At 63.4% G+C, this 57,671-nt stretch carries 45 protein-coding genes, 1 other RNA gene and 1 pseudogene (1 of these 47 running past the window's edge); 29 read left to right on the top strand and 18 right to left on the bottom strand.

What is annotated here, in order from left to right; all coding sequences use genetic code 11:
• The 5 genes from pyrG to LKD23_RS00770 all read right to left on the bottom strand — a co-directional run.
• A protein-coding gene (gene pyrG / locus LKD23_RS00790) for a CTP synthase (RefSeq protein WP_227619903.1) crosses the window boundary here: on the bottom strand, positions 1–937 show its 5' portion. The gene continues 683 nt to the left of window position 1, outside the view; 937 of the gene's 1,620 nt are visible here — the first part of the coding sequence; it begins with the start codon at positions 935–937; its stop codon lies off the left edge, out of view.
• A gap of 81 nt (positions 938–1,018) precedes the next feature.
• Positions 1,019–1,594: an ANTAR domain-containing response regulator gene (locus LKD23_RS00785; RefSeq protein ID WP_227619902.1), complete on the bottom strand. Its 576-nt coding sequence runs from the start codon at positions 1,592–1,594 to the stop codon at positions 1,019–1,021.
• 31 nt (positions 1,595–1,625) lie between these two features.
• Entirely contained in the window at positions 1,626–2,945 is a 1,320-nt protein-coding gene (locus LKD23_RS00780; RefSeq protein ID WP_227619901.1) for a glutamine synthetase family protein, read from the bottom strand.
• 142 nt (positions 2,946–3,087) lie between these two features.
• A complete protein-coding gene (locus tag LKD23_RS00775; protein ID WP_227619900.1) occupies positions 3,088–5,175 on the bottom strand; it encodes a glutamine synthetase III family protein in 2,088 nt (695 codons plus the stop codon).
• Positions 5,176–5,622: 447 nt separating this feature from the next.
• Positions 5,623–6,852 (bottom strand): class I SAM-dependent rRNA methyltransferase, encoded by a 1,230-nt coding sequence (locus tag LKD23_RS00770; protein WP_227619899.1) that lies wholly within the window; start codon positions 6,850–6,852, stop codon positions 5,623–5,625.
• 293 nt (positions 6,853–7,145) lie between these two features.
• On the opposite strand from LKD23_RS00770, the gene LKD23_RS00765 reads away from it, so the two are divergent.
• The 4 genes from LKD23_RS00765 to LKD23_RS00750 all read left to right on the top strand — a co-directional run bounded on the left by LKD23_RS00765 (position 7,146) and on the right by LKD23_RS00750 (position 14,827).
• Positions 7,146–7,634, top strand: coding sequence for a CYTH domain-containing protein (locus tag LKD23_RS00765; RefSeq protein WP_227619898.1), 489 nt, complete (start codon positions 7,146–7,148; stop codon positions 7,632–7,634).
• Positions 7,635–7,776: 142 nt separating this feature from the next.
• Entirely contained in the window at positions 7,777–8,346 is a 570-nt protein-coding gene (locus LKD23_RS00760; RefSeq protein ID WP_227619955.1) for a rhomboid family intramembrane serine protease, read from the top strand.
• A 231-nt stretch (positions 8,347–8,577) separates the two neighbouring features.
• On the top strand, positions 8,578–11,055 hold the full coding sequence (locus LKD23_RS00755; RefSeq protein WP_227619897.1) for an efflux RND transporter permease subunit: 2,478 nt from the start codon (positions 8,578–8,580) through the stop codon (positions 11,053–11,055).
• Positions 11,042–14,827, top strand: coding sequence for a YhgE/Pip domain-containing protein (locus tag LKD23_RS00750; protein WP_227619896.1), 3,786 nt, complete (start codon positions 11,042–11,044; stop codon positions 14,825–14,827). Before LKD23_RS00755 ends, LKD23_RS00750 begins: the two co-directional genes overlap by 14 nt.
• 240 nt (positions 14,828–15,067) lie before the next feature.
• Here LKD23_RS00750 and LKD23_RS00745 read toward each other — a convergent pair whose 3' ends face one another.
• Positions 15,068–15,934: a patatin-like phospholipase family protein gene (locus LKD23_RS00745; protein WP_227619895.1), complete on the bottom strand. Its 867-nt coding sequence runs from the start codon at positions 15,932–15,934 to the stop codon at positions 15,068–15,070.
• A gap of 301 nt (positions 15,935–16,235) precedes the next feature.
• Between LKD23_RS00745 and LKD23_RS00740 the strand changes: the two genes are divergently transcribed.
• Together LKD23_RS00740 and tenpIN are read left to right on the top strand one after the other, a co-directional pair.
• Positions 16,236–16,829: a xanthine phosphoribosyltransferase gene (locus LKD23_RS00740; protein WP_227619894.1), complete on the top strand. Its 594-nt coding sequence runs from the start codon at positions 16,236–16,238 to the stop codon at positions 16,827–16,829.
• 280 nt (positions 16,830–17,109) lie between these two features.
• Positions 17,110–17,541: pseudogene (tenpIN, locus tag LKD23_RS00735) on the top strand (type III toxin-antitoxin system TenpIN family toxin); the annotation flags it as partial.
• A 41-nt stretch (positions 17,542–17,582) separates the two neighbouring features.
• Here tenpIN and LKD23_RS00730 read toward each other — a convergent pair.
• The gene (locus LKD23_RS00730) at positions 17,583–19,460 is read right to left on the bottom strand and encodes a peptidoglycan D,D-transpeptidase FtsI family protein (protein WP_227619892.1); all 1,878 of its coding nucleotides are present in this window, start codon (positions 19,458–19,460) and stop codon (positions 17,583–17,585) included.
• A gap of 89 nt (positions 19,461–19,549) precedes the next feature.
• Here LKD23_RS00730 and LKD23_RS00725 point away from each other — a divergent pair, with 89 nt between their 5' ends.
• From LKD23_RS00725 to LKD23_RS00710, 4 genes are all read left to right on the top strand, one after another.
• Positions 19,550–20,662, top strand: coding sequence for an FtsW/RodA/SpoVE family cell cycle protein (locus LKD23_RS00725; RefSeq protein ID WP_227619891.1), 1,113 nt, complete (start codon positions 19,550–19,552; stop codon positions 20,660–20,662).
• A gap of 649 nt (positions 20,663–21,311) precedes the next feature.
• Positions 21,312–22,658: a UDP-N-acetylglucosamine 1-carboxyvinyltransferase gene (locus LKD23_RS00720; protein WP_227619890.1), complete on the top strand. Its 1,347-nt coding sequence runs from the start codon at positions 21,312–21,314 to the stop codon at positions 22,656–22,658.
• A gap of 89 nt (positions 22,659–22,747) precedes the next feature.
• Complete coding sequence (gene ftsZ, locus LKD23_RS00715) at positions 22,748–23,917, top strand: cell division protein FtsZ (protein ID WP_227619889.1); 1,170 nt, start codon at positions 22,748–22,750, stop codon at positions 23,915–23,917.
• Between the two features lie 19 nt (positions 23,918–23,936).
• Entirely contained in the window at positions 23,937–24,506 is a 570-nt protein-coding gene (locus LKD23_RS00710; RefSeq protein ID WP_227619888.1) for a hypothetical protein, read from the top strand.
• A 284-nt stretch (positions 24,507–24,790) separates the two neighbouring features.
• Here LKD23_RS00710 and LKD23_RS00705 read toward each other — a convergent pair whose 3' ends face one another.
• From LKD23_RS00705 to LKD23_RS00675, 7 genes are all read right to left on the bottom strand, one after another.
• A complete protein-coding gene (locus tag LKD23_RS00705) occupies positions 24,791–25,360 on the bottom strand; it encodes an HD domain-containing protein (protein ID WP_227619887.1) in 570 nt (189 codons plus the stop codon).
• Between the two features lies 1 nt (position 25,361).
• Positions 25,362–25,583, bottom strand: a complete 222-nt coding sequence (locus LKD23_RS00700) for a YdbC family protein (protein WP_227619886.1) — start codon at positions 25,581–25,583, stop codon at positions 25,362–25,364.
• 101 nt (positions 25,584–25,684) lie between these two features.
• Positions 25,685–26,104 (bottom strand): hypothetical protein, encoded by a 420-nt coding sequence (locus LKD23_RS00695; RefSeq protein WP_227619884.1) that lies wholly within the window; start codon positions 26,102–26,104, stop codon positions 25,685–25,687.
• 78 nt (positions 26,105–26,182) lie between these two features.
• The gene (locus tag LKD23_RS00690) at positions 26,183–26,662 is read right to left on the bottom strand and encodes a peptidoglycan-binding domain-containing protein (protein WP_227619883.1); all 480 of its coding nucleotides are present in this window, start codon (positions 26,660–26,662) and stop codon (positions 26,183–26,185) included.
• 29 nt (positions 26,663–26,691) lie between these two features.
• Positions 26,692–27,327 carry a stage II sporulation protein R gene (locus LKD23_RS00685; RefSeq protein WP_227619882.1) on the bottom strand — a complete coding sequence of 212 codons (636 nt, stop codon included), beginning with the start codon at positions 27,325–27,327 and terminating at the stop codon, positions 26,692–26,694.
• A gap of 408 nt (positions 27,328–27,735) precedes the next feature.
• Positions 27,736–29,103, bottom strand: a complete 1,368-nt coding sequence (locus LKD23_RS00680) for a PFL family protein (RefSeq protein ID WP_227619881.1) — start codon at positions 29,101–29,103, stop codon at positions 27,736–27,738.
• A 12-nt stretch (positions 29,104–29,115) separates the two neighbouring features.
• Positions 29,116–29,385 (bottom strand): ACT domain-containing protein, encoded by a 270-nt coding sequence (locus tag LKD23_RS00675; protein WP_227619879.1) that lies wholly within the window; start codon positions 29,383–29,385, stop codon positions 29,116–29,118.
• A gap of 502 nt (positions 29,386–29,887) precedes the next feature.
• Here LKD23_RS00675 and LKD23_RS00670 point away from each other — a divergent pair.
• The 4 genes from LKD23_RS00670 to LKD23_RS00655 all read left to right on the top strand — a co-directional run bounded on the left by LKD23_RS00670 (position 29,888) and on the right by LKD23_RS00655 (position 32,899).
• Entirely contained in the window at positions 29,888–30,367 is a 480-nt protein-coding gene (locus tag LKD23_RS00670) for an Lrp/AsnC family transcriptional regulator (RefSeq protein ID WP_015563659.1), read from the top strand.
• On the top strand, positions 30,367–31,539 hold the full coding sequence (locus LKD23_RS00665) for an aminotransferase class I/II-fold pyridoxal phosphate-dependent enzyme (RefSeq protein WP_227619878.1): 1,173 nt from the start codon (positions 30,367–30,369) through the stop codon (positions 31,537–31,539). The genes LKD23_RS00670 and LKD23_RS00665 overlap by 1 nt, the downstream gene beginning before the upstream one ends.
• Before the next feature lie 14 nt (positions 31,540–31,553).
• On the top strand, positions 31,554–32,435 hold the full coding sequence (gene ispE, locus LKD23_RS00660) for a 4-(cytidine 5'-diphospho)-2-C-methyl-D-erythritol kinase (protein ID WP_227619876.1): 882 nt from the start codon (positions 31,554–31,556) through the stop codon (positions 32,433–32,435).
• Positions 32,436–32,692: 257 nt separating this feature from the next.
• Positions 32,693–32,899, top strand: a complete 207-nt coding sequence (locus tag LKD23_RS00655; protein WP_227619875.1) for a DUF378 domain-containing protein — start codon at positions 32,693–32,695, stop codon at positions 32,897–32,899.
• 180 nt (positions 32,900–33,079) lie between these two features.
• Here the strand turns inward: LKD23_RS00655 and ssrS are convergent.
• Both ssrS and LKD23_RS00645 read right to left on the bottom strand, forming a co-directional pair.
• Positions 33,080–33,283: non-coding RNA, 6S RNA (gene ssrS / locus LKD23_RS00650), on the bottom strand.
• A 17-nt stretch (positions 33,284–33,300) separates the two neighbouring features.
• Positions 33,301–33,621, bottom strand: a complete 321-nt coding sequence (locus tag LKD23_RS00645) for a DUF1292 domain-containing protein (RefSeq protein WP_227619873.1) — start codon at positions 33,619–33,621, stop codon at positions 33,301–33,303.
• 263 nt (positions 33,622–33,884) lie between these two features.
• On the opposite strand from LKD23_RS00645, the gene LKD23_RS00640 reads away from it, so the two are divergent.
• The gene (locus tag LKD23_RS00640) at positions 33,885–34,622 is read left to right on the top strand and encodes a peptidylprolyl isomerase (protein ID WP_227619872.1); all 738 of its coding nucleotides are present in this window, start codon (positions 33,885–33,887) and stop codon (positions 34,620–34,622) included.
• A 117-nt stretch (positions 34,623–34,739) separates the two neighbouring features.
• Here the strand turns inward: LKD23_RS00640 and LKD23_RS00635 are convergent, their stop codons facing one another.
• Entirely contained in the window at positions 34,740–35,237 is a 498-nt protein-coding gene (locus tag LKD23_RS00635; RefSeq protein WP_227619871.1) for a hypothetical protein, read from the bottom strand.
• Positions 35,238–35,500: 263 nt separating this feature from the next.
• Positions 35,501–35,932: a Holliday junction resolvase RuvX gene (gene ruvX, locus LKD23_RS00630; protein WP_227619870.1), complete on the bottom strand. Its 432-nt coding sequence runs from the start codon at positions 35,930–35,932 to the stop codon at positions 35,501–35,503.
• A 115-nt stretch (positions 35,933–36,047) separates the two neighbouring features.
• Between ruvX and LKD23_RS00625 the strand changes: the two genes are divergently transcribed.
• The 14 genes from LKD23_RS00625 (at position 36,048) to ftsY (ending at position 57,458) form a co-directional block, all read left to right on the top strand.
• Complete coding sequence (locus LKD23_RS00625) at positions 36,048–39,401, top strand: PD-(D/E)XK nuclease family protein (RefSeq protein WP_227619869.1); 3,354 nt, start codon at positions 36,048–36,050, stop codon at positions 39,399–39,401.
• Positions 39,398–43,084 carry a UvrD-helicase domain-containing protein gene (locus LKD23_RS12925; RefSeq protein ID WP_227619868.1) on the top strand — a complete coding sequence of 1,229 codons (3,687 nt, stop codon included), beginning with the start codon at positions 39,398–39,400 and terminating at the stop codon, positions 43,082–43,084. The genes LKD23_RS00625 and LKD23_RS12925 overlap by 4 nt, the downstream gene beginning before the upstream one ends.
• A 20-nt stretch (positions 43,085–43,104) precedes the next feature.
• On the top strand, positions 43,105–43,485 hold the full coding sequence (locus LKD23_RS00615; RefSeq protein ID WP_227619867.1) for a PBECR2 nuclease fold domain-containing protein: 381 nt from the start codon (positions 43,105–43,107) through the stop codon (positions 43,483–43,485).
• A gap of 400 nt (positions 43,486–43,885) precedes the next feature.
• Positions 43,886–44,437, top strand: a complete 552-nt coding sequence (gene infC, locus LKD23_RS00610; protein WP_149793865.1) for a translation initiation factor IF-3 — start codon at positions 43,886–43,888, stop codon at positions 44,435–44,437.
• Positions 44,438–44,455: 18 nt separating this feature from the next.
• A complete protein-coding gene (gene rpmI / locus LKD23_RS00605; protein ID WP_005928215.1) occupies positions 44,456–44,659 on the top strand; it encodes a 50S ribosomal protein L35 in 204 nt (67 codons plus the stop codon).
• A 53-nt stretch (positions 44,660–44,712) separates the two neighbouring features.
• Positions 44,713–45,063 carry a 50S ribosomal protein L20 gene (gene rplT / locus LKD23_RS00600; protein ID WP_015563667.1) on the top strand — a complete coding sequence of 117 codons (351 nt, stop codon included), beginning with the start codon at positions 44,713–44,715 and terminating at the stop codon, positions 45,061–45,063.
• Positions 45,064–45,142: 79 nt separating this feature from the next.
• On the top strand, positions 45,143–45,922 hold the full coding sequence (locus tag LKD23_RS00595) for a TrmH family RNA methyltransferase (protein WP_227619866.1): 780 nt from the start codon (positions 45,143–45,145) through the stop codon (positions 45,920–45,922).
• Entirely contained in the window at positions 45,919–47,064 is a 1,146-nt protein-coding gene (gene dprA / locus LKD23_RS00590; RefSeq protein WP_227619865.1) for a DNA-processing protein DprA, read from the top strand. The genes LKD23_RS00595 and dprA overlap by 4 nt, the downstream gene beginning before the upstream one ends.
• A 107-nt stretch (positions 47,065–47,171) precedes the next feature.
• Complete coding sequence (gene topA / locus LKD23_RS00585; protein WP_227619864.1) at positions 47,172–49,259, top strand: type I DNA topoisomerase; 2,088 nt, start codon at positions 47,172–47,174, stop codon at positions 49,257–49,259.
• Between the two features lie 140 nt (positions 49,260–49,399).
• Positions 49,400–50,776, top strand: coding sequence for a methylenetetrahydrofolate--tRNA-(uracil(54)-C(5))-methyltransferase (FADH(2)-oxidizing) TrmFO (trmFO, locus tag LKD23_RS00580; protein ID WP_227619863.1), 1,377 nt, complete (start codon positions 49,400–49,402; stop codon positions 50,774–50,776).
• 180 nt (positions 50,777–50,956) lie between these two features.
• On the top strand, positions 50,957–51,964 hold the full coding sequence (plsX, locus tag LKD23_RS00575) for a phosphate acyltransferase PlsX (RefSeq protein WP_227619862.1): 1,008 nt from the start codon (positions 50,957–50,959) through the stop codon (positions 51,962–51,964).
• A 24-nt stretch (positions 51,965–51,988) separates the two neighbouring features.
• Positions 51,989–52,663 carry a ribonuclease III gene (gene rnc / locus LKD23_RS00570; RefSeq protein ID WP_227619861.1) on the top strand — a complete coding sequence of 225 codons (675 nt, stop codon included), beginning with the start codon at positions 51,989–51,991 and terminating at the stop codon, positions 52,661–52,663.
• Position 52,664: 1 nt separating this feature from the next.
• Entirely contained in the window at positions 52,665–56,222 is a 3,558-nt protein-coding gene (gene smc, locus LKD23_RS00565; RefSeq protein ID WP_227619860.1) for a chromosome segregation protein SMC, read from the top strand.
• A gap of 294 nt (positions 56,223–56,516) precedes the next feature.
• Complete coding sequence (gene ftsY, locus LKD23_RS00560) at positions 56,517–57,458, top strand: signal recognition particle-docking protein FtsY (RefSeq protein ID WP_227619859.1); 942 nt, start codon at positions 56,517–56,519, stop codon at positions 57,456–57,458.
• Positions 57,459–57,671 lie beyond the last annotated feature (213 nt).

Below are 57,671 nucleotides of genomic sequence, written 5' to 3'. Positions count from 1 at the left end.
GGCTCTCCATGACCGACAGATAGGCATCGTGCAGCTTGACGTACTTGCCCACGAGGGCGATGGTGCAGGTCTTGGTGCGGGTGGCGATCCGGGACAGCATCTCCTTCCACTCGGTGAGGTCGGCGGGGGGGACGTCGAGGTGGAGCTGCCTGACCACCACATCGTCCAAGCCGCCGGTGTGGAGCATCAGCGGGCACTGGTAGAGGCTGGGCATGGTCAGGTTCTCGATGACGCACTCGGGCTTGACGTTGCAGAAGGTGCTGATCTTCCGGCGGATGTCACTGCCCACGTTGCCGTCGGCGCGGAGGATGATGATGTCGGGGCTGACGCCCATGCCCTGCAGCTCCTTGACGGAGTGCTGTGCGGGCTTGGACTTGTACTCGTCCGAACCGGAGATGTAGGGCACGAGGACGACATGGATGAAGCAGCAGTTCTCCTTGCCCTGCTCGAGGCCCACCTGACGGATGGCCTCAAGGAAGGGCTGGCTCTCGATGTCGCCGGTGGTGCCGCCGATCTCAGTGATGACCACGTCAGCCTCGGTGGAGGAGGCCAGATTGTAGATGTAGCTCTTGATCTCGTTGGTGATGTGGGGGATGATCTGGACGGTCTGGCCGAGGTAAGCGCCCTGACGCTCCTTGTTCAGCACGTTCCAGTACACCTTGCCGGTGGTCAGGTTCGAGTACTTGTTCAGGTTCTCGTCGATGAAGCGTTCGTAATGGCCGAGGTCGAGGTCGGTCTCAGTGCCGTCGTCGGTGACGAAGACCTCGCCGTGCTGCAGGGGACTCATGGTGCCCGGGTCCACGTTCACATAGGGGTCCAGCTTCTGGCTGGCTACCTTGAGGCCGCGGCACTTCAGCAGTCGGCCCAGAGAGGCGGCGGTGATGCCTTTGCCCAGACCGGAGACGACGCCGCCGGTCACGAAAATAAATTTTGCCATAGTATTCTCCTCTATTTACAGATTGTAGATGGTCTTGAAACATATACTTTCCCGCTGTGGGGGCGCAGTGCTTCAAATATATCACTGCGCGGGGTCGTAGGAGTCCAGGATCTCCTGCGCGACTTCGGTGCGGTCGCGCCGGGTGTCCATTGCCTTTTTTTCGATGCAGCGATGCGCCTCGGCCTCGGTCATGTGACCCAGCTCGATGAGGCAGCACTTGGCGCGGCTGACCAGCCGCACCTGCGCCAGCTTTTCCTGCAGCCGCTGGTTCTCCTGACGCAGGAGCAGCAGGCGGTGGTTGCTGGCGGCGGCCATATGGATGGCCTGTAGGAAAAATGTGTTGGAGAAGGGCTTTGTCACCAGCAGCACCCCCTGCTCGCTCAGAGGGGTCAGAAGCTGCTCGGCGACAGCGGCTTTGGCCAGAAACACCACGCCCGCGTCGGTCTTTTCCACGGCGTCGGCGCACAGCTCATGGCCGAACTCATCCGGCAGAGGCGCGTTGACCACGATCAGTTCGAAGTCGGATTCCAGCATCCGCCGCCTCGCCTCCGCCGCGCTGGGCACGATGAGGGGCCGCGCATAGCCCAGCTCAGTCAGGCGTGCGGAGATATATTCGTTCGAGCTTGCGCCTGCGCTTACGATCAGGGCACGTCCCATACGGCTCACTCCTTTCTCATGTCATGCTGTCTCAGATGGCATTGAAGTAGTGGACGCGCTCGTATTCGATCGGGTCGGCGGCGCTCTTCAGCGCCTCGCACCGGCGCAGGGCCTCGGCGTAGTAGCGCCGACTCAGCTCGTCGGGCAGGAACTTGTGCAGGAACTCGCTGCCCTTGGCCACCTCCACGGCCTCTTCCAGCGAGGCGGGCAGGGTCTCGAGGCCGAGGCCGACGGCCTCGGCCGGGATAAAGAGGTTGCGGTTGACAGGGGCAGACAGCTGCATCCGGTTCTCGATGCCATCGAGGCCTGCCGCCAGCACGAGGCCGATGGCGAGGTAGGGGTTGCAGGCCGGGTCGGGGCTGCGCAGCTCCATCCGGCAGTTGTTGCCCCTCACCTGCGGGATGCGGATGAGCTGGCTGCGGTTCTGGCGGCTCCAGCTCACATAGCGGGGGGCTTCGTCACAGCCGAAGCGGAGGTAGCTGTTGGGCAGGGGGTTGGTGAAGGCCGTCAGCTCCCGGCTGTGGCGGAGGATGCCCGCCATGAAGCTGCCGGGGATGCTGTCGGGGGCGATGTCGCCCTCAAAGAGGTTCCTGCCATCCATGGACAGCGAGAAGTTGATGTGGAGTCCGCTGCCGGCCTGATCGGGCAGGGGCTTGGGCAGGAAGCTGGAGTGGAAGCCGTTGCTGGCGGCCACGGCCCGGACGATCTGCTTGAACAGGAAGATATTGTCGGCAGTCCGCAGGGGGCCTGCGTAGTGGAAATCGATCTCGTTCTGGCCGTGGCCGTTCTCGTGGTGGCTGTGCTGGGGCGCAAGGCCCATCTGCTCCATGGTCAGGCAGATGTCCCGGCGCAGGTTCTCGCCTGCATCCAGCGGGGCCACATCGAAATAGCCGCCTGCGTCGATGGGGATGCGGGAGGGACGGCCATGGTCGTCGTTCTCGAAGAGATAGAACTCGCACTCGGTGCCTACATTGCAGCTCAGGCCCAGATTTCGGAACCGGCGGTTGATGTCCCGCAGGAAGCCGCGGCAGTTGCCGCCGAAGGGGGCGTTGTCCGGCTTTTCCACGTCGCAGAAGAACTGCATCACCCGCCCCTCGGCGGTGCGCCAGGGCAGGATGGTCGTGGTGGACAGGTCGGGCCGGAGGACAAGGTCGCTCTCCTCCACATGCATGAAGCCCGCAATGGAGCTGCCGTCGAAGCAGACGCCCTCTTCCAGCGCCTTGGGCAGGTCGCTGGCCAGCACGGCGATGTTCTTCTGAACGCCAAAGATGTCACAGAACGCGAAGCGGACAAATTTTACGTTATTGTCCTCGACGAAATCGAGGATGTCCTGCTGTGTCGTATAGCTCATAGTGTGTCCTCTTAAAAAACGCCCAAAGGCCTGCCCCCATACAGGAGCAGGTCTTCAGGCTGGTGTAAGAAATAGGAAAAGGAGAATGGCTTAGAGAAGCGCCTCAGCCCAAGGTGCTTTATTCTGCGCTGATGCGAGAAGCTCAAACGTAGTAAAGCATCTTGCTGTAGCTGGGCAGAGGCCAGTAGTCCTCGCCGCAGATGGTCTCGGCGTCGTCAGCGGCGGCGCGGAGAGCGTCCATCTTGAGCAGCACATCGTCGTGGAAGGCGACGGCCTTTGCGCTCTCGTCGGAGAGGGCCTTGGCGGCATCGACGGCTGCCTGCAGCTCGTCGATGGCGTCGCTCATGGCGTCGGCATCGGCGGACAGGTGGCTCAGCGTCTTCGTCTCGCTGCGGACGCTCAGGCTCTCGCTGACGGCCAGCTTGGAGGCAGCGGTGTTGGCGACCTCGCTCATGTAGGCGTTGATGGCGGGCAGCAGCTGCTTGCGGGCCATCTCCAGCATGGTCAGGGCCTCGATGTTGATGATCTTGGAGTAGTGCTCCAGCTCGACCTCGTACCGGCTCTCCATCTCCACCTTGGTCAGGACGCCGAAGTCCTCCATCAGCTGGATGTTCTTCGGGTCGATGAGGGCGGGCAGAGCGGCGGGGGTGTTCTTCTTGTTGGGCAGGCCGCGCTTTGCTGCCTCGGCCTCCCACTCGGCGGTGTAGCCGTTGCCGTTGAAGATGACGCGGCGGTGGTCGCGGATGGTGCGCTTGATGAGGGCGATGGCGGCGCTGGTGAAGTCGTCGGCCTTCTCCAGCTCGTCGGCGTAGCCCTTCAGCTCCTTGGCGACAGCGGTGTTCAGGATGGTGTTGGCGTCGCTCAGGTTCTCGGCAGAGCCGGGCATACGGAACTCGAACTTATTGCCGGTGAAGGCAAAGGGAGAGGTACGGTTGCGGTCGGTGGTGTCCTTGCTGAACTTGGGCAGGACGTCCACGCCCAGATCCATCTTCATCTTGACGGGGCCGGCGTAGGGAGAATCGGAAGCGATGGCGTCGATGACGGCCTCCAGCTCTTCGCCCACGAAGATGGAGATGATGGCCGGAGGTGCCTCGTTGGCACCCAGACGGTGATCGTTGCCGGGGGTAGCGACGGAGGTGCGCAGCAGGTCGGCGTACTCATCGACTGCCTTGATGACAGCGGCGAGGAAGACGAGGAACTGCAGATTCTCCATGGGGGTGTCGCCCGGGTCCAGCAGATTCTCATGGGTGGTGGACATGGACCAGTTGTTGTGCTTGCCGCTGCCGTTGACGCCTTCGAAGGGCTTCTCATGCTGCAGGCAGACGAGGCCGTACTTGGGGGCCAGCTTCTTCATCATCTCCATCGTCAGCAGGTTGTGGTCGATGGCGACGTTGGTGGTATCGAAGATGGGGGCCAGCTCATGCTGGCAGGGGGCCACCTCGTTGTGCTTGGTCTTGGCAGGGACGCCCAGCTTCCACAGCTCCTCGTCCAGCTCTTTCATGAACGCGGAGACCTCAGGACGGATGACGCCGAAGTAGTGCTCTTCCAGCTCCTGACCCTTAGCCGAAGGTGCGCCAAAGAGGGTGCGGCCGGTGAGGATGAGGTCCTGGCGGGCCTCGTAGTCCTCCTTCTTGATGAGGAAGTACTCCTGCTCGGGGCCGACGGTGGTGGAGACGTAGTCCACATCCTTGCCGAAGAGCTTCAGCACGCGGATGGCCTGATTGGAGAGCGCGTTCATGGAGCGCAGCAGGGGAGTCTTCTTGTCCAGAGCCTCGCCGGTGTAGCTGACGAAAGCGGTGGGGATGCAGAGGACGTCGTCCTTCACGAAAGCGTAGCTGGTGGGGTCCCATGCGGTGTAGCCGCGGGCCTCACAGGTGGCACGCAGGCCGCCGGAGGGGAAGGAGGAGGCATCCGGCTCGCCGCGGACAAGCTCCTTGCCGTTGAACTCCATGATGGCGGTGCCGTCGCCCACGGGGGAGACGAAGCCATCGTGCTTCTCGCTGGTGATGCCGGTCAGAGGCTGGAACCAGTGGGTGTAGTGGGTGGCACCCAGCTCCATTGCCCAGCGCTTCATGACGCTGGCCACGACGTTTGCGACCTCGATGTCCAGAGGCGCGCCCTTGTGCAGGGTCTTCTCGAGGCTCTTATAGGTAGCGCTGGGAAGACGCTCCTTCATGACGTGCTCGTTAAAGACTTTGCTGCCGTAGATCTCCATAACATTTGCTGCCATAAATTCCTACTCCTTACTTGAACAAAATGCTTCAGCTTGCCGTGGATTTTTGCGCGGAGAGGGGAGACCTCTGCCCGCGAAATATCTGGTTAAATGAAACGACGCTGCGAGTCAGGAGGTGACTCACAGCGCCGTTGCTGTCTATGCGTTGATTATAGCCGAAGAGGCCGAAAAAGGCAATAGACAGATTTGACGATTCTGCACAAACCGACTCTCGAAATTTTGGAGTTTTGCGCGGAGGGTATGACTATTGCAAAGGCTCTCCCCTTGGGAGAGCTGGCGCGTGAGCGCCTGAGAGGGCAAGGATGCGGACGGGAAAGCACGGATGCTGCGATAACGCCGCTCTGACAAAGGGTGTTTGATTATCGCTGTGCGGAGGGTCTGTCATACCGGGCTTGCCCTCTCCGTCATTGCTCCGCAATGCCACCTCTCCCAAAGGGAGAGGCTTCAGATTACCTGAAACAGGAAAAACTTCAGATAATTCGTCTCCGGCACGCCCCAGAGGATGGGGTGGTCGGGGGCCTGCTGGCGGACTTCGATCTGGCGCAGCTGGCGGTGGGCGTCCTTGGCGGCGGAGCGGAGCATCTTGATGAACAGCTCCTCGGTGGCGAAGTGGGAGCAGCTGGCCGTGGCGAGGTAGCCGCCCCGGGGCAGGAGCTTCATGGCCCGGTAGTTGATCTCCTTGTAGCCGCGCATGGCGTTTTCCACGGTGCGGCGTGCCTTGGTGAAGGCAGGCGGGTCGAGGATGATGAAGTCGTAGGGGTGGCCCTCCTTCTCGAGGCGGGGCAGAAGCTCGAAGGTGTCCTCGCAGAGGAAGTCCATGTTGGTCAGGCCGTTGCGTGCGGCGTTCCGCTGGGCCATGGCGATGGCGTCGGCGCTGATGTCTGCCGCCGTGACCCGGGCCGCGCCGCCGCTGGCGGCGTTGAGGGCGAAGCTGCCGGTGTGGGTGAAGCAGTCCAGCACGGTGTGTCCGGCGGCGAGGCGTGCCACGGCCCGGCGGTTGTACTTCTGGTCGAGGAAGAAACCGGTCTTCTGGCCGTTCTCGAAATCGACGTGATAGTAGACGCCGTTCTCGCAGATCTCGGTCTGGGTGGAGGCGGGGTGCGTCTCACCCGGCAGTTCGAACCAGCCCTTGTTCTGCCCGAGGCCCTCCTTGGCGCGCAGAGCCTCGTCGTTCCGCTCGTAGATGCCGTCGATGGTCTGGCCGTCGGCCCGCAGCACCTCGACGAGGAGGGGGAAGAGGAGGGGCTTGAGCTTCTCCATCCCCACGCTGAGGGTCTGGGTGACGAGGATGTTGTTGAAGCGGTCCACGGTCAGGCCCGGGAACTGGTCGGCCTCACCAAAGATGACCCGGCAGGCCGAGAGGTCGTCCGGCTCAAGGACGGTCTTACGGTAGGCCCACGCATACTCCACCCGACGCCGCCAGAAGCTGGCGTCGAAGGTATCGTTGGCGTTGCGGGAGATGAGACGAACGCGGATCTTGCTCTTGAGGGAGACAAAGCCGGTGCCGAGGTAGGCACCCTTGGTGCTCACCACGTCGGCAAGAGTGCCGTTCTCCGGCTCGCTCTCGGGGAAGGCGAGGATGTCGTTTTCGTACACCCACGGGTGTCCGCCCACAAGGCTGGCCTCGGCTTTTTTATTTACTTTATAAATGGGGTAGGTGCGGTCTGATTTCATATGATTGCTCCTTGATGCTTTTTAAGGCTCTCCCTTTGGGAGAGCTGGCGCGAAGCGCCTGAGAGGGCAAGGATGCTGAAGGAAACGCACGGACGCTGTGACAGCATCGCTTTGACAAAGGAACTGCTTATCGCTGTGCGGAGACTCTGCCACAGGCGGCTTGCCCTCTCCGTCACCTTCGGTGACACCTCTCCCAAAGGGAGAGGCTTTTGCACGCGGTCGGCTGCTTCTTTATAATACCATAAAAGTGTGCTAGAATAAATACAAAAACCACCGAAAGGAAGGAAAACATCATGGAGATCGAGCGCAAATGGATGGTGACGGGCTGGCCGGAGGGGCTGGCGCTGGAGGAGGAGTTTGCTATGCGGCAGGGCTACATCAGCGTGCAGCCCACCGTCCGCATCCGGGAAGAGGCCCTCACCGGCGGAAAGACCAGCTATGTCCTCTGCTTCAAGTCGGGCGGCGGGCTGGCCCGGGAGGAGATCGAGCGGGACATCGACGAAGCACTCTTCCGCGACCTTGAGACGAAGATCATTGCGAAGCCCCTCATCCCGAAGCTCCGCCGCAGCTACCGGCTGCCCGACGGCGCGGTGCTGGAGGTGAACCATGTGGACGAGGGCCAGCCCACGGAGTTCTGGTACGCCGAGGTGGAGTACCCCACCGTGGAGGCCGCCCGCAGCTGGCAGCCGGAGGCCGTGGGCCTTGCAGACTACCTCCGGGACGAAGTCACCGACCAGCCCGGCCAGAGCATGGGTGCCTACTGGGTGCAGACCCGGGGCTGAAGGGTCGGAAAATCGGCTCCTCTGGCGGAAAAAATCTGGAAAAGCCTTGGAACTTATGGTATCATTGCTTCATCACGCAGCTTGCGGCCCGGACGGCCCGCTGGGAAAGAAGGAAACAGACACGAAACGACCTAAATTCACGCTGGCAGTCCAGTACAATTCGCCGGTCATCCTGACATTTTTCCTCCTCTCGCTGGGGGCACTGTTTCTGGGCCGGTACACTGGCGGCTGGACTACCACCCATCTGTTCAGCGTCTACCGCTCCTCGCTGAAAGACCCGCTGTTCTATTTCCGGCTCTTCGGCCATGTGCTGGGGCACGGCAGCTGGGATCACTTTATCAACAATATGCTCCTGCTGCTGGTGGTCGGCCCGCCGATGGAGGAGAAGTACGGCAGTCTGCCGCTTCTGAAGGGCATCCTGCTCACGGCCCTCATCTCGGGCGTATTGCAGTGCCTTCTGTTCCCCCGCACGGCCCTGCTGGGGGCGTCGGGCATCGTCTTCATGCTCATCATGCTGGCGTCCCTGTCCGGTTTTTCCGGCGGCATCCCGGTGACCATGCTGCTGGTGGCGGCGCTCTATCTGGGCCAGCAGATGTATGACATCATCTTTGTGCGGGACAACGTGGCCAACTTTATGCATATCGTCGGCGGCGTGTGCGGCACGGTGTTCGGCTATGTCAATGCAGGCCCGCGCAGGCGGCGCAGGCATTGAGGCACGCTTTGCTCTGGCAAAGAATGGGCCAATTTTATCATTCGCGCGGCTTTGTTGATTGCATTTTGACAGGTCGGGCTTTATTATATCATTTGTACAAATATTGCCGTGTGGATTTTAACAAAATCACCAAAAGTTGTGTATCAGACGGAGGTTGCTTATGAGACGACTGTGCAGCCCATCCCTGGGGATGAAACTGCCGACAAACCATCGTAAAGGAGGTCAGACGCTTTGAACGAACACGAAAAACCACAGATAGACTTTATGCACAAGCTTGCGCGCCAGATCGTAGAGCGCCGCAACCTTGTGTTCCTGTTCGTCGTTCTGGCGACCATTTTCACGGTATTCGCGGTGAAATGGGTCAAGGTCGAGACGGACATGACCACCTATCTGCCCAAGACCTCAGAGACACGTCTGGGTCTGGACATCATGGAGGATCAGTTCACGACCTACGGCTCTGCCGACGTCATGGTGGCCAACATCACCCCCGACGAGGCTGACGCGCTTTCCGATCAGCTCACCGAGCTGAAGGGCGTCCAGATGCTGGACTACGACGACACCACAGACCACTATAATAAGGACTCGGTATCGGCCCTCTACTCCATCACCTTCGACTACCCCGAGGAGGACGACCAGTGCCTCGAGGCCCTCGACCGGGTGAAGGAGTATCTGGCCGACTACGACATCTACGTCTCCACCTCGCTGGGCAACACCCAGCAGGAGACCATTGATGCCGAGGTGCGGGTCATCATGGTGTACGTCGCCGTCATCATTGTGGTGGTGCTGATCTTCACCTCCCAGACCTACGCCGAGGTGCCCGTCCTCATCCTCACCTTCGTGGTGGGCATGATCCTGAACATGGGCACCAACTTCCTGCTGGGCACCATCTCCTTCGTCTCCAACTCGGTGACGAACATCCTGCAGCTGGCCCTGTCGCTGGACTATGCCATCATCTTCTGCAACCACTTTAAAGAAGAGCACCAGACCATGCCGCTGAAGGAAGCTGTCATCGAGTCGCTGAGCAAGAGCATCCCGGAGATCAGCTCCAGCTCCCTGACCACCATCGGCGGTCTGGTGGCCATGCTGTTCATGCAGTTCAAGATCGGCGCGGATATGGCCACCTGCCTCATCAAGGCCATCCTCTTCTCGATGATCTCGGTGTTCGTGGTCATGCCTGGTCTGCTGATGCTCTTCGGCCCCTACATGGACAAGACCAAGCACAAGAACTTCGTGCCGGACATCCCCTTCGTGGGACGCTTTGCATGGCGTACCCGTAAGATCGTCCCCGCCATCTTCGTGGTGGTCATCCTCATCGCCTACCACTTCTCGAGCCTCTGCCCCTACGCCTACGGCTACGATGTCATCAAGGTGCCCAAGATGAACGAATCCCTCATCGCGGACCAGATGATCGAGGAGAATTTTACGAAATCCAACCTCGTGGCCCTCGTCTACCCTAAGAATGATGACTACAGCGTCGAGAAAAAGATGCTGGAGGAGCTGGAAAGCTACGACGAGATCGACCATACGCAGGGTCTGTCCAACATCGAGGCCCAGGACGGCTATATGCTGGAAGACAAACTCACCGCCCGCCAGTTCTCTGAGATGGCCGACCTCGACTACGAGGCCGCCCAGCTCGTCTACACCGCCTACGCCATCGAGAACGAGGAGTACGGCCAGATCATCGGCAACTTTGCCTCGTACCGGGTGCCCCTTGTGGATATGTTCCTCTACGTCTGCGACGAGGCCGACACCGGCATCGTCTCCCTCTCGCAGGAGGAACTGGACGACCTCCACGAGGCCCGGGAGAAGATGGAGAGCGCACTGGCTCAGTTGCAGGGCGACAAGTACAACCGCGTCCTCATCTACCTCAGCCCCTCGCTGGAGGCCGGCCAGACGACCTATGAGTTCACCGATACCATCCGCTCCATCGCCCGGAAGTATTACCCGGACGGCGAGCTGTACATGGCCGGTGACGCCACCAACGAGTACGATTTCCAGAAGTCCTTCGCCATCGACAACGTCGTCGTCAGCGTCGTGTCCATCTTCATCGTCCTGCTGGTGCTGCTGTTCACCTTCCAGTCGGTGGGCATGCCCCTGCTGCTCATCGTGGTCATTCAAGGCGCGATCTGGCTCAACTTCTCCTTCCCTTATTTCTCCCACACCAACCTCTACTTCATGGGCTACCTGATCGTCAGCTCCATCCAGATGGGTGCGAACATCGACTACGCCATCGTCATCGGTACCCGCTTCAGCGAGCTGAAGGACAAGATGGATCACGAGCAGGCCATGATCGAGACCATCAACTTTGCCTTCCCCACCATCCTGACCTCCGGCACGATCATGGCCGTGTCGGGCACCCTTATCGGCCAGATGACCTCCGACGCCTGCATCGTGGGCATCGGCCAGTGCCTTGGCCGAGGCACCATCATCTCCATCTTCCTCGTCCTCTTCGTCCTGCCCCAGATCCTGCTGGTTGGCTCTAAAATCGTCGATAAGACGAGCTTCGCCGTGCCCAAGCTGGTGGCACGCAGCAGCGGCAATGGCCGGATGCGGGTCAACGGCATCGTGCAGGGCGAGATCCACGGCTCTGTGGCCGGTACGATGAACGCCATCGTGGACGGTGACGTCCAGCTGACCGTTATCTCGGGCAATGTGGCGCAGGAACTGGATGACAACAGACCGCAGGAGGTGCAGAATGAAGAAGAATAAGCTGCTGCGCCGCCTGACGGCTGCGCTTCTGGCCGCTGTGCTGACGCTGAGCATCGCTCTGCCGGTGTTCGCGTCTGATGACAGCGATACCATTTACATCAACAGCGTCTCGGACCTGCTTTCGCTGGCCAAGAGCTGTGCCTACGATCAGTGGTCGGTGGGCAAGACCGTCGTCCTGCAGCAGGACCTCTCCCTTGAGGGGATGTTCTGGGCGCCCATCCCGTCCTTCAGCGGACAGTTCAAGGGCAACGGCCACACCATCTCCGACCTGACGGTGTCGGGCGAGTACTCCCCGGCGGGCCTCTTCGGCATCGTGGAGGAAAAAGGCTCCATCGAGTCCCTGAGCGTGCGGGGCGTCGTGTCCGTCTCGGACACCAAGGACACCACCACCGGCGGCATCGTGGGCATCAACCACGGCACCCTCATCAGCTGCCAGTTCACCGGCGTCGTCACCGGCGACAGCGAAGTGGGCGGTATCGTGGGCCGCAACGAGGCCGAGGGAACGATCGACCACTGTACCGCCCGGGCCATCGTCACCGGCAAGTCCGCCACCGGCGGCATCACCGGCTACAACCTCGGCGCGATTACCGGCTGTACGAACGTCGGCAGCATCAACACCGAGTATCAGGAGGCCTCACTGGATACCGACGGCTTCACGGCAAAAATGGTGGATTACATCAACAGTCGGAAGGCCAGCATCGACTCCTCCGACAACAGCGGCAGCTCCACCACCAATGTCGCCACCGATACCGGCGGCATCGCGGGCCGCTCCTCCGGCATGATCCTCACCAGCGTCAACACCGGCACCATCGGCTACGAGCACATCGGCTACAACGTGGGCGGCATCGTGGGCCGCACCGACGGCCTTGTGTCCGGCTGCGTCAATCAGGGCCGTGTGCTGGGCCGCAAGGACGTGGGCGGCATCGCCGGTCAGGCCGAGCCTTACCGGGAGCTGGACCTGTCCAAGGACACCATCCGCCGCCTCCGCTCCGAGCTGGATGTGCTGCGGGGCCTCGTGGACGACACCACCGGCGTCATCGAGAACTCCACCACCAGCATCTCCAATTCCTTCAACGCCATGACCAGCCAGATGGATACCGCTATTGCCACGGCCCGCCAGCTGGACGATCAGGCCAGCGACTACGGCGATGAGGTGGCCGACGAGATCGACCGTGCCTCCACTTTGCTGGCCGATACCCTCACCAAGCTGGAGCCGGTCATGGACACCGGCGAGGACGCCATGGCCAAGCTCGCCGAAGCCACCGGCAGCCTCAAGTGGGCCATCCGCGAGATGGCTGCGGAGATGCTGATGGCCTCCCGCGCCCTTGCCAAGACCAGCGACAGTCTGGATAAGGTGTCAGACGCCGCCGCAGATAACCGCGACGGCCTGCATGGTATCTCCAACGGCATCAAGAAGCTGCTGGAATCCATCAACACCGGCGACGACACTGCCGCCTCGCAGGCCATCTCCGGCATCCTCTCGGCCTACGACTCCCTCTCCCCGGATACAAAGTCCGATCAGAACCTCAAGACCGGCATCGAGCTGCTGAAAGTGGCCAACTCTGTGGCCAGCGTCTTTACGCTGGGCAGCGGCCTCTCTCCGGCCATGAAGGCCGTCACCGCAGGCATGGGCCTGCTGCGGACGGCATCCCTCCTGTCCAACGACAGTGACATCGCCCGTGCGACCTCTCAGATCGCCAGCGCCATCGGAACCATCTCCACCATCACGACCCAGATGGGCGGCATCGTGGGCAGTGCGGCTAAGGCCGTCTCTGCCGCCGACCATCCCGAGCTGGCGTCGGCCCTGAACAAGACCTCTGACGCCCTGACCGGGATGGGCAGCATCACCGACGACATCATGGGCAGCATCAAGGACTGGGTCGGCGGTTTGGACGGCGCAGATGACATCAAGAGCGGCATTGAAAGGCTGAGAGATGCGTCCGATAAGCTCAGCGATGGCATGGACGACCTGAGCGATTCCATCGACCTGCTCAAGACCGACGCCGCCCTCACCAGTGCAACGCTGGTCCATACCTCTGTGGCGCTGGGCCAGCTGCAGGACGGCCTCGGCGGGCTGACCGATATGATGAGCCAGACCCGCGACATCCTCCACTGGCTCAACCAGCAGGACCCCATCAAGGTGCCTCGTCCCTCGGCGGAGCTGACCAACACCAAGGACTCCCTCTTTGATGCGGTCAGCGGCCTGACCGATAAGATGGAGGACATCAACAGCACCGTGCGGACCTCCAGCGAGCAGCTGACCGCCAAGATGCGGGCCGTGACCGCACAGGTCAGCGTCGTGTCCAACCTGATGCTGGACGCCGTGCAGGAGATCAGCGACCCGGGCAGCAAGACCATCTATGAGGATGAGTCCGAAGAACTCATCGCCGCCCAGTCCGACGGCAAGATCGAGAACAGCATCAACCGGGGCACCATCGACGCCGACATGAACGTAGGCGGCATCGCCGGCACCATGGGCGTCGAGAACCTGCTGGACCCCGAGGAGGACAACAAGGACGAGGGCACCTCGCTCCTGCGCACCTCTTACACCGTCAGCGCCGTCCTCATCGGCAACACCAACGAGGGCAGCGTCACCGCCAAGAAGGACATGGTCGGCGGCATCGTGGGTCAGGAGGAGCTGGGCCTTGTGACGGCCTGCGAGTCCTACGGCGACGTCACCGGCGTCAATCAGGTGGGCGGCATCGCTGGTGCGGCCAGCGCAAAGCTCCGCAGCAACTGGGCAAAATGCGCCCTCAGCGGCGAGAAGTACATCGGCGGCATCGTGGGTCAGGGCAGCGACAGCGACCTCACCGACGGCAGCCTTATCGCCATCAACAACCGCGCCCTCGTCTCGGTGCTGGCAGGCCAGCAGTATGTGGGCGCCATCTCCGGCGGTCAGGACGGCAGCTTCGTGGGCAACCTCTTCGTCTCCGACGACCTGCAGGGCATCGACCGCCTGAGCCGGGCCGGGCAGGCCGAGCCGGTCACTTATGAGACCCTGCTCGCGCAGGAGGGCCTGCCCACGGCCTTCCGCAAGCTGAACCTCGTCTTCAAGGCTGACGGCCACACCATCAAGAAGATCAGCTTCGACTACGGCGCGTCCTTCACGGAGGCCGACTACCCGGAGATCCCCCAGAAGGAGGGCTACTACGCCGAGTGGAGCACCCCCGTGCTGGATGCCCTCCACACCGACACCGTAGTGAATGTGGAGTACACCTCCTACATCCCGGCGCTTGGCAGCAGCGTGACCCGTGAGAACGGTCGCCCGGTCTTCTATGTGGACGGCTTCTTCGGCGGCTCCAACGCGGTGCAGGTCACCCAGCAGGACATCACAGCCGACGTCCATGGCGTCACCGAGCAGTGGCTGCTGGAGTTCACCGACGACGGCAACGAGACCCATCAGATCCGCTACCTGACCCCGGGCAAGGCCGAGGGCAAGGTCTACGTCAAACAGGCCGACGGCAGCTGGCAGCGAGTGGAGACGGGCAGCTTCGGCAGCTACACCACCTTCACCGTCACCGGCACCGAAGTGGAAGTGGCCTTTGTGCCCAGCAAACTTCCCGTCTGGGCGTTCTGCGCCGGCGGCGCGGCCCTGCTGGTGCTGCTCCTGCTGCTGGCAAAGCGCATTCGCAGCAAGCGCAGCCCCAAGGGCGGCAAGCCCGAAAAGGAGAAAGCGCCCCGCAAGGAGAAGAAGGGCGGAAAAGCAGCAGCGGACGCCTCCGCGCCCGCCGATGAACTGGATACGCCCATCTCCGAGACCGATGTCCCGTAAGAGATAAAAGCAAAGCAGGCCTCCGCCCGGAAGGGCGGAGGCCTGCTTTTTTCTGTTAGGGGATAACCTCTCCGTCAGCGCTTACACGCTGCCACCTCCCCTACCGAGGGGAGGCCTTGGCATGGCGGAAAGCTTTATCTCTTCGCCAGAGGCTCCCCTACTAGGGGAGCTGTCTGCGAAGCAGACTGAGAGGTTGGACAAAGAGGCGGCTGACCGTGAACCGTAGGCGTGACGGAGAGGTTATTCCTCCATCGCCTTCACTTCATTCAGGAAAGCCTCGATCTTATCCAGCTGATTCTCCGCCACGGCGCGGCCGGTATCGTAGACCCGGCGCAGCTGGGCGGGGTCGCGCTCCATGGCGCCGATCTCCAGCGGGATAGGCGGGCGGATGACAAAGTCTCTGCCGGTGGATTCCTGCATGGCGATGTAGGAGAGCGTCTCGTTGTACCGCTCGTGGCGGTCGGCCACCGCCGCCACGAAGGCAGGGTAGCGCAGATACCGTGCCCGGATGGCAGGAAGGAAGGGATTCTTCTTTTTTACGAAGCCTTTGGGCTGGGTCAGGATGATGATATTGCGCTTGTAGCCCAGACTCTCGAAGAAGCGGACGGGGATGGAGTCAGCTACGCCGCCGTCCAGAAGGGCATAGTGGCCGATCCGGACGGCCTTGGCGGCCAGCGGCATGGACGCCGAGGCCTCCATCCAGCGCACGTCCTCGGCATCGCCGGTGCGGCACTTGTGGTAGATGGGCTCGCCGGTGCGAAGGTCGGTGCAGACGACAAAAAAGTCCATCGGCGAGGCGTGGAAAGCCTCCTCGTCGAAGGGGTCGAGTTTTTCCGGCACGATGTGGTAGCAGAAATCCTCGCTATAGAGATTGCCGGTGCGCAGCAGGTTGCCGAAGCTGGCATACCGCTTGTCGTCGCAATACTCGGTGTTGTAGCGGATGACGCGCCCGATCTGATGAGACTTGAAGTTGCAGCCGAACACTGCACCGGCGGATACCCCGATGGTGCCGTCGGTGGTGAGGCCGTGCTCCATGAGAACATCGAGGACGCCTGCGGTGAACATCCCGCGCATGGCACCGCCCTCTAATACTAGCCCTGTTTTCATATGGTGACTCCTTTTTTCTGGCGCGGCCCCCACAGGCCGCAGCAGCCGTTTCCGGTTGCTACCAGTATACTCGATTTTGCGCAGAAAACAAGAGAAAACGGAAGAAATCTGTCCCCGGATGGACGCGCCTCGGAGCACGGGAAAGGGCAAAGTCGTACTTTTAACGCAAAGCGCTGAAAAAACCGGGGAGAAGAGGCGAAATTTGGGCAGAAAGGGCCTTGCCAACAGGGGCGGCTTCCGGTATACTGATATGAAATATCGACCGTTTTGTGACAGGAGATCAGGGAGGAAGAGACAGAACATGAAAATGCTGGAAGACCGCATCCGCAAAGACGGCATCGTCCGCGAAGGCAACGTGCTGAAGGTGGACAGCTTCATCAACCACCAGATGGACATCCCGCTGTTTCGGGAGATGGCCAAGGAGTGGAAGCGCCTGTTCGCGGGCAAACCCATCAACAAGGTGCTCACCATCGAGGCCAGCGGCATCGGCATCGCGGCTGTGGTGGCCAGCGAGTTCAACGTGCCGGTGGTGTTCGCCAAGAAGTCTATGAGCATCAACCTCGACTACGACAACTACGAGACGAAGATCCAGTCCTTCACCCACAAGAAAATTTACAACGTCATCGTCTCCAAGAAGTTCCTCACCCCGGAGGACCACGTCCTCATCATCGACGACTTCCTTGCCAACGGCTGCGCCCTGATGGGTCTGCTGGAGCTGACCGAGAAGGCCGGTGCCGCCGTGGAGGGCATCGGCATCGCCGTCGAGAAGGGCTTCCAGCAGGGCGGCGAGCTGATCCGCAGCAAGGGCATCCAGCTGGAGAGCCTCGCCATCGTCGATGCCATGGACAGCGCCACCGGCGAGATCACCTTCCGCGACCAGCCGCAGCAGAGCTAAAAAAGCATTGCACTTTCGTGAAAAACATGATATAATATAGGTGAGAAAAGGCCGCAGGGCAATTTCTCCTTCGCTGAAGAAGACGAGTGACGGTTCTGACTCGTCGGTAAAATAAAAATTGACCGAGCGATGATGATGTGTGACGGTTCTGACACATCGGTAAAATAAAAATTGACCGGGCGAAGCGTTCAGGCGGGGTCAGCTGAAAGGCTGGCCCCGTTTTTTGCGAAAGAGGCAGGATATGGAATTTGAAGTTGCGATCTATTAGCTCTCGGCAGAATTTATCCGGAACTATCCGTCCCAGCGGTATCCAGAGCTGATGTATAAGAAGGGCAGACCTTATAGCTGTCTGCTCATCGACCTGCATTTGGACTATTTCATCTGCGTGCCCTACCGCTCCTCCATCCATCATAAAAACGCCTTCTTCTTCTGCGGGACAGAGCGCTCCCGCCGCACAAGGTCAGGACTGGATTACTCCAAGATGGTGCTGGTGGAAAAGGCAGAATACCTTGACGGCGCAAATGTGGTGGTGGACCAAGATGAGTACAACGAAACGATCCGCAGCATCAGGAAGATCGCCGGAGAGGCGCTGGACTATCTGGAAGACTACATCCACCATGTAGACGGAAGCCGCCCGCTCCATCCCAGAGAGTATATGCGAAGATATCAATATTCCACTCTGCCTTATTTCCACGATGTCATGAAGATATGAGAAAAGACCGCCTCCGGGCGGTCTTTTCTTTTGCGAAAAAATCACGCCCCATCGAAGCTGTCTCCATCCTCGGGGAGGTCGGCGGAGGTCTCAGCGGTGGAGGGAGCAGGGAGGCTGGCCCGGGGGATGCCCTTATAGACCAGCGTCTGCTCAAGGACCTCGGCGCAGACCGGAGCCGAGAGGCTGCCTCCCGCCGTCGTCCAGCTGTGAGGCTCATCGAGACAGACGAGGCAGAGGAACTGGGGGTCGTCGATGGGGGCCACGGCCACGAAGCTGGCGATCCGGGCTTTCTCGTCGGCGCTGTCCAGCTTCTGGCTGGTGCCGCTCTTGCCGCCCACCCGGTAGCCCGGGATCTGGGCGTTCCGTCCGCCGCCGTAGAGTACCACCGCCTCCATCATCTCCCGCATGGTGCGGGAGGTCTCTTCCTTGAGCACCCGGCGGCGGCAGACCGGGGCGAGATGGTCGATGACCTCTCCCTCCGGGCCGAGGATGTCCGAGACGACATAGGGCTGCATCAGCCGCCCGCCGTTGACCACGGCGCAGACCGCCGCCGCCATCTCGAGGTAGGAGACCTTGCTGCTCTGGCCAAAGGCGCAGGAGGCCAGCTCCACAGGCCCCATCCGCTCGGCGGTGTAGTAGAGGCTCTTTTTCGGCTCGGCAGGCAGGTCGATGCCGGTGGGGGAGCGGAGTCCGAAGGCCTCGAAGTAGTCGCAGAAGGCCTCTTTGCCCAGCCGTGCACCGATCTGGATGAAGCTCTGGTTGCAGGAGTTTTCCAGCGCCTGCGTCACGGTCTGCGCCCCGTGGCGCTTGTGGTTGGCACAGTGGAAGCGGGTGCCTGCTACCGAGATGGAGTCGCCGCAGTAGAAGCTGGAATGTTTGCCGATGGCCCCGGTGTCCAGCGCCGCCGCGCAGGTGATGAGCTTAAAAACGCTGCCCGGCTCGTAGAGGTCGCTGACGGCCTTGTTCCGCCACTGGGTCTGCTGGGCCAGCTGGAGCGCTGCCGCCCGCTCGCTGCCGGTCAGACCCTCCACGGCCTCCCGGGCGGCTTTGTCAGCGATCACCCGGGGCTGATTGGGGTCGTAGGAGGGAGTGGTGGACATGGCCAGCACTGCCCCGGTGTTCACGTCCATGACGATGCCCACGGCCCGGGCCGCCACATGGTGCTCCTTCACCGCGTAGCCCAGCGCGTTCTCGAGGTAGTGCTGGATGTTCGTGTCGATGGTGAGGCGGAGGCCGTCCCCCTCGGTGGGCGGGATCTCTGTCTCATAGCTCTGCTCGAGGGTGTAGCCCCACGCATTCACGGCGGTCAGCACCACGCCGTTCTCGCCGGTGAGCAGGTCGTCATACTTCAGCTCGAGGCCCGAGACGCCTGCGTTGTCCACGTTGGTGAAGCCCAGCACTGACGCGAGAAATTCTCCCTGCGGATACCAGCGCTTGGAATCCTGCTGGATGCGGATGCCGGTGATGCCGTTGGCCTCGCAGAAGTCCCGGACGGCGTCGGCGGTCTGACGGTCCACCCGGTAGCGGAGAAGACAGTCGTTGGAGCGGCGGTCGCTGAACTTTTCCAGCAGCTTCTTTTCGTCCAGCGCCAGAAGGTCGGAAAGGCCCTTGGCCGCAAGGGGAAGGCGGTCTTCCGGCATCTCCCGGGGGGAGGCCCGGAGGGTCCAGCAGCTGCTGTTGGCCGCGAGAAGGAGGCCGTCGGCGCTGGTGATGCGGCCCCGGTCGGCGGGGACGACGGTGTCCCGCAGCTGCTGGCCGAGGGCGCGCTGGGCGTACCAGCCGCCGCCCACCACCTGCAAAAACAGCAGCCGCACCGCCAGCCCGAGGCAGATGAGACAAAACACCCCCGCCACAAGCCCCGCCCGGGCGCGGAAGTCCCGCTCCGGCAGGGTGCGCAGGGTGTCGGAATCGTTTGACATGACAGCACCTCCCTCTCTACAGGATATGCGGCGGTCGGTGTGACTAGCCGCCCGGGCAGCTGCGTACACTAAAGGGAAGGGGGGAGAGGATGAAAAAGCTGTTGCGCCCGATGCCCGGCATGGACCTGCCGTTTTTGATCTTGGTGCTCACGCTGGTGGGCTTCGGGCTGGTGATGCTGGCCAGCGCGTCCAGCGCCGTGGCCCTCTACCGGCGGGGGGATGCGTGGGCCTACCTGCGGCCTCAGCTGCTCTATGCGGCGCTGGGGCTGTGCGGCATGGGGCTGGCCAGCCGGGTGGACTACCACATCTTCCACAAGCTGGCATGGCCGGTGCTGGGGCTGTCGCTGGTGATGCTGACGGCGGTGCTCTTCATGCCCGAGTACAACGGCTGCAAGCGGTGGCTGGTCATCCCGGGGCTGGGCACTTTGCAGCCCAGCGAGATTGCAAAGTTCGCGGTGGTGCTGGTGTTTGCCCACATCATCGCGCTGAACCACGACCGGATGAAGGATTTCAGCGTGGGAGTGCTGCCCTTCGCGCTGGTGCTGGGGGTGGTGGCAGCGCTGATGCTGCTGGAACCCCACCTCTCAGGCACCGTCCTTATCCTCGGCATCGGGGCGGTGCTGATGTTCGTGGGGGGCACGGGGCTGCGGTGGTTCTTGCTGGCAGGGGCAGGCGGCATCGGAGCCGTTGCGGCGGCAGTGGCCGTCATGCCCGACCTCGTGCCCTACGCCGCCGACCGGCTGCGGTCGTGGCTCGACCCCTTCGCCGACCCACTGGGGGACGGCCACCAGACCATCCAGAGCCTCTATGCCATCGGCTCGGGCGGGGCCGCCGGCCTCGGACTCGGCAGCAGCCGCCAGAAGCATCTTTTTGTCCCCGAGCCGCAGAACGACTTCATCTTCTCCATCGTCTGCGAGGAGCTGGGCTTCGTGGGGGCCTGTGCAGTGGTGGGGCTGTTCGTGCTGCTGCTGTGCCGGGGCATCGTCATCGCTGCCCACGCCCCCGACCGCTTCGGGGCGCTGCTGGTGGTGGGGTTCGTGGTGCAGGTGGCGCTGCAGGCTGTTCTGAACGTGGCCGTCGTCACCAACACCATCCCCAATACCGGCATCTCCCTGCCCTTTTTCTCCTCAGGCGGCACCAGTCTCATGATGCTGCTGGGAGAGATGGGGGTGGTGCTGGGGGTATCGCGGTATGAGGCTTGACCGCGCGCAAAAGCCTCTCCCTTTGGGAGAGGTGTCTGCGCAGCAGACGGAGAGGGCAAGGGCGTTGACAAAGAATATTGACCCCGCGACAGCATCGCTCTGATAAAGGGGCCGCTTATCGCTGCACAGCGGCTCTGTCGTGCTGTCATTGCCCTCTCAGGCGCTCACGCGCCAGCTCTCCCAAAGGGAGAGCCGACCGGCTTTGCGTTTGTAAACTTTCTGCACCCTGCTTGACTTTTAGGCGGGAGAGCGTATAATAAAAGTGCAGAGACAAGAGGATGTTCATGGTCCTCACCAAAAGAAAAGACCCCCCTTCCGGAGCGGCAACTCCAAAAGGGGGGTCCTTTTTTAGTGCTTGCGGCCCTTCAGCCATCCATCAAGCCACTTGCAGATGTAGTGAGACACTACATTTGCTGCGATGGACAGAAGCAGAGACATAAATAAGTCCATGGTCGTTCACCTCCCTCCCATCTGGTAATGGGCGGACGAGGCCGCAGAACAAGTATAACATATCTTTCGACGAAAAGAAACAGAAAATGGCGCTTTGCGCCAGCTCCCCAAAAGGGAGAGTCTTTTGCCAAAACTGCAAACATATTTCTCCGCCTCCGCATACTGTGGGGTATCTTTTCGAGAACGGGGGGCCGGGGATATGACACAGGAGAGCGGGCGGATCTGGGTGATGGGCGGGAGGCCGCTGAACGGGACGGCGGCGGTGCCTGCGGCGAAAAACAGCGTGCTGCCGCTCCTTGCGGCGGCGCTGCTCTGCCGGGGGACGGTGCGGGTGCGGGCTGTCCCGGCCCTGTCGGACGTGGAGTGCTGCCTTGCGCTGCTGCGGGGAGCAGGGTGTGACGCCCGGCGGCAGGGGGCGGACGTAGTCGTCAGCGGCACGCCGGTGTGCAGCACTCTGCCGGGGGACGCTGCCGCTCGGATGCGGGCCTCCATCCTCTTCTGCGCACCGCTGCTGGCGCGGCTGGGCCGGGCCGAGACCTCCCTGCCCGGGGGCTGCCCCATCGGCCAGCGGCCCATCGACCTGCACCTCGAGGGGCTTGGCCGGATGGGGGCGAAAGAGCTGGATGCCGGGGCGGGACGGCTGGTGCTGGCCGCGCCGGGTGGGCTTCACGGGGCTGACTTCACCCTCCGTTTCCCCAGCGTGGGGGCTACCGAGACCCTGCTGCTGGCTGCTGTCTGTGCCCGGGGCACCACGGTGCTGCGGGGGGCTGCGCGGGAGCCGGAAATATCCGACCTTGCGGATTTCCTCCGCCGCTGCGGCGGACAGATCGAAGGGGCGGGGACATCTACCATCCGCATCGAGGGGCGGCGGGTGCTCTCCGGCTGCGATTTTTCGCCTCTGCCCGACCGCATCTTCGCCTCCACGCTTGCCTGCGCCGCTGCTGCAGCCGGAGGGCGGGTGGAACTGGCCGGATGCCCGCCCGGACTCTACGAGCCGGTACTGGAAATTCTGGAACAAATGGGCTGCACCGTGAAGCGGGGAGCAGACCGGGTCGAAATAGCCCGCTTCGGACGGCTGTATGGGGTGGGCAGGGTCTTCACAGGGGTGTATCCGGGCCTCGCCACCGACGCTGCGCCCCTGCTGGCTGCCGCCATGCTCTGCGCCGAGGGGGAGAGCAGCATCGAGGACGTCGTCTTCGAGGAGCGCTTCGGCTGCGCAGAGGGCTTTGAGCGGCTGGGCGGGCGGGCAAAACGGGCCGGACGGGTGCTCTCCGTCGGCCCGCTGCCAGAGAGCGGCCTGCACGGAACCACCCTTATGGCCCCCGACTTGCGGGGCGGTGCCGCACTGGTCCTTGCCGCCCTTGCGGCAGGAGGAAAGAGCTGGGTGGAGGACACCCGTCATATCGACCGGGGTTACGCGGGCCTGACGGAGACGCTGGCCGCGCTCGGGGCACGAATTGGGAGAGAAATGACCCCTGCTCCGGGCTGTGTGAAAAAAATACCAGCTAAAAACCAGAATAGACTTGCATTCGGGGCAAAAAGATGATACGATACTGTTATATAGTAGCTTCAGTATGCGTATAATCCTGCGCGCGCAGGCGCGGGTCACGATAAAATCCGATGGAGGACAATGATATGGCACTCATGCTCGACGAAGAAATGGACGAAAACGTAACGACGATAAAGGTCATCGGCGTGGGCGGCGGCGGCGGCAACGCCGTCAACCGCATGGTCAGCGACGGCCTGCAGGGCGTCGAGTTCATCGCAATGAACACCGACCAGCAGGCTCTCTCCAAGAACCATGCTGCAACGAAAGTACAGCTCGGCTCCAAGCTCACCAAGGGCCGCGGCGCAGGTGCCGACCCTGAGATCGGCCAGCGCGCTGCTGAGGAGAGCAAGGACGAGATCGCAAACGCCCTGAAGGGCTCTCAGATGGTCTTCATCACCGCCGGTATGGGCGGCGGCACCGGCACCGGCGCAGCCCCCGTGGTGGCCGAGGTGGCACACGATCTGGGCATCCTGACCGTGGGCATCGTCACCAAGCCCTTCTCCTTTGAGGGCAAGCGGAAGATGGGTCTGGCCGAACAGGGCATCGCCAACCTGCTGATGCACGTGGACAGCCTCATCGTCATCCCCAACGAGCGCCTGAAGATGATCAGTCAGGAGAAGATCACCCTGATGAACGCCTTTCAGGCAGCCGACAATGTGCTGCGTCAGGGCGTCGAGTCTATCTCCGCCCTCATCAACGTGCCGGCTTTCATCAACCTCGACTTCGCCGACGTGCGCTCCATCATGAAGGACGCCGGTTACGCCCATATGGGCGTCGGCAGCGCCAAGGGCGCAGGGAAGGCTGAGAACGCCGCCAAGGCTGCCATTTCCTCCCCGCTGCTGGAGACCAGCATCGCCGGCGCACACGGCGTCATCATCAACATCACCTCCAGCCCCGACATCGGTCTGGAGGACGTGGAGACCGCTGCAGGCCTCATCACCCAGAGCGCTCACCCCGATGCCAACATCATCTGGGGTACTGCCTTCGATGAGAACCTGTCGGACGAGATGCGGGTCACGGTCGTGGCTACCGGCTTCGACAATAAGGCCGCGGACGGCCTGCGCAGCACCCTCGGCACTTCTGCCGCCGGTGCCGCAGCACCCGGCGTCACCGCTTCCGCCCCCAGCGCAGTCTTCAGCGCCGAGGTCAACACCCCCTCTGCCGCTTCCGGCACCGCTGCCGCCAAGCCCGTGGAGGAGAGCAGCGACACCAGCTATTATGACGACCTGCTGGCGATCCTGAACAAGCGGAGATAAACACAAGGAGGCCCCGACCGTGGAGCAGCAGGAGACCAAGCTGCCGTTGGAATGGCTGAGCAGCCGCCGGACCCCGGAGCTGCATCGGCTCGAGGCGCTCTGCCGGGAGACTGCCCGGGAGGAGCGCTGCGCCCAGCGCAGACTGCAGGAGGTGGAAGAAGCCATGGCACCCGAACCGGAGCGGTCATGCCCTGCCCCTGCGCCCGAGGCGGCGGAACGGGCCAAGCTTGAGCAGCTGAGCCGTCAGCTCAACGCTGCCAACGCCGAGCTGCGCCGCTATGAGACGCGGATGTTCGCCTACGAGCGCACTATTCTGGCCCTGCGGAAGGAGAACGCCGACCTGAGCGCCCGGTGCGATGTGCTGCACGCCGAGGTGGAGAAGCTGGCTGCGGAGGCTCTCAAGCCCCTGCCGGAGCTGCCCCCTCTGCCCACCATCTCCTTCCCCGGGGACGAAAAGAAGGACGCAGAGCAGCCCCCGGAGGCCGCTGCGCCTGCCCCTGCGCCTCCGGCTGCCCCGGCCCGGCCCAAGACCCGCCTCGAACATCTCGGCGATGAGGTGCTGGCTCAGCTGGCGAGGCTGATGCCGTAGCCCTCTCAGTCACCTTCGGTGACAGCTCCCCCAAAGGGGGAGCCATTGGCAAGTCGGGCAGCCTTGTGCTGAACGCTTAGAGTTTAATATCACGTAAAATATAGTGCCCTGCTACAGAGATTCACAACAGCTTGACAAGGTGATTTTGTCTAGAAACTGCTGCCCTCTGTAGCAGGGCACTATTGTTTTTAATACAGATAAACTTCGCTCGTCCAGCGTGGGCCTTGCCGACACGCCAGTGGCTCCCCCTTTGGGGGAGCTGTCACCGAAGGTGACTGAGAGGGCTACCGAGTCTCCATCAGATACGTCGCCTCAAGGTCGGAGATATGCAGCTTGACGGCCAGAGGGTACTTCTCGAAAGCCCCCGACAGGGCAAAGCTGCCGCCCCGGACGGCGTCGTCGAAGCCGCCCATATGCCAGCGGATGGCCACGGCCTCCTCGACCTTGAGCTTCATGAACCGCTCGATGAGAAAGACGCTCTTCTCGCCGTGGCCGTAGGGGAACATATCCTCCACGCTGTAGGAGGGCACCTTCTCCCACTTTCCGGTCTCGTCGTTCTTCACGTTGCGGGTGCCTTTTTTGTAGAAGTTGGCCTTGCACAGGTCGTGGAGAAGGGCGACGATGGCGTAAGTCTCCTCCGTGTCGGTGTCCGGCTCGAAAAAGCTGCTCCGCAGCACCCGGTAGACATTGAGGCTGTGGGCGCACAGCCCCCCGTCATAGGCCCCATGAAAGCGGGTGGAGGCCGGTGCGGTGAAGAAATCCGTCTTGGTGTCCAGCCAGTCCAGCAGCTTTTCGCTGCCGGGGCGGGTGACGTACCGGTGGAAAATGTCCAGAAACTCCTCGCGCTCCGTCATCTTACAGCTCCATATCCTCGAGGATGCCCTTGAGGATGGCCAGCTCGTCGTGGCTCAGGGAGATGCCCTTGCCCATGCGGGTGCCGTCCGGGGACCAGTCGCGGATGTCATATTTGGGGTCGCCGTCGTTCCAGCTGATGAGGTTCAGCTGACGCTCCCAGCCCCGGGGACGCTCGCCGAGGACGGCGATGCGCTCCACGATCTCATATTTGATCTCTGCCATAATAGATTACCTGCCTTTGCTTTGTTTGCTACCATAATAAAAGAACTGCGCAAAGATTTCAACAGGTAATTGGAAAATATTTTCTGAATTTTAGTCCCATTTCAACCGTAAGGCGCTTCTTCGCGCCACTCTACCAGCTGTAAAACGCCGCTCTCGTCTTTGTCGGGCACCGGCTGGCGGCTCTTCGTGTGCTGCTCTGCACCGAAAAGCCCGTCTCCGTACTGTGCCATCACGCCCGGCGACCGCCCGGCCAGATACTCGGCGGCGTTCTTCTGCCGACAGGCGACAGGGGTGCCGTTCGTCATCGGGACGCCGGGCTGCTCGATCTCGGGAGGCAGCTGCACGTCGGGGCCATCCGGCTGTGACGGCGGCTGCTGGGAGCCGCAACCCGGTTTGGGCGGCTCTGTGCACGGCGGCTGTCCGAGGGCCGGACTGACCCGGCTGCCCGCCGCCTCCGGCGGACTGCTGGGGCCGGGTGCGTCCTCAAGCTGGCGGCGGATGAAGGGTGTGAGAGATTCCATAAAAAACACCTCCGTACTTAGGGTGTGCGGAGGCGTGGGAGAATATGCGCTGGGCCGCTGCCCAGACTCCTTTTTACATCACGCCGTCGGGAACAGCTTCTCCCATGTGGCCTTGCCCACCGTGCCGTCGGCGGTGAGGCCATGGCGGGCCTGATAGCGCTTGACGGCAGCAGCAGTACCTGTGCCGAACTTGCCGTCGGTGGTCAGGCGCTCGCCCTCGGCATTGAGCTTCTGCTGCACCAGACGGACGCAGCCGCCTGCGCTGCCGCTGCGCAGCACGATGCCGGGGTAGGGGACGGTCAGGCCGTGCTTGGCCGTGTAGCGGGCGTAGAGGACGTTCCATGTGTTCGCGCCCACCTTGCCGTCCTCTGCCAGACCGTACCGCAGCTGGAACTCCCGGACGGCCTTTTCGGCCTTTGCACCGAAGCGGCCGTCCACGGTGAGGGCTGCGTGCCATGTGCAGCTGTCCCGGATGCCGTTGAGCCATGTCTGCACGAGGGCCACGTCGGGGCCGGAGCTGCCGCGCTGGATGAGTGAGTAGTAAGCAGGGATCGCCATAGTGTTGTCACACTCCTTCCGCGCCTATCCTATGCGGCGTCGGGGCAGAGCGTTCCCCCGGCCAGCACTGCATCCTCCCGGGGGGCGGTGACTTCGCTCCACCACTCCACCAGCCGGAACCGCACGAGGTACTCCCCGCAGACGAGGTCGTTTTCTTCGGGCTGCGCATACCCGCCGCAGGCCGACCGGCAGAGGCCCGGGTAGAGCACACACCACCAGTTGCGGCCCGGCCGGTGAGTCCCGATGTCCAGCCGCACTGCATCGTACCGTCCGGCGGGCAGGGCCGTTCCTGCGTAGCGCCGGGTGGGGAAATACATATTGACGAGGCAGGCGTGCACCGGTGCGTGGGTGCCCCGCGCTGCCAGCACCTCCCGGGCTGTCAGCTCGAGCCGGACGAGATTTGACGCCGCCCAGACCTTGGCGTCGGCTTTGCCGTCCGCTGGGCAGCTCTCGTCGGCGAGGGCCAGCACGGCATCCCGGACGGCCAGCTTCGCGCTCTGGTCCCGCACTGCGTTGGTGTCGGCCCGGATGTGGAGCCGCAGGGTGTCGGCAGCGAGGGCGTCGGCGGCGTCCAGCTGCCCCTTCGCCCAGCCCGCCCCCAGCGACAGCAAAAAGCAGAGCAGCAGGGCGGCGCACAGCGCCCCCATCTCCCGTCGTGATAACATAAAAACCAGCCTCCTCTGGAAGTTTTATCCAGAGGATGGGCTGGCGGAGGGTGGTTTATTCACAGTTCCTTTTCGTCGAAAAGTATGCTATACTTAATATGCGGTTCACCCCGCCATCATACGGGAGAGGGGGTGAAAGCATGGAGCATTTCCCTACACTTTTCGTATCTGTCGCAGCGAATGTTGTGTCTCACTTCATTTGCAAGTGGCTTGACAGATAACGACAAGAACCGCAAAGCCTAAAAAGGAAAGCCCCCTTGGAGGTCGCAACTCCGAGGGGGCTTTTCCATTGGGATGAAAGCCAATGGAGTCCTTACACTTTCTATCTTTATTATATGCGATTTCCCGCAGAAGTCAAGCACTGCACGGAAAGTTTACAACTCCTGTATCAGAATGCCGGAGCCTTGCTCAGTTCTTCAGCGACTGCATGGGTGCGGGAAGGCGGCCGCCGCGGTTGATGAAGACGGAGGGGTCGCGCTGGTTGACGGGCATGATCGGCCCGTAGCCCAGCAGGCCGCCGAAGTCCAGCACCTCGCCCGCCTTCCGGCCGATGGCCGGGATGACGCGGACGGCGGTGGTCTTGGTGTTGACCATGCCGATGGCGGCTTCGTCGGCGATGAGGGCGCTGATGACGGCGGGGGTGGTGTCGCCGGGGATGATGACCATGTCGATGCCCACCGAGCAGACAGCCGTCATGGCCTCCAGCTTCTCGATGGTCAGACAGCCGGACTCGGCGGCGTGGATCATGCCGTCGTCCTCGCTGACGGGGATGAACGCGCCCGACAGGCCGCCGACATGGTTGGAGGCCATGACGCCGCCCTTCTTGACGGCGTCGTTCAGCAGGGCGAGGCAGGCGGTGGTGCCGCAGCAGCCGCAGGTCTCAAGGCCCATCTCCTCGAGGATGTTGGCCACGCTGTCGCCCACGGCGGGGGTGGGGGCCAGAGACAGGTCGATGATGCCGGCAGGCACGCCCAGCTCCTCGGAGGCGAGGTTGGCCACCAGCTGGCCCACGCGGGTGATCTTGAAGGCCGTCCGCTTCACCAGCTCGGCCACCTGATCGATGGGGGCATCCTTGGGCAGACGGGCCAGCGCGGCGCGGACTGCGCCCGGGCCGGAGACGCCTACATGGATCTCGCAGTCCGGCTCGCCGGGGCCGTGGAACGCGCCCGCCATGAAGGGGTTGTCCTCGGGTGCGTTGCAGAAGACGACGAGCTTTGCTGCGCCGATGCACTGACGGTCGGCGGTCAGCTCGCTGGCCTTCTTGACGGCCTCGCCCATCAGCTTCACGGCGTCCATGTTCAGGCCCGCTTTGGTCGCGCCGATGTTCACCGAGCTGCAGACGATGTCCGTCTCGGCGAGGGCGCGGGGGATGGACTCGATGAGGCGCAGGTCGCCCGCCGAGAAGCCTTTGTGGACGAGGGCAGTGTAGCCGCCCACGAAGTTGACGCCGACCTTCTTACCGGCGGCGTCGAGGGTCTTGGCAAAGTCCACCGGGTCGGCGTCCGGGCAGGCACCCAGCAGCATGGCGATGGGGGTGACGCTGATGCGCTTGTTGATGATGGGGATGCCGTACTCGGCGCTGATGTGCTCCACAGCGGGCACGAGCCGGGCGGCACGGGTGGTGATTTTATTGTAGATCTTTTCGCAGGCCTTTTTGGGGTCCGGGTCGATGCAGTCCAACAGGCTGATGCCCATGGTGACGGTGCGCACGTCCAGATTGTCCTGCGTGAACATCTCGATGGTCTCGAGGATGTCGCCGGTGTTCATCATGTTCATATTCGTATCTCCTCAGATGGTATGCATCGCGTCAAAAACTTCCTGACGGGTGAGATTGATCTGCATCCCCATCTCGGCGGCGAGAGCATTCATCTTCTGGTGCAGCTCCTCGTGGGAGACATTGCACTTGGTGATGTCCACCAGCATGATCATGGCGAACATACCCTGCAGGATGCTCTGGGTGACGTCTTCGATGTTGATGTTCAGCTCGCTGCACAGGCCCGAGACGCGGGCGACGACGCCCACGGTGTCGTGGCCGATGACGGTAATGAATGCTTTCATAGTTCTACCCCTTTGTTGTGATGTTGTAGCCCTCTCAGGCGCTTCGCGCCAGCTCTCCCATAGGGAGAGCCACTGGCGAGTCGGACAGGTTCACGCTGGACGAACGAAGCGCAATATTTCAGGAACGGTAGTGCCCTGCTGCCTGAATTGACGGCAACTAGACAAGGTGCGCTTGTTTCGAAGCCGCTGCCCTCTGTAGCAAGGCCCGCCCTTTTGCGTCATGTTACACCTAAGCGTCCAGCTCAAAGTTGTCCGGCCTGCCAATGGCTCCCCCTTTGGGGGAGCTGTCACGCCTGCGGCGTGACTGAGAGGGCAACTCCAGTATAGCAGATTTCACGAAAAATGAACACTCTTTTTGGAAAAAAGAGCAGGGAAGAAGGGCAAAAGAGTGTCTATTGCGGGCGGAATGGGGCGGGAAACTGCAAAAACCGGGTGCAAACCGCCCGCTGGTGTGTTATACTGATAGAAATATCGCCACAGGCTGAACAAAGGAGAAACGACTATGGAACAGCTTCTGAAGATCCTTGAGGACAACGCCCGGATGTCGGTGGAGGACATCGCGGCCATGCTGAACAAATCCCCCGCTGAGGTGGCGGCGATGATCGACCTTGCCCGGGCGCAGGGCATCATCAAGGGCTACAAGACCCTCGTGGACTGGGAGAAGGCCGGGGTGAACCGGGTGGAGGCCGTCATCGAGCTGAACGTCAGCCCCAAAAAGAGCCGGGGCTTCGACGAGATCGCAGCCACTATCGCCTCCTTCGACGAGGTGGAGAGCGTGCTGCTGATGAGCGGCGGCTACGACCTGCAGCTGGTCATCAAGGGCCAGACCTTTCAGGAGATCGCCCTCTTCGTGGCAAAGCGTCTGTCCCCGCTGGACGATGTGCTGTCCACAGCTACCCACTTTGTGCTCCGCACCTACAAGAAAGAGGGCCGTCTGTATCAGGACGAAGAAATCGATGAAAGAGAGTGCACGGTGCTGTGATGGATTATGATAGACTGATCGCGCCTGCCGCCGCCGCCATGCGGCCCTCCGGCATCCGCAAATTTTTCGACCTTGCCGCCGAGATGCCCGAGTGCATCAGCCTCGGCGTCGGCGAGCCGGACTTCAAGACCCCGTGGGCCGTCCGGGAGGCCGGCATCGAGAGCCTCGAGCATGGCCGCACCCGCTATACCTCCAACGCCGGTCTGAAGGAGCTGCGGGCCGAGATCGCCCGCTACCTCGACCGCCGGATGGGCCTGAAATACGACCCGGCCAAGGAGGTCCTTGTCACCGTGGGCGGCAGCGAGGCCATTGATATGTGCATCCGCACACTGGTACAGCCCGGGGATGAGGTCATCATCCCCGAGCCGTGCTTCGTCTGCTATGAGCCGATCACGACCCTCTCCGGCGGCGTGCCGGTGCACGTGGCCTGCCGTCAGGAGGACGAGTTCCGCCTCCGGGCCGACGCCCTGAAAGCCGCCATCACCCCGCGCACCAAGCTCCTCATCATGCCTTTCCCCAACAACCCCACCGGCGCAGTGATGGAGCGGGCAGACCTTGAGGCCATCGCCGAGGTGCTGCGGGGCACCGACATCATGGTGCTGTCGGATGAGATCTATGCTGAGCTGAACTACGGCCTCCAGAACCATGTCTCCATCGCCACCCTGCCCGGCATGGCTGAGCGGACGGTGGTGGTCAACGGCTTCTCCAAGACTTACGCCATGACGGGCTGGCGGCTGGGCTACGCCTGCGGCCCCGCGCCCATCATCAAAATTATGACGAAAATTCATCAGAGCGCCATCATGAGCGCCCCCACCACCAGCCAGTATGCCGCCATCACGGCCCTCAAGGACTGCGACGGCGAGATCGAGCGGATGCGCAACGAGTACAATATGCGCCGCCGCCTCGTGGTCAAGAGCTTCAATGACATGGGCCTGAGCTGCTTTGAGCCTCGGGGCGCATTCTATGCCTTCCCCTGCATCAAGTCCAGCGGCATGACCAGCGAGGAGTTCTGCACCAAGCTTCTGGAGCAGAAGCACGTCGCCATCATCCCGGGCAACGCCTTTGGTGCGTCCGGCGAGGGGTATGCACGGGTGTCCTACGCCTACAGCGTGGAGCACCTGATGGAGGCCCTCCGCCGCATCCGGGAGTTTCTGAGCGAGAACGGCAAGTGAGGAGGGGACAGACGATGCGCAGCAGTGTGACGGTGCTGGCTCCGGCCAAGCTGAATCTGGCGCTGGATGTGGTGGGTATCCTGCCCGGGGGCTACCACGCGCTGGACATGACCATGCAGGCCATCTCGCTGTATGAGCGGGTGGTCATCCGCCGCAGCCCCTACCTCGACCTGACCCTCCCGGGCAGCAAGGTCAAGGCAGGCCCCGGCAACACCGCCATCAAGGCGGCGCTGGCCTTTTTTCACTACACGGGCCTGCTGGCGGGGGCCGACATCACCATCTATAAAAACGTGCCTGTCCGGGCTGGCATGGCAGGCGGCAGCGCCGACGCTGCCGCCGTGCTGGTGGGCCTGAATGAGCTGTATGGTGCGCGGCTGTCCATGAGCGAGCTGTGCGCGCTGGGGGCGTCCATCGGCGCGGACGTGCCCTTCGCCCTCATGGGCGGCACCTGCCGGGTGCAGGGCCTCGGCGATGTGCTCAAGCCCCTGCCGCCTCTGCCGGAGTGCTGGTTCACGGTGGTCATGCCCGACTACGGCGTCTCCACCCCTGAGGCATTTGCGGCCTATGACCGGGTGGGCAGCAGCGTCCACCCCGACTGCGCCGCGCAGGAGGCCGCCATCCGGGCCGAGGACCTCGACGGAGTCTGTGCCGCCGCAGGCAATGCCCTCGAGGAGTGCAGCGGCGCGAAGGACAATGAGGCCATCAAGAACGCCCTGCGGGAAAACGGCGCGGTCGCTGCCCTCATGACCGGCAGCGGCGCAGCGGTCTTTGGCGTCTTCCGCACCGAGGGCGAGGCCCTTGCCGCTGCTGCCGCCCTCCGTCCTCGCTGGCCGGAGGTCTATACCGCCCAGCCCGTAAGGGGAGGGGCGGAGGTGCAGCCGGTGAGACGGCGCTGACCTTGCCTGCGGGCAGGACGGTCTTCGGCCAACCTCTCACTCGTCGCGCCCGCCAAGGCAGGGTTGCGGCATTGCGTAAGCGATGACGGAGAGGTTATCCCCATTATCGCAATTTTCAAAAATAGTGCCTATCAAAATGGCATCTTTGCGATATGCAGTTTGCGGATGTTGCTTGTGCATTAAAAACGCAAACTGCTATAAATGCATAACCCTCCCTTCCTTTGGGCATACTGCCCGCAGGAAGGGAGGGCCTTTTTGTGCAGAGCTTTTACAAAATCTGTCTCGTCCTGATGATCGTCGGGGGCATCAACTGGGGGCTGGTGGGCCTGTTCCAGTTCGATTTCGTCGGCTGGCTGCTGGGGGGCAGCGCGTCCATCTGGTCGCGCATCGTCTTTACGCTGGTGGGCGTGGCCGCAGTCTGCGGCATCCCGGGGCTGTTCGGTGACGACGAGACCGGGGAGTGACCCCGGCCTCCGGACAAAGCAAAAAGGCTCTCGTGCCGTCAGGAATGCGGCGCGAAAGCCTTTTTTGTATCGTACAGGGCGCTCATGCCAGCAGGAAATGATGGCACGAACAGATCTCGGTACCTCAGACTCCCATGCCGACCGAAAAGAATGGCACGAAAGCCAGTGTGTTTTATAAAAAGATATCCCACCCGATCGTCTGCGGCAATCAAACCTACCCTTACGGACAGGTGGGTGCCCTGTCGCCGGTTTCGCGCTTCCTCATCGAGCCTTCATGGTCGACCCATGACGGGGAGGTCTGCAATCCACCGGAGAACTCCAAGCTCCCGTTGATTGATTAGTAGGATCATATAAACCGCAACAAATCGAGTCGGGCAGGAAAACCTTACGCAGTTGACAAATCAGTCGATCTCGAACTGGTCGCTCAGACGCTTCTCGAACAGCTTGCTGACTTCCAGCAGCGTCTCATCGTCCTCCACCACGTCGAGATACTCGCCCTCGTCGTCCTCGCCGACACTCAGGATGACCAGCTGGGCGTCCTCGTCCAGATCGTCCTCGTTCTCGGCATATTCCACGACGGCAAGATAATGCACGCCCTTGTGGTCCAGAGCGTCGATCACTTCAAACGTGACCTCGTTGCCATCCTCGTCCTCGAGGGTCATCAGATCAGGCTGATACTCCTCTTCGGTCTCAGCGGCGGGCTTCTTCATCTCTTCTGCCATAGATCACGTTCTCCTATCGAAATACCGGGTATGCACTATTATACAAACAGATTATCTCACATATGCCCCGGCGGCCCCATCGCTCTGGTGCTGTGGGTTCCGGGTACGCCTATAGTTTAGCGTTTTTATCGTCACTCGTCAAGAGTTTTTTCAAAGAAATTATCGGACAAAGTTTGATGCTTTTTTCTCTCGCATTTCATCCCGGAATGTGCTATACTATATCGATAGCTTTTACTACAGCATACGAAGAGGGAGGCCCGGATATGAGAGCCTTGAAAAAAATAATGGCCGCACTGGCCCTGACGGCAGTGCTGGCCGGGTGCAGCGGGGGCGGCGTCCTCTCCAGCCTCAAGGGCGGCAGCACGTCAGCTCAGAGCATCAGCCGCCCTGCGGTGGAGTCGGCAGAGCTGCAGTTTGCCCACCCGGCGGCGGGGGACACCATCGCGGTGTTCGACACCTCGGCGGGCATCTTTAAGGCCGTGCTTTTCCCCGACGAAGCCCCGCAGGCGGTGCAGAACTTCACCACGCTGGCCGGGCAGGGTTTCTATAACGGTCTTACCGTCACCCGGGTGGAGAAGGATTTTGTGGTCGAGGCCGGGCAGGGCGCAGACGGCAGGGGCACCACCATCTGGAACGGCAGCCGCTACCCCGCCGAGACCACCGATAAGCTCCACCATTACTCCGGTGCTCTCTGTGCGGCGGCGGACGCCTCGGGCGAATGCGCCAGCGTTTTCTACGTCATGGAGACGCTGCCGGGCGCAGACTCAGTGACGCAGGAGCTGACCGACCAGATGACCGCCGTCGGCTGGCGGGCCGAGGTCATCAGCGCTTACCAGACGGCGGGCGGCGCACCCTATCTCGACTACACCGATACCGTCTTCGGGCAGGTGTACGAGGGGATGGACGTGGTGGACGCCATCGCCCGGACCAGCGTGGATGAGGCTCAGCGCCCCACCGAACCCATCACCATCAACAGTGTGACCATCACGAAATTTGAATAAGAAGCTGTTTTTCCGCCCTCCGGGCGGTGGGACGGCTGCAAAAAATCACCCGCCAACTGGCGGGTGATTTGCGTTTATGGGGAAATCAGACGAGATGCGGGGAAAATCGGGAAGAGATCAGAGATTCCTGCCCACCCGCAGGGAGATGGCAACATAAGTCTGGCCGCGAATGGTCCGGGCCACTACGCCTGCCTTGGTATAGTTGCCGTTCAGGGCAAAATCCAAGGCTTCGTTTTGATCGCTACCTTTGATTTGATCGATGATCTTCTGCAGCGTGGTATCGTTGTAGTCGTATTTAGCGACCAGAGTGAGGGTGGCGTTCTTATTGTCGTTGTCCCACTTGGCATCCACCTTGTTGAAGAACTGGTATCCGAGAGCATTGCCCTTCAGCTCAAGCTCATGATCCAGATCGTCCAGACGGGCGTTTGCAACAGTACGCATCCCATCGTCATTGGCCAGAGCCACGGCGCGGCCGTTGTTGATGGCCCGCATCACCTTGGCTTCGGCTTGGGCCTCCGGGCCGGAAGAGCCGCCGCCACCGCTGCAGGCGGTCAGGAGCAGAAGGGTCAGTGCACCGGCCAGAAGCAGGGCAGTCAGTTTTCTCAGTTTTGTCATGTGGGTCGCCTCCGATCGTTTTTGTTTTGGTGAGTCCAGTTGTTTTTTCTCATGAAGAAGCGTCATCTCCGGCCATCTGGGCAGGGGGTTCTTCTACCCTCATTTTATCGGAGAAGAGCCGGTGCTGTCAAGCCGGAAAACTATACAAATTCGGCGCGGGAAAATTGTGAAAACAAACCGGAAAATGACGATTTTCTGCGGGCTTCGCAACAAACTGTCCGGACTTCGCAAAGAAACTTTGCCGCAGGAGCGGCGGGAGGATTTCAGACCTCCCCCGGATGCTCCTTCCGCCATGCGAGATAGTCGTCCAGAATAACCGTCGCGCTCACCGAGTCGAGGATGTCCTTCCGCTTTGCGCCGAAGGTGCCGCTCTCGTCGAGGAGGTCGGCGGCGGCGCAGGTGGTCTGGCGCTCGTCCCACATCCGGACGGGCAGCCCGCTCCAGATCTCCACAGTCTTGGCCAGCTTCCGGCTCTTGCGGGCACGCTCGCCCTCGGTGCCGTCCATGTTCAGCGGCAGGCCGATGACGATCAGCTCCGCCCCAATGTCCTTTGCCACCTCGCAGACCTTCGAGGCCACCTTGTCCCGGGCCTTGAGGGTGATCTGGGGCGTGATGGCGGTGGTGAGAAATTCGGTGCGGTCGCAGGTGGCGAGGCCGGTGCGGCTGTCACCGTAATCTACTGCTAGTATTTTCATGCAGGGTCATCCTCCTGAGATGGTTTTTCTCCATTGTACCACAGAATAGATGTTGCTGCAATTTTGTGGTACAATGAGAGATAAGCAGAAAATCCACCCAACGGAGAGATTCATCATGTTAAAACTACTTTTAGGCGCTTCCGGCAGCGGAAAGACCACCCTGCTGTACCAGCGCATCCGCGCCCGGGCCGAGGCGGGCGGCAGGAGCATCCTGCTGGTGCCGGAACAGTTCACCTCGTCCACCGAGGGCCGCATCCACCGGGAGCTGGGAGACGCGCTGAGCGGGCTGGTGGAGAGCTTTTCCTTCACCAGCCTCGCCGAGCACATCCTGTCGGCGGAGGGCGGCTCCGCTGTCCAGACCCTCAGCGATGCGGGCCGGGCCGTGCTGGTCCGCCGCGCTCTCGAGGAATTGCAGGACAACGTCCATTATTACTATCGCCACCGCCGCTCTGCCGCCTTCTGCCAGATGGCTGCGGAGACCATCGACGAGCTGAAGAGCGCGGGCCTCTCGGGCCAGCGGCTCTATGCGCTGGCGCAGGAGTGCGGCGCGGACAGCGCAAAGCTCAGCGAGCTGGCCCTCATCTTTCAGGGCTACGAGACCCTGCTGGCCGGGACGGGCATGGACCCCTCCGACCGCCTCACGCTGGCTGCGTCCCGCCTTGAGAGTGCCCTTGCCCGGGGAGGACTGCCGGAGTTTCTGCGCGGCCGGGAGGTGTTCATCGACGAGTTCGATACCTTCAACGCCCCGAAAAAGCGGCTGATGGGTGCGCTGCTGGCCTCTCTGCCCACCGTGACGGTAGCCCTTTGCGACGACGGCGCCCCCCTCATCCCGGGGGATATGAGCCTTTTCTCGGGGGCAAAGCAGGTGGCGGCACAGCTGCGCCAGCTGGCCCGCCGGAGCGGCACCGAGGTGGCCGTGCCGGAGCTGCTGCGCCGGGACGTGCGCCACGCCGGTGCCCCCGGCCTCGCGGCAGCGGCCCGGCTGCTGGCGTCGGGCCAGTGCGACCCGCCCCCGGCCTGCCCGGAAATAAAGCTCTTCGCCGCCCCCAGCCGGGAGGAGGAAGCCCGGGCTGCGGCTGCGGCCATCCGCCGCCTCATGCGGCAGGGTGTCCGCTGCGGCAGGGTCGCCGTGGTCTGCCGCGACATTGCAAAGTACCGCGCCGCCGTCCGGTACGAGTTCCGGATGGCGGACATCCCCCTTTACTGCGACGAGCCGACCAGCCCTGAGTTCAGCGCTCCGGCCACGGCGGTGCGCTGCCTGCTGGCCATTGCCCGGGGCGCAGAGCTGACCGAACAGCTCACCACGCTGGCAAAGACGGGCCTGTGTGCCCTCACCGAAGAGGAGGTCTGCGCCCTCGAGAACTACGCCTACACATGGTCGCCGGGCGCGGCAGCGTGGCGCGCTCCCTTCGAAAAGAATCCCCGGGGCTTCGGCGACGCAGACCCCACCGCCGAGGATACCGAGAACCTCGCCCGGGCCGAGAAGGCCCGCGCCCTCCTTGTAACGGCCGCCGACGGTCTGCGTGCAAAGCTCCGCTCTGCCAGCGCCGAGCAGATGAGCCGCGCCCTTTACTTCTGCCTCAAGGAGCTGGGGGCCGAGGAGGCACAGGCCGCGCAGGTGGAGGCCATCCGGGCCGAGCGGGGCATCCCCGCCGCCGAGGAAGCCGCCCGGGAGTGGAATGTGGTCATGGGCCTGCTGGACGAGATGGCCAGCCTGTTGGGTGGTCAGAGCGTCACCATCGCCGAGTACGAGGAGCTGTTCGGCCTGCTGCTGCGCTCCTCCGACCTCGGCCACATCCCCCAGACGCTGGACGCTGTGGTGCTGGCCAGCGCGGGCAAGATGCGCCTCGATGCGCCGGACTACGTCTTTGTGCTGGGCCTCTCCGAGGGCGAGTTTCCCGCCGCGCCCGGCGAGACGGGCCTCCTGACCCACGCCGACCGGGACGCCCTCATGGCGCAGGAGATCGAGCTGCCCGACTGCTTCGAGAACCGGGTCGTCCGTGAGCAGGTCTGCTTCTACAAGGCCCTCACCGCCCCGGCCAAGGGCCTCTGGCTCAGCTGGCCCAAGGGGCAGGGCCAGACCCTCTGCGCCGCCCTCGAGCCGGTCGTGGACCTGCTGGCTCCTGCTGCTCCCGTGCTGGAGCTGCCCGACCTCGCCGCCACCCCCGCCGACGGCCTCGATGTGCTGGGCGGCGGCTGGCCCCTGACGGACACCGAACGGGCCAGCCTCACCGAGGCCCTCTGCGCTCCCGGTGCAGCCGAGCCGGAGGGGCTCGCCCTCCTGCGCCGGATGGCGGGCCGCGCCCCCCGTCAGGTCAGCGACCTTGAGGCCCTCGAGACCCTATTGGGGCGGCGTCTGCGCATTTCGCCCAGCCAGCTGGAAAAATATTACACCTGCCGGTACGGCTATTTTCTGCAATATGTTCTGGGCCTCCGCCCCCGCAGGCGGGCCGAGCTCTCCGCCGACCAGAGCGGCACCCTCATGCACTGGGTGCTCCAGATGGCCCTCGACCCCCATCCCGGCCCCGACAACCCCTGCGCGGGCCTGCAGCCCTTCCTCGACCTCGACGACGAGGCCATGGCAGCGCTGGCCGGGCTGCTGGTGGACGAGTACGCAAAGCGCTACCTCCCCGAGGACACGGCCCGCTTTGCCTACCTGCTCTCCCGCCTGAAAAAGAGCATGGCAGGCCTGCTGTGCTACCTGCGGGACGAGCAGCGCCAGTCCAGCTTCCGCCCCGTGGCCTGTGAACTGAAGATCGGCCCCGGCGAGGACGCCGTCCGGGGCCAGACCTACCGCCTCTCCGATGGGCGGACGGTGCAGCTCGTCGGCACGGTGGACCGTGCCGATGAGTGGATCGAGGACGACGGCACCCGCTGGGTGCGGGTGGTGGACTACAAGACCGGCTCGAAGAAGCTGGACCTCCGGGAGGTCTACTGCGGCCTTGACTGCCAGATGCTGCTCTACCTGTTCAGCCTGACCCGGGACGCGGGCGGACGCTTCACCGGGGCCGAACCGGCGGGCGTTTTGTATCTGCTGGCCGACCCCGCCCCCGAGACCACCACCCGGGACAAGGCCACCCAGACCATGGACTACAAGCTGGACGGCCTCGTGCGGGACGAGCGAAAGGTCTTCGACGCCATGGACGCCGAGGAGACGGGGCGGTATCTGCCCTTCAGCTTCCGGGGCGGCGAACCCAGCCCCTACCAGAAGGACAAGCGAGCCGACAAGGCCAAGCTCTCCCGCATCCAGCTCCACCTCGACGACCTCGTCACCCGGATGGGCGAGCAGCTCTACAGCGGCTGCATCGCCGCCGAGCCGCTGGTCACGGGCCGAAGCCCCTGCCGGTGGTGCGATTACGGCTTTATCTGCTGCCACGAGGACGGCGTGGGGGAGCGCGCCCTCGACGCCCCCGCAAAGCCCTTTGAGCCGTCCGAAGACCCCGATAAGAAGGAGGAGAAAGACCCGTGAGCGAGACAAAATGGACCCCGGCCCAGCGTGCCGCCATCGACGACCGGGGCGGTGCGCTGCTGGTGAGCGCCGCCGCAGGCAGCGGCAAGACCGCCGTGCTGACGGAGCGGGCCGTCCGGCTCATCACCGACCCGGAGCACCCCGTGGACGCCGACCGGCTCCTCATCGTCACCTTTACCAACGCCGCCGCCGCCGAGCTTCGCGCCCGCATCGGGCAGGCACTGCTCCGCCGCAGTCAGGCCGAGCCGTCCAACACGGCCCTCCGCCGCCAGCGGATGCTTTTGCAGCGCGCCCCCATCTGTACCATTGACGCCTTCTGCCTCGACCTGCTCCGCAAGCACTTTCAGGCGCTGGACATCCCGCCCGATTTCACCCCCGCCGACCCCGGCAGCGTGGAGACGCTGCGCACTGCGGCCCTCGCCGAGACGCTGGAAGCGGCCTATCTGAACGCGGATTTCTGTGCCTTCGCCGACCTTTACGGCAAGGGCCGCACCGACAGCGCGGCGGGGGAGGCCGTCCTGCAGGTCTATGACTTCCTCCGCGCCCTGCCCGACTACGGCAGGAAGCTGGACGAGATGCTGGCCCCATGGCAGGACGAGAAAGGCTTCGTCCGCACCTGCTGGCACGACATCCTGCTGGCCGAAGCCGCCCGGTCGGCCCGGGCGGCGGGGGAGCTGCTGTCCGCCGCATTGAAGGACAGCCGGGCCGACCTCGTCACGGCGCGGGCCGACGCCGAGGCCAGCAAAAAGACCCCCGCCGCCAAGGAAAAGGCTGTGGCGGGCATGAATGAGCGGTTCGCCGAGCCGCTGGAACGGCTCGAAAGCGCCGCCGCCCTGCTGGGAGAGGTGGAGCATCTGGCGGAGGCGGGGGAGTGGACGCCCCTCTACGATAAGCTGACGCCCTACGTCCTCGGCATGGAGCAGGTCCCCGGCCTCAAGAATATGAAAAAGCGGCTCACCGGCGAGCACAAGGACGCTGTCAAGATCCGGGCCGACGAGGCCGCGAAGCTCTTTGAAAAAATAGAAGATCTGATCAGCTGTAGTCTGGACGAGGCCGAGCTGGACCGGAAAGCCGCCGAACCCCGCCTGCGCGCCCTTTTTGCCGCCGTGCGGGACTTCGACGCCCGCTTTACGGCCCAGAAGCGGGAGCGCCGGCTGCTGGAATTCAGCGATTTCGAGCATCTGGCCCTTCGCCTCCTGCGGGACGAGGACGGCCAGCCCACCGAGCTGTGCCAGAGCATCCGACAGGGCTATGCTGCCGTCATGGTGGACGAATATCAGGACACCAACGCATTGCAGGATGCCCTTTACCGCTGCCTCGCAAGCCCGGCAGGGGACGACCTCTTCCTCGTGGGCGACCTCAAGCAGAGCATCTACCGCTTCCGGCAGGCCGACCCCACCATCTTCCGGGAGAAGCTGGAGAGCTGGCCGCCCCTGCCCGGCGGCGCGGCCCGCCCCCGCCCCGAAGAGGGTACCCCCGGCAGGAACGCCCTGCTGGCGCTGGACGCCAACTTCCGCTCCGCCCCGCAGGTGGTGGCGGGCATCAACTTCCTCTTCGAACAGCTCATGACCCCTCAGCTGGGCGATACGGCCTACGGCGACGGCCAGCGCCTTGTCTGCGGTGCGCCGGGGGAGTATCAGGGCAGCGTGGAGGCCTGCTTCCTGTCCGATGACACCGCCGAGACGGATGCCAATTATATTGCCGACCGCATCGAGACGATGGTGTCCTCCGGTGAGCCGGTGCGGGATGGCGGCACCACCCGCCCGGTGCAGTATGAGGACTGCTGCGTCCTGCTGGCAGCACGCGGCGACTTTCCGGCCTACGCCGAGGCCCTGACGGCCCGGGGCATCCCGGTCTACGCCGACGCCCGGGAGAACCTCTTGGACGCACCCCACATCCGCCCCCTCATCGCCCTGCTGCGGGTCATCGACAACCCCGCGCAGGACATCTACCTTGCTGCCGCTATGCTCGGCCCCATGTTCGGCTTCACCGACGATGACCTCGTCCGCCTCCGGGCAGGGGCGCAGAGCACCGACCAGCACACCCGCATCAGCCTCTACGGCGCGGTATTGCAGGCTGCACGCAGCGGGGCGGAGGATGACTTCACCCGCCGGGTGGGGGCTTTTTACCAGCGCCTCGCCGCCCTGCGCCGGATGGCCCGGAGCGTGCCGGTGGAGGAACTGCTGGAGGAGATCTTTGTCTCCACCGGCTATCTCGCCGCCCTCGGTGCCATGGAGAACGGTCAGCGCCGCCGGGAGGACGCAAGAAGGTTTGCCGCTTTCTGCGCCGGTGCGGGCGCGGGGGGCATCTCGGCCCTCGTCCGGGCCATCGACGCGGCCGCGCTGGCCGGTTCCACCGGGCAGGAGACCACCCCCGGCGGGGCAAGGCCCGGCTGCGTCACCATCATGACCATCCATCGCTCCAAGGGCCTGCAGTTCCCGGTGGTCTTTGTGGCCGACACGGCCCGGCAGTTCAACGCCGCCGACACCCGCCAGCCCGTCCTGCTCCACCGGGTCTGCGGGGCGGGACTCCGCCTCCGTCCCGAGGGCGGCGAGGGGTCTTATCGGACGGCGGCCTACACCGCCCTTGCCACTGTCCACGCTGCTGAGCTGCGCAGCGAGCAGATGCGGCTTTTGTATGTGGCGCTCACCCGGGCGCAGGACAAGCTCATCCTCACCGTCCCGCTGGGCATCGGCCGGACGTCCAACCCCTTCGCCAAAGCCGCCGCCTTCCTTGCCGCCGGGGCGGGCCAGACCCTGAACGCGCAGGCGGGCAGCTTTGCCGACTGGCTGCGGGCGGCCCTCCTCGTCCACCCGAACGGCGGGCCGCTCCGCCGCCTTGCGGGGAACCTTGAACTGCCCTTTGTGGACACCGGGAGCACCCTCACCCTCACGGTGCAGGCAGACCCCCTCCCGCCCGCAGGGCCGCGCACCGAGGAGAATGCGCCGCCTCAGCCTGCGGCTGACCCCGCCCTTGTGGAAACGCTGCGGCAGGGCTTCGGCTGGCAGTATCCGGCAGCGGCGCTGGCGGATATCCCCGCCAAGGTCAGCGTCACCAGCCTCGTCCACGCCGCCGAGCGCACCACTCTTGAGCGCCCGGGCTTCCTCTCAAAGGACGGCCTCACCGCTGCCGAGATGGGCACGGCCCTCCACGCCTTCCTCGAGCACGCCGACTTCGCCGCGCTGGCGGCGGTGCGGTGCGGGGAGGATGCCGCTGTGCTGGATGCAGTCCGCACCGAGCGGGAGCGTCAGGTGGCGGCACAGCTCACGCCCCCCGCCATCGCCGAAAAACTGGATGAAAATAAGATCCTCCGCTTTGTGCGCAGCGAGGCCTTTGACCGCATCTGCGGTGCGGAGGAGGTGCTGCGGGAGCTGGCCTTCATCACCTCGCTGCCCGCCGCAGAGGTCATGGCCGCGCAGGGACGTGCCCTGCCGGAGGGGGACAGCGCTGCCGACGCCGGGGTGCTGGTGCAGGGCATTGCGGACATCGTCCTTATCTACCCCGACCACCTTGAGCTGCTGGACTACAAGACCGACCGCCGCAAGACACGCGCCGATTTCGTCCGCGCCTACCGCGCCCAGCTGGAGCTGTACGCCAAGGCCATCGACAAGCGCTTCGCGCCCCGGCGGGTGACGTATAAGGGAATCTACTCGCTGGAGCTGGGGGAATTGATCGAAGTATAAAACGACAGGAGCATAGAACTATGGGAACATTGCTTTTAGGTGAAATCGAATCGTCGCTCCTGCAGGGATACTTCGGCGAGCTGCGGACGAAGGAGGTCGTGGTCACAGAGGAGAGGATGGAACACATCCGGGAACGCCATCCGGAGGATGTGGAGCTGTTCGCTCTATATGGTAAGGAAACCGTCCTGAAGCCGGATATTCTGCTGGTGGATGAAAAGCATATCGGAACAGTCTTTGCAATAAAGCGTCTCCCGGAGACGAATCTGAATGTCGTCGTAAGGCTGGTGATGGAAACAGACCGGCCAGACCGCAAGAACTCTGTCATGACCTTTTACCGCATCCGGGAGCGCAACCTGAAAAAGCTGATGGAGAAGAATCGGCTGCTTTACAGCCGGGAATAATCGTGGTATAATCAGCATAGGATAAGAGTGCATTTGAAGTAGAGAGCGTGCTGCTACACACCCACTGGGTCAAAAGAAATGCGGGAACGGGCACACCCGCCAGATGCAATCAACGGGGGAACGGCAGAAATGCCGCTCCCCCATTCCGTTGTCCGGGCATCTTTTTCTGAAAAATCGCATAAAAATGCTTGACAGCCTTTTCGGGGTGTGGTAGAATACCCGAGTAAAGAAAGCAGCTACGGCCTGTGCCGCGCTCGCCTTGTGGAGTCTGGGCTCCCGGGCTATACCCCGAACCGGTTCGTCTTAAAGAACGAATCGCGCTTTTGAGTGAATTTCGCGCGGCTGTCCCGAAACTGGGGCGGCCGCGTTTTCTATGCCAAAAACGCAACACTATGGACTATTGTTTGGAGGTGCATTCATTATCGCTACCGCTGGAAAGTCGAAGGAACTGGAGATCAACGGTCAGATCCGTGACCGTGAGGTTCGCCTGATCGGTGCTGACGGCGAGCAGAAGGGCGTGGTCAGCATTCAGGTGGCCATGCGCGCTGCTGAGGACGCCGGCCTTGATCTGGTCAAGATCGCCCCGCAGGCTGTCCCGCCTGTGTGCAAGGTGCTGGATTACGGCAAGTACCGCTTTGAACAGCAGAAGAAGGAGAAGGAAGCCAAGAAGAACCAGAAGGTGGTCGAAGTCAAAGAGACCCGCCTCTCGCTCAACATTGACACCAACGACTTCAACACCAAGCTGAACCAGACGGCCAAGTTTCTGGCCGCTGGCCACAAGGTAAAGGCTTCGATCCGTTTCCGCGGCCGTGAGATGGCGCACAGCGCTCTGGGCGCCGACGTGCTGAAGCGCTTCGCCGAGGCCCTGCCTCAGGCAAGCATGGATAAGCCGCCGGTCCTCGAGGGCCGCACGATGTCCATTCTGCTGATCCCGAAACCCAATAAGGACTAATTTTAGGAGGATACTAAAATGGCTAAGATGAAACTGAAGACGCACTCCGGCGCTAAGAAGCGCTTTAAGCTGACCAAGAACGGCAAGATCAAGCGCGGTCATGCATTCCGCAGCCACATCCTGACCAAGAAGACCACCAAGCTGACCCGTGGCTATCGTCAGCCCAGCTACGTTGACAAGACCAACGCAGCTACCATCAAGAGCATGCTGCCCTACGCCTAAGAGCGAGCCGCAAGCGAACACATTCTACTGAGATACTAAAGGAGATATAAAAAATGGCACGTATTAAGGGCGCAACCATGACTCACAAACGTCGCAAGAAGATGCTGAAGCTGGCCAAGGGCTTCTACGGCTGCAAGAGCAAGCACTTTAAGATGGCTAAGCAGCAGGTCATGAAGAGCGGCAACTACGCTCTGGCTGGCCGCCGCATGAAGAAGCGTCAGTTCCGCAACCTGTGGATCTGCCGCATCAACAACGCTGTCCGTCCTCTGGGCATGAACTACTCCAGCTTCATGGCTGGCCTGAAGAAGGCTGGCATCGAGCTGAACCGCAAGATGCTCAGCGAGATGGCTATCAACGATCCCAAGAGCTTTGCAGCTCTGGTCGAGACCGTGAAGAACGCCTAATAGACCTTAAAAAAGACGCCCGCGCGTACTGATACGCGGGCGTCCTTTTTGTATGTTTTGGCAGTAGGAGGAAAGACGGATGGAGAAGATCACCAGCCGGGAAAACGCAAAAGTCAAATACGCCTGCCGTCTGGCGTCCAGCGGGGCGTTCCGCCGCGCCGAGGGCCGCTTTCTGGCCGAGGGGCGGAAGCTCTGCCCCGAGCTTTGCCGGGGCGCAGAGCTGGAGACTCTCTTCTGCACTGAGGCAGCGCTGGAAAAATGCCCGGAGCTTTCCGGCCTGCCGGGGGAGCACTATCTGGTGGAGAACCATGTGGCCGACAAGCTGGCCGATGTGGGCACCCATCAGGGGGTGTTCGGTGTTTTCCGCACGCCGGTGCATACCTTGGAAGAGGTGAAGAGGGGCGGACGCTACCTCGCCCTCGAGCGGGTGCAGGACCCCGGCAATGTGGGCACCCTGCTGCGCTCGGCGGCGGCTTTCGGCTTCGACGGCGTGCTGCTCAGCGACGGCTGTGCCAGCGTTTTCGCCCCCAAGACCCTCCGGGCCTCCATGGGGGCGGCGGTGCGCATCCCGGTCATCGAGGCCGGAAAGATGCCCGAGACCATCGCCCGGCTGCGGGCACTGGGCATTACCTGTCTCGCCGCTGCCCTCTACCAGTCCCAGCCCCTGAGCGCGGCGGCGTCCAGCTGCCCGGACGGCGTCTGCGTCGTCATCGGCAGCGAGGGGCAGGGCCTGACGGATGAGACCATCGCCGCCTGCACCGGCACGGTGCGCATCCCCATGACCGACCGGGTCGAGAGCCTGAATGCAGGCATTGCGGGCAGCATCCTGCTGTGGCACTTCCGGGAGGAGAGCCTGTGAACCGGGCCGGGGAGGGGCAGCTGAGCCTTTTCCCGCCCGAGCCTGCCCCCGACCCGCTCCTGTGCTGGCTCTGGCTGGCGGGGACGCTGGGGGCGGGCAGCCTGCGGGCCGGAGCCGTGCTGGACGCTTTCGGCGGAGCGCAGGAGGCATGGGAGGCCCGGGACACCGATGCCTTCGCCGCCGCTGTCGGCCCTGCCGCCGCCCAGCGGGCCTGTCTGCCCGACAACACGCCGGTGCACTACAGCGCTTTTGCGCGGCGGTGTGCGGCCCGCCGCATCCGCATCCTGACCTATGACGACCCCGACTACCCGCTGGCCTTCTCCCGCATCCCGGATATGCCGCTGGTGCTCTACTGCACCGGCGACCCCCGCTGGCTCAACGAGCCTGCCGCCGTGGGAATGGTGGGGACGAGAAGGCCCACCGAATACGGCCTGCGGGCCGCTGCCGACATCGGGAAGGGCCTCGCCCGGGCGGGGGCCATCATCGTGAGCGGTCTGGCCGACGGGCTGGACAGTGCCGGACACCGGGCGGCGGTGGGGGAGAACTGCCCCACCATCGCGGTGATGGGCGTCCCCATCGACCGCACCTATCCCGCCGCCAACCGGGAGCTGCGCCGGGCCATCGAGCAGAAGGGCTGCGTCATCAGCGAGTACCCGCCCGAGAGCGACGCTGTGGGGACGGTGGGCTTTTTGCAGCGCAACCGCCTCATCGCGGCCCTCTCGGGGGCGCTGGTGGTGCTGGAAGCCAAGGAAAAGAGCGGCACCATGTCCACCGTGGCCCACGCGGAGCGGTACGGCAAGCCGGTGTTCGCGCTGCCGGGAAGCATCTTTTCGCCCGCCTCGGCGGGGACGAACGCCCTTCTGCGGGATGGCCGCGCAAAAGCGGTCTGTACAGCAGAGGATTTATTTGGTACACTGGGGCTGAGCGCTGCAAGGCCGGCCCCGCCGCCCAAGGCTGCGCCCCAGCCTCTGAGCGAGAACGAACGGCTCGTGCTCTCCTGCATGAGCGGCAGAACGCAGGGCATCGAGGAGCTGGGCGTCAGGAGCGGCCTGCCCACGGCGGCACTGCTGGGCGTCCTGATGAGGCTCGAGCTTTCCGGCAGGGTGACCTGCCTGCCGGGCAAACGGTATATTCTGCGCTGAGGACGCGCAATTTAAAGAGAGCAAACCTCTCAGTCCGCCAAGGCCGGGCTTCGCCTCTGCCCGCGCGGCAGCGGCTGATGAGGATCTATATATAGGAGTAAAGTGTAATGGCAAAACTCGTGATCGTGGAGTCGCCTGCCAAGGCGAAGACCATCGGCAAATATCTGGGCAATGACTATGAGGTTACGGCCAGCATGGGCCATATCCGCGACTTGCCCGCCTCCCAGCTGGGCATCGATGTCGAGCATGACTATACGCCGCAGTACATCAGCATCAAGGGCAAGGAAAAGCTCATCAAGGAGCTGAAGAGCAAGGCCAAACACGCCGACGGCGTGATCCTTGCGACCGACCCGGACCGCGAAGGCGAAGCCATCAGCTGGCATCTGGCCAACATCCTCGGCCTTGACCCCCACGCCCCCAACCGCGTGACCTTCGATGAGATCACCAAGAAGGGCGTCAAGGAGGGCATGGCCCACCCCCGCGCCATCGACGAAGACCTCTTCAACGCCCAGCAGGCCCGCCGTGTGCTGGACCGTCTCGTGGGCTACAAGCTCAGCCCCTTCCTCTGGCGGAAGGTGCGCCGGGGCCTGTCGGCGGGCCGTGTCCAGAGCGTAGCCGTCCGCCTTATCGATGACCGCGAGAAGGAGATCGAGGCCTTCAAGCCCGAGGAATACTGGAACGTGGACGCCACGCTGGGCGTGGGCCACAAGAGTTTCACCGCCCGGCTGGCCTCCGACGCCAAGGGCAAAAAGCTCCTGCCCCGCACTGAGGCTGAGGCCCGCGCCATCGAGCAGGGCCTCGAGGGGGCCGAGTACACCGTGACCGAGCTGAAGAAGGGCAAGCGCGCAAAGCAGCCCACCCCGGCCTTCATTACCAGTACGCTGCAGCAGGAGGCCTCCCGCCGGCTGGGCTTCACGGCCACCCGCACCATGCGGGCTGCCCAGACCCTCTACGAAGGCGTGGACATCGCGGGCCACGGCACCATGGGACTCATCACCTATATGCGTACCGACAGCCTCCGCATCTCGGATGAGGCCGTCGCCGCCGCCAAGGAGTATATCGCCGGGGCCTACGGCGAGAGCTACATCTGCCCCTACAAGCGCACTTGGAAGACCAAGAGCGCTACGGCAGCGCAGGACGCCCATGAGGCCATCCGCCCCTCTGTGCCGGGCCTGACCCCTGATGAAGTGGACAAGAGCATCAGCGGCGACACCGCCAAGCTCTACCGGATGATCTGGAGCCGCTTCATGGCCAGCCAGATGGCCGACTGCCAGCAGGACACCGTCTCCGTCACCGTCACCGCCGGGGGCTACCGCTTCAAGGCCAGCGGCTACACCGTCACCTTCGATGGCTTTACCGTTCTCTACGAGGAGGCCACCGACGAGAAGGAGAAGAAGGAGACCAGCCTGCCCCCTCTCGAGGAGGGTCAGGTGCTCAAGCTGCGGGAGCTGAAGAGCGAGCAGAAGTTCACCCAGCCCCCCGCCCGCTATACCGAAGCCACCCTCATCAAGGCGCTGGAAGAGAACGGCATCGGCCGCCCCTCCACCTACGCCCCCATCATCACCACCATCATCGACCGCGGCTATGTGGAGCGGGAGCAGAAGAAGCTCAAGCCCACCCTGCTGGGCCGTGCCGTGGACGGCCTGATGCTGGAGCAGTTCCCCCACATCGTGGACGTGGACTTCTCCGCGGAGATGGAAAAGAACCTTGATAAGGTGGAGAGCGGCAAGGCCGACTGGCACAAGACGGTGGACGACTTCTACAAGGGCTTCGCCGCCAGCCTCGAGCAGGCCGAGAAGAACATGGAGGGCAAGAAGGTCAAGGTGCCCGATGAACCGTCCAGCGAGGTCTGCGACCTCTGCGGACGCCCCATGGTCATCAAGGTGGGCAAGTTCGGCAAGTTCCTTGCCTGCAGCGGCTTCCCCGAGTGCCGGGGCACCAAGCGCCTCGTGAAGGATACCGGCGGCATCTGCCCCAAGTGCGGCAAGGGCCGTATGCTGGAGCGCAAGAGCGCCAAGGGCCGCATCTACTACGGCTGCGAGCGCTACCCCGACTGCGACTTCATGACCTGGGATATGCCGGTACCCACCAAGTGTGAGAAGTGCGGCTCCACCCTCTTCCGCAAAGGCTCCAAGCTCTACTGCGCAAAAGAGGGCTGCGGCTTCGAGATGCCGGTGCCGAAAAAAGGCGATTAAGAGATAAACGGGCTTGCCCTCTCCGTCAGCGCTGACGCGCTGCCACCTCTCCCAAAGGGAGAGGCTTTTGGCTCCCCCTTTGGGGGAGCTGGCGTGAAGCGCCTGAGAGGGCAAGCCCGCTAAAGGATAAGATGATAACAATGAGCAACTATAAAGTTACCGTATTAGGCGCCGGTCTGGCGGGCTGCGAAGCGGCCCTCTGGCTGGCGGGCCGGGGTGTGCAGGTGGAGCTTTACGAGCAGAAGCCCGCACACTTCTCCCCGGCCCACAAGAGCGAGGGTTTCGCGGAGCTGATCTGCTCCAACAGCCTCAAGGCCGAGCGGCTGGACTCCGCCTCCGGCCTGCTGAAGGAGGAGATGCGCCGGATGGGCAGCCAGCTCCTGAATGCCGCCGAGACGGCCCGCGTGGCCGCAGGCGGTGCGCTGGCGGTAGACCGCGACACCTTCAGCGCCGAAGTCACCCGGATGGTGGAGGAATGCCCGGGCATCACCGTCCACCGCGAGCGGGTGGAGCACATTGATGAGAGCGCCCCCGTCCTCGTGGCCACCGGCCCGCTGACCGACGGCGCGCTGGCGGACGAGATCGGACGCCTCACCGGAGATGAGCGCCTCCACTTCTATGACGCCGTGGCTCCCATCGTGACGGCGGAGAGCCTCGACTACGAGAAGGTCTTTGCCGCCTCCCGGTACGACCGGGGCGAGGCCGACTACCTCAACTGCCCCTTCAATAAGGCCGAGTACGAGGCCTTCCACGCCGCGCTGGCCTCTGCCGAGCGCGCTCCCCTCCACGATTTTGATGCAGGGGCAGAGCAGGGCGCACAGCCCGACCCCGACGCCCACGGCAAGAAGGCCGACACCGTCACGGTCTATGAGGGCTGTATGCCCATCGAGATCATGGCGGCGCGGGGCGCGGACACCATGCGGTTCGGCCCGCTGCGCCCGGTGGGCCTCATCGACCCCCGCACGGGCCACCGCCCGTGGGCCAACGTCCAGCTCCGGGCTGAAAATAAGGAGCGGACGCTGTATAATATCGTGGGTTTCCAGACCAACCTGAAATGGGGGGAGCAGAAGCGGGTGTTCAGTATGATCCCCGGCCTCGAGAACGCCGAGTTCGTCCGGTACGGCGTTATGCACCGCAACACCTTCCTCGACGCGCCCCGGGTGCTGAGCACCGGCTTGTACCTCAAGGAGCACCCCAATGTCTTCTTCGCGGGCCAGATCACCGGCTTTGAGGGTTATATGGAGAGCGCGGCCTGCGGCCTGCTGGCGGCCCGCAGCCTCTACGCCCGTCTGGAGGGGAAAGAGCTGCCCGCCCCGCCCATCGATACCATGTGCGGCGCGCTCATCCAGTACCTCACCACCGAGAACAAGCATTTCCAGCCGATGGGCGCGAACATGGGCATCCTGCCCCCGCTGCCCGCCGAGACCCGCCCGCGGGACAAGCGCCTGCGTTACATGGCCGTGGCCGAACGCGCCGTGGCCAGCTTCCAGCAGTGGCTGGATGCGAACAATTTCTGAACAGGCAGCGGGCTTGCCCTCTCAGGAGCGCTCCCATAGAGCGCTGGCCCGGAAGGACCTCTCAGGCGCTTCGCGCCAGCTCCCCTTAAAAGGGGAGCCAAAAGCCTCTCCCTTTGGGAGAGGTGGCATTGCGAAGCAATGACGGAGAGGGCAAGGACGCTGACAGAAAGGATGAAACCTATGAAGATCATCGTGGATATGATGGGCGGCGACAACGCCCCGCTGGCTGTGCTGGAGGGCGCAGCCGCAGCTGTCAAGGAGTATGGCGTCCAGCTCATCGGCGTGGGCGATGAGGCCCTTGTCCGCAAGACTGCTGCGGACAACAACATCCCGCTGGACGGCATCGAGCTGGTCAACTGCACCGAGGTCATCGAGATGTGCGACGAGCCGGCCAGGGCCATCCGCACCAAGAAGGACTCCTCCATCGTCGTGGGCCTGAACCTGCTGAAGGAGGGCAGGGGCGACGCATTCGTCTCGGCCGGCAGCACCGGCGCGCTCCATGTGGGCGCGAGCCTTATCGTCCGCACCCTGCGGGGCATCAAGCGCCCGGCGCTGGCCACCATGGTGCCTGCCAATAATAAGGCCTACCTGCTGCTGGACTGCGGCGCGAATGTGGAGTGCCGCCCCGAGATGCTGGCTGCCTTCGCCGTCATGGGCAGCTGCTATGTGAACAAGGTGGAGGGCCGCACCTCCCCCAGCGTGGCGCTGGCCAACAACGGCGCGGAGGAGAGCAAGGGCACGCCCATGCTCAAGGAGGCCCACCAGCTCCTCAAGACCACCCCGGGCATCCGCTTCGTGGGCAACATCGAGCCGCGGGACGTGCCGAACGGCGACGTGGACGTCGTCGTCTGCGACGGCTTTACCGGCAACGTCATCCTCAAGCTCACCGAGGGCGTGGCCAAGATGCTGCTGGGGATGCTGAAGGAGATGTTCCTGAAAAATCTGGGCGGAAAGCTGGCTTTCCTGCTGCTGAAGAACAGCGTGTCCGGACTCAAGCATCAGATGGACAGCGAGGAGTACGGCGGCGCACCCTTCCTCGGCGCAAAGCAGCCGGTCATCAAGGCCCACGGCTCCTCTAAGGCCAAGGGCATCAAGAACGCCATCCGGCAGGCAAAGATCTGCGTGGAAAACGACCTGTGCGGCACCATGCAGACTGCGCTGGATGAGCTGAATACTGCGAAGGAATAAGGAAATCAAGGGAGTTAAAAAGACATGAGCCATCCGTTGGAAACTATCATTGGCTACAAGTTCAAGCACCCGGAGCTGCTGGAAACGGCGCTCACCCACACCAGCTACGCCAACGAGACCCGCCCGCCGGTCAAGCACAATGAGCGTCTGGAATTTCTGGGCGACAGCGTGCTTCAGATCGTTTCGGCAGACTACCTCTTCCACGCCTACGCTGACCGTCCCGAGGGCGACCTGACCCGCATTCGTGCCAGCCTCGTCAGTGAGGGGGCGCTGTTCCAGTTTGCGCAGGAGATCCATCTGGGCGACTACCTGCGTCTGGGCCGCGGCGAGGAGCGCTGCGGCGGACGCACCCGCCCCAGCGTCGTGTCGGACGCCTTCGAGGCTGTCATTGCTGCCCTCTATCTTGACGGCGGCATGGAGGTGGCCAAGGGCTTCATCCTGCCCTTCATCACCGAGGGCAAGCACGCCGAGGCTGACTACAAGACCCGTCTGCAGGAGATCGTCCAGCAGAACCCCGAAGAGAAACTGAGCTATGTGGTGGAGCAGGAGACCGGCCCCGACCATGACAAGCACTTCGTGGTGGCGGTCCGGTTCAACTCGGACTGCATCGCCCGGGGCGAGGGCCGCAGTAAGAAAATGGCAGAGCAGCACGCTGCCCGGGAGGCCCTGAAGCTGCTGGGCGTCATTAAGGAAAAGTAAAATGGTGTTCAAGGAACTGGAGATCCAAGGCTTCAAGAGCTTTCCGGACAAGGTCCGGATACGGTTCGACGAGGGCGTCACCGGCGTCGTCGGCCCCAACGGCTCGGGCAAGTCGAACCTGTCGGACGCGGTGCGGTGGGTGCTGGGCGAGACCAGCTCCCGCCAGCTTCGCGCTGCCGGCAAGATGGAGGACGTCATCTTTGGCGGTACCCGCCGCCGGGGGGCCATGGGCTTTGCCATGGTGCGTCTGACACTGGACAACAGCGCCCACACGCTGGACATCGACGCTGATGAGGCCGTCATCGGCCGCAAATACTACCGCTCCGGCGAGAGCGAATACACCATCAACGGTCAGGTCTGCCGCCTCAAAGACATCTACGAGCTGCTGCTGGATACCGGCATCGGCCGGGATGGCTACTCCGTCATCGGGCAGGGCCGCATCGCGGAGATCGTCGCCGCAAAGAGCAGCGAGCGCCGCGAGATCTTCGAGGAGGCCTGCGGCATCGCCAAGTACCGCTACCGCAGGAACGAGGCCGAGCGCCGTCTGGCCGCAGCGGCCGAGAACCTCGAGCGTCTGCGGGACATCCTCGGCGAGCTGGAGGCCCGGGTCGGCCCGCTGGAAAAAGAGAGCGAAAAGGCCCAGCGCTTCCTCGAGCTGAGCGCCCGGCGCAAGACGCTGGAAGTTACCCTCTGGACCGACGGCGTCCACCGCGCCCGGGAGGCCGTCCGCCGTCAGGTGCGGGACTATGAGACCGCGCAGGCCGACTATGAGCGGTTCGACCGGGAGGCCAAGGCCGCCGAAGCCGAGGCTGAGAAGATCCGTATGCAGGCACAGCAGCTGACCATCGCCGTCGAGCGCCTGAATGGGGATATTCGCAGCATCACCGAAGAACTGAACGGCAGCGACAGCCGTATCGCCGTGCTGGAAAACGACATCGTCCGCAACGAGGAGAGCGCTGCTGCTTTACAGGCGGACATCGCCGCCGGGGAGCAGGACAGCACCGAGGCCGCCGCCGCGCTGGAACGCCACCGCGCCGTGGCCCGGTCGATGGCGGCAGCAGGGGAGAAACTGGCCGCAGAGCTGGCCGAGCTGGATGCAGAGCTTCTGCGGCTGACCAGTGAGAACAACGCCAGCGGTGCCCGCCGGGACACCCTGCGGGCAGAGGTGGCCGACCTGACTGCCAAGCGCACTGAGGCACAGGTGGCGAAAGCCGCTGCCGAGGCCGCCGCTGAGGCGGCGCAGCAGCAGCTGCCCACCCTCGCCGAGAACGCTGAGGCCCTCGAGGCCCAGCGGGATGAAGCAAAGCAGGACCTCGCCGATACCATCCAGTACCGGAAGCTGCTGGACGAGAACGAAAAGCAGCTGGCCAACGTCAGGGCGGGCCTCAGCCTCAAACTCAAGGGCCGGAAAGCCGCCCTCAGCGAGGCCGATGCCGCTGAGCAGAAGCTGGGCCGGGAGCTGGATGCCGCCCGCCAGCGCCTCGGCGTGCTGAAAGAGCTGGAAAAGAACATGGACGGCTACCAGAACTCGGTCAAGACCGTTATGCGCGCCGCCTCGGCCCGCCGCCTGCGGGGCATCATCGGGCCGGTGTCGTCCATCCTCAGCGTCGAGCCGGGCCGGGAAGTGGCCATCGAGACGGCGCTGGGCGGCGCTTTGCAGAACATTGTGGTGGAGAACGAAGCCGCCGCCAAGGCTGGCATCGCCCTCCTCCGCAGCGAGAATGCGGGCCGTGCCACCTTTCTGCCGCTGGATACCGTCCAGCCCGGCTTTTTCCGGGGAAACCTCTCCGGTTCGGCCCGGCTGGCCTCCACCCTCGTGAAGGCAGACCCCCGCTACGCCAACATCGTGTCGAACCTGCTGGGCCGCATCGTGGTGGTGGACGACATCAACGAAGCCTCCCGGGTGGCCCGGGAGCTGGGCTACCACAACAAGGTGGTGACGCTGGATGGTCAGGTCATCAACGCAGGCGGCAGCTTCACCGGCGGCAGCGTCCAGCGGTCGGCGGGCCTGTTCACCCGCAGGCAGGAGATGGAAGAGCTGCGGGTCAAGGCCGCCAAGCTCCAGAAGGACTGCCTCGCGGCACAGGAGCGCACCGACGAGCTGAAGACGCAGACCGATGCGCTGGCCGCAGAGCTGACCGCCGCCGAGAGCGAGATCATCACTGCCGCCAATGACCGTGTCCGCGCCGAGGCCGAGCAGAAACGGCTTGAGGCGGCTGTGACGCAGTCGGAAGCTGCTCTTGCAGGCCGTCAGGACGAGATGGAGCGGTGGAAGGCCCAGCTGGAAGCCGCCCGCGCCCGGGCCGACGAGGCAGAGAAGCAGGAAGCGGCCTTCGCCGCCGACATCGACGCCCGCACGGCAGAGCTGGAACGCATCGCCGAGGGCGACGACGCCTTCCTTGCCCGGCAGCGGAGCCTCGCCGAGCGGCTGAGTGCCAAGCGGATGGAGCAGCTGGCCCGCCAGAAGGACGCCGAGCTGGCCCGCAGCCAGATCGAGGCGCTGGAAAAGCAGGCCAAGGACGCCGAGAGCCGCCGCGCTGCGCTGGAAGAGAGCCTCACCGCCCTTGCTGCCCGCAGCGGGGCTTGTCAGGAGGAGATCGAAGCCATCCGGCGGGCCAAGGTGGACAGCACCGGACTCATTGCCGAGAAGGAGGCGGAGATCCGTGCCGCCACCGAGAAGCGGCTGCTCTGTCAGAAGAGCGAGACCGAGGCGCTGGCCAAGGGCCGTGCCGCCTCCGACGAGCGGGAAGAGATGGGCCGGGAGATGGCCCGTCTGGCCGAGCGGAAGGCCGCCGCCGAGAGCGAATACGACCAGATGGCCGCAAAGCTCTGGGACGAGTACCAGCTGACCCTCTCGCAGGCCGAGGCGCTCTGTGTGGAGTTCGAGAACATCAACGCCCTCCGGGCACAGGTGGCCGACCTGCGCGGAAAGATCCGCGCACTGGGCAGCGTCAACGTCAGCGCTATCGAGGAGTATCAGGAGGTCAAAGCCCGCTACGATGCCCTCCGGGCACAGGTGGAGGACGTTGAGGGCAGCAAAAACGAGCTGACCCGGATGATAAACGGCCTGTCGAACCAGATGAGGGACATCTTCACCGACAGCTTCCGAGCCATCAACGAGAACTTCGGGCGGGTCTTCACGGAGCTGTTCGGCGGCGGCGAGGCCAGCCTCGTCCTCGAGGACGAGAGCGATGTGCTCGCCTGCGGCATCGGCATCCGGGTGGCCCCGCCGGGCAAGGTCATCAAGAATCTGGAGGCGCTGTCCGGCGGCGAACAGGCGCTGGTGGCCATCAGCATCTACTTCGCCATCCTTGCCGTCAACCCTGCGCCCTTCTGCATCCTCGATGAGATCGAAGCCGCGCTGGACGACGCCAACGTCGTCCGCTTTGCCCAGTATCTCCGCCGGGTGAGCGACAAGACCCAGTTCATCGTCATCACCCACCGCCGCGGCACGATGGAGGCCGCCAATGTCCTCTACGGCGTCACCATGCAGGAGGACGGCGTCTCCAAGCTGCTCAAGCTCGACCTTGAACAGGTTGACGCGGAGATGGTTTCGTAGGTATAATAAAAGTAGCCCTCTCAGGCGCTCCGCGCCAGCTCCCCCAGAGGGGGAGCCATTGTCAGACCGGGAAACTTTGAGCTGGCCGCTGAAAGTCTGATTGGGCATAAAATGCCGGGCCTTGCTACAGAGGTTAGCATCCGTTGACCTTGACAACAGGGCACTACTGTTTCCGATACAAAAAACTTCTCTCGTCCCGCGTGAGCCTGACCGGCACGCCAGAGCCTCTCCCTCTGGGAGAGGTGGCTGCGAAGCAGACGGAGAGGGCAACAAAACATATTAAGGAGAGAACCAATGGGACTCTTTGGATTTGGCAAAAAAGAAAAGGACAAAATGAAGGATGGCCTCGAAAAGACCCGCACGGGCTTTTGGGGCAGCATCATGAACACCCTCACCGGCAGCAAGATCGACGACGACCTTTACGATGAGCTGGAAGAGCAGCTCATCCTCGCCGACGTGGGCGGCGATGTGGCCATCAAGCTGGTGGATGCGCTCCGCGACCGGGTGCAGGAAAAGGGCCTCAAGACCGGCGAACAGGCGGCCGACGCTCTGCGCGGCCTCATCGCCGACGAGATGCGCCCGGAGGCCGAGATGGCGCTGGACGGCCACCCCGCCGTCATCCTCGTCATCGGCGTCAACGGCGTGGGCAAGACCACCAGCATCGCCAAGCTGGCCGACTACTACACCCGTCAGGGCAAAAAGGTCATGCTGGCCGCAGGCGACACCTTCCGCGCCGCCGCCAGCGAGCAGCTGGAGATCTGGGCCGGTCGGGCCGGAGTGCCCATCGTCAAGGCAGGCGAGGGTGCGGACCCTGCCGCTGTCATCTTCGACACCGTGAAGTCCGCCGCCGCCCGGGGCTATGACATGGTCATCGCCGACACCGCAGGCCGTCTGCACAACAAGTCGAACCTGATGAATGAGCTGTCCAAGATCAGCCGGAGCGTCAAGAAGGCCGCGCCCGAGGCCAGTCTCGAGACGCTGCTGGTGCTGGACGCCATCACGGGCCAGAACGCCATCAGTCAGGCCAAGGAATTCTGCAAGGCCGCCGACGCCACCGGCATCATCCTCACCAAGCTCGACGGCACGGCGAAGGGCGGCTGCGTGGTGGCCGTCAAGCAGCGCCTCGGCCTGCCGGTGCGGTTCATCGGCGTGGGCGAGGGCATCGACGACCTCATTCCCTTCACCCCGGAGGGCTTTGTGGAAGAGCTGATTCCCCGCACGGGATGGAAGCATTGAGCCCTCTCCGTCACCTGCGGTGACACCTCTCCCCAAGAGGGGCAACGACGACGACCGCCGCCAGTGGCGGAAACAGGGAGGAGTTGTTGGGGCAGCGGCCAGCAGGATGCGAGCGACAGTGAAGCAGACGCTGGGTGCCGCAACCCGGGTGCGAAGCACCACTGGCGTGCCGGGCAGGCCGACGCTGGACGAGCAAGGCTCAATGCCCCGGAG

The organism is Faecalibacterium butyricigenerans (assembly GCF_020687345.1).
Taxonomy (GTDB): domain Bacteria; phylum Bacillota; class Clostridia; order Oscillospirales; family Ruminococcaceae; genus Faecalibacterium; species Faecalibacterium butyricigenerans.
This window is presented reverse-complemented; position numbering and strand designations above follow the sequence as displayed.

Bases quoted from the DNA above. Each gene is read 5' to 3' on its own strand.
- plsX (WP_227619862.1), top strand. From the start codon at position 50,957: ATGAAGATCATCGTGGATATGATGGGCGGCGACAACGCCCCGCTGGCT.
- LKD23_RS00695 (WP_227619884.1), bottom strand. From the start codon at position 26,104: ATGGAATCTCTCACACCCTTCATCCGCCGCCAGCTTGAGGACGCACCC.
- ispE (WP_227619876.1), top strand. From the start codon at position 31,554: ATGCGCAGCAGTGTGACGGTGCTGGCTCCGGCCAAGCTGAATCTGGCG.
- LKD23_RS00765 (WP_227619898.1), top strand. From the start codon at position 7,146: ATGGAGATCGAGCGCAAATGGATGGTGACGGGCTGGCCGGAGGGGCTG.
- LKD23_RS00725 (WP_227619891.1), top strand. From the start codon at position 19,550: ATGAAAAAGCTGTTGCGCCCGATGCCCGGCATGGACCTGCCGTTTTTG.
- rplT (WP_015563667.1), top strand. From the start codon at position 44,713: ATGGCACGTATTAAGGGCGCAACCATGACTCACAAACGTCGCAAGAAG.
- LKD23_RS00675 (WP_227619879.1), bottom strand. From the start codon at position 29,385: ATGAAAGCATTCATTACCGTCATCGGCCACGACACCGTGGGCGTCGTC.
- LKD23_RS00615 (WP_227619867.1), top strand. From the start codon at position 43,105: ATGGGAACATTGCTTTTAGGTGAAATCGAATCGTCGCTCCTGCAGGGA.
- LKD23_RS00780 (WP_227619901.1), bottom strand. From the start codon at position 2,945: ATGAGCTATACGACACAGCAGGACATCCTCGATTTCGTCGAGGACAAT.
- ruvX (WP_227619870.1), bottom strand. From the start codon at position 35,932: ATGAAAATACTAGCAGTAGATTACGGTGACAGCCGCACCGGCCTCGCC.
- trmFO (WP_227619863.1), top strand. From the start codon at position 49,400: ATGAGCAACTATAAAGTTACCGTATTAGGCGCCGGTCTGGCGGGCTGC.
- LKD23_RS00785 (WP_227619902.1), bottom strand. From the start codon at position 1,594: ATGGGACGTGCCCTGATCGTAAGCGCAGGCGCAAGCTCGAACGAATAT.
- LKD23_RS00645 (WP_227619873.1), bottom strand. From the start codon at position 33,621: ATGGCAGAAGAGATGAAGAAGCCCGCCGCTGAGACCGAAGAGGAGTAT.
- smc (WP_227619860.1), top strand. From the start codon at position 52,665: ATGGTGTTCAAGGAACTGGAGATCCAAGGCTTCAAGAGCTTTCCGGAC.
- rpmI (WP_005928215.1), top strand. From the start codon at position 44,456: ATGGCTAAGATGAAACTGAAGACGCACTCCGGCGCTAAGAAGCGCTTT.
- LKD23_RS00635 (WP_227619871.1), bottom strand. From the start codon at position 35,237: ATGACAAAACTGAGAAAACTGACTGCCCTGCTTCTGGCCGGTGCACTG.
- LKD23_RS00670 (WP_015563659.1), top strand. From the start codon at position 29,888: ATGGAACAGCTTCTGAAGATCCTTGAGGACAACGCCCGGATGTCGGTG.
- rnc (WP_227619861.1), top strand. From the start codon at position 51,989: ATGAGCCATCCGTTGGAAACTATCATTGGCTACAAGTTCAAGCACCCG.
- LKD23_RS00640 (WP_227619872.1), top strand. From the start codon at position 33,885: ATGAGAGCCTTGAAAAAAATAATGGCCGCACTGGCCCTGACGGCAGTG.
- topA (WP_227619864.1), top strand. From the start codon at position 47,172: ATGGCAAAACTCGTGATCGTGGAGTCGCCTGCCAAGGCGAAGACCATC.
- LKD23_RS00745 (WP_227619895.1), bottom strand. From the start codon at position 15,934: ATGAAAACAGGGCTAGTATTAGAGGGCGGTGCCATGCGCGGGATGTTC.
- LKD23_RS00665 (WP_227619878.1), top strand. From the start codon at position 30,367: ATGGATTATGATAGACTGATCGCGCCTGCCGCCGCCGCCATGCGGCCC.
- LKD23_RS00705 (WP_227619887.1), bottom strand. From the start codon at position 25,360: ATGACGGAGCGCGAGGAGTTTCTGGACATTTTCCACCGGTACGTCACC.
- LKD23_RS00770 (WP_227619899.1), bottom strand. From the start codon at position 6,852: ATGAAATCAGACCGCACCTACCCCATTTATAAAGTAAATAAAAAAGCC.
- LKD23_RS00680 (WP_227619881.1), bottom strand. From the start codon at position 29,103: ATGAACATGATGAACACCGGCGACATCCTCGAGACCATCGAGATGTTC.
- LKD23_RS00740 (WP_227619894.1), top strand. From the start codon at position 16,236: ATGAAAATGCTGGAAGACCGCATCCGCAAAGACGGCATCGTCCGCGAA.
- LKD23_RS00625 (WP_227619869.1), top strand. From the start codon at position 36,048: ATGTTAAAACTACTTTTAGGCGCTTCCGGCAGCGGAAAGACCACCCTG.
- LKD23_RS00775 (WP_227619900.1), bottom strand. From the start codon at position 5,175: ATGGCAGCAAATGTTATGGAGATCTACGGCAGCAAAGTCTTTAACGAG.
- LKD23_RS00720 (WP_227619890.1), top strand. From the start codon at position 21,312: ATGACACAGGAGAGCGGGCGGATCTGGGTGATGGGCGGGAGGCCGCTG.
- LKD23_RS00750 (WP_227619896.1), top strand. From the start codon at position 11,042: ATGAAGAAGAATAAGCTGCTGCGCCGCCTGACGGCTGCGCTTCTGGCC.
- LKD23_RS00685 (WP_227619882.1), bottom strand. From the start codon at position 27,327: ATGTTATCACGACGGGAGATGGGGGCGCTGTGCGCCGCCCTGCTGCTC.
- ftsZ (WP_227619889.1), top strand. From the start codon at position 22,748: ATGGCACTCATGCTCGACGAAGAAATGGACGAAAACGTAACGACGATA.
- LKD23_RS00595 (WP_227619866.1), top strand. From the start codon at position 45,143: ATGGAGAAGATCACCAGCCGGGAAAACGCAAAAGTCAAATACGCCTGC.
- LKD23_RS00730 (WP_227619892.1), bottom strand. From the start codon at position 19,460: ATGTCAAACGATTCCGACACCCTGCGCACCCTGCCGGAGCGGGACTTC.
- LKD23_RS00690 (WP_227619883.1), bottom strand. From the start codon at position 26,662: ATGGCGATCCCTGCTTACTACTCACTCATCCAGCGCGGCAGCTCCGGC.
- LKD23_RS00700 (WP_227619886.1), bottom strand. From the start codon at position 25,583: ATGGCAGAGATCAAATATGAGATCGTGGAGCGCATCGCCGTCCTCGGC.
- ftsY (WP_227619859.1), top strand. From the start codon at position 56,517: ATGGGACTCTTTGGATTTGGCAAAAAAGAAAAGGACAAAATGAAGGAT.